We start from the raw sequence: 55,049 nt of genomic DNA, 5'->3' as shown, positions 1-55,049 counted from the left end.
GCTTCCCTGACCGTGTTCGAGCGACTCACGCCTCAGCATTTCGACGAGCACCGGGTTCTCAAGTTCGACGACTGCGCCGCCCGCCCTGACGTCGTCCTCGTCGACTCGAGCTTCATCCGGAGCGCGCTGCGCCGGACCGGGCGTCACAGGGTGGAGGCGGTCGCGTTCCTCGACCACCTCGACCTCGCGGGCACGGAGATGATGTACAGCGCCTTCACGGAGTTCGAAGTCCTGCGAGCTGCTCACGGCATGGCCACGGAAGCCGCTCGTCGCCATGTCACCGCGTGGCGGGAGTTGTTGCGGTCGACGCAACTGCACTGGGTCGGGGTCGATGCCGTCAGCGATGAGGTCCCAGACCTCATGGAAGAGTTCGGCCTGACCGTCTCGGGTGCATTGCACGTCGCAACAGCTCGGCATTGGGAAGTCGACGGCTTCGTGACGGTCGATCCTGCGTTCGGGGTCGTCGACAAGGAGCGCCTCCCGCTGATCATCGACGCCGAGGGCGCTCAGCTGGCGCGTCGCCTGCGTGCCGGTTCCCGGCCCTGATCCGCGACGACGGTAGACCACGACCGATGACGGCATGACCGACGGAACGGTTCGCTCGCACGCGCAGGGGATGGCGGCGAATCGTTTCGTCGCGGCTGGTGCATCGAGCATCGAGCATCGAGCATCGAGCACGCCGCGAGCGCGTCGTGGTGAGCGCCAGTCGGCCTCTGACGCCGCGAACGGGGGTGCGCGCGCAGGACCCGCGGACCCCTACGATCGGCGGGTGCCTCGCAACACCTTCTCCCGGTGGCTGGCGATCGTCGCCGTGCTCGGCGGGTTCGTCATCGAGTTCTTCGCCGTGCCAGCAGTCGTGCGCGACCTGCAGAACGACGCGGCATGGGCGGGAGTGCTGCTCGGGGTCGCGCTGCCCGTGTTCGGGGTCACGGTCTCAGCCTTCCGAGACGATCCGGAAGACGTCGATGACGACGACTTCCGACAGCCGGAGCGCCTCGACCGACGTGGTCGAGTAGCCGAGGGAGCACTGGCCGTGACCGCGTTCACCGCGTCCTGGGCGGCGACACGCTTGCACCACAAGCCCCTCGACTCGGCGTTGTACAGCGCCGTGGTCGCCTCGGCGCTGCCACTGGCGAGCCGTGCGCTCGGCCGGCTCGCGCGCCGCCGCGGTGAGCAGACCGACGGCGCTGACGACTGATGCGCCCCTCGCGCCGTGCAGGGGGCGCGTCGCCGTGTGTCAGTGCTCGCGGGACGCCATCATCTCGAGGATCTGCTGGTGGTTGCCGTTGCGTTCGGCGAAGCGCAGCGGGTGCACGTTCTGCACCAGGATCTCCGGGGCAGCGCCGGACTCGACGAGGGCGATGACCTCGTCGGCGAAGGCGTCGAGCGGCATCCCGCCGAAGTCGGCACCACCCATCAGGTCGGTCATCACGGCCGGCGGGGCGAGCTCGAGGACCTCGAGCGACGAACCGACGAGCTGCTGACGGAGGGCCTGCGTGTAGGCGTGCACGGCGGCCTTCGTCGCGCTGTACGTCGGCGAGGCGGTGAGCGGGACGAACGCGAGCCCGGACGTGACGGTCATCAGGGCGGCCGAGGGCTGGGCGAGCAGGTGCGGCAGGAATGCGTCGATGAGCCGGATCGTGCCGACCAGGTTCGTCTGGACGAGTTCCAGGGCGTCGTGGATGTGCTCGGGATCGCGGAGGTCCTCGTCGCGCATGATCCCGGACATGGTGATGAGAGCGTTCAGCGACGGGTACGCCTCGAGCACCGAGGCGGCAGCAGTCTCGATCGAGGTGGCGTCGGCGACGTCGATCTGCACGGTGCCGAAGCCGTGCTCCGCGGCGAGCGAGTCGAGCAGCGCCTGCCGACGCCCGCCGATGACGACGGTGCTGCCGGCGGCCTGCAGCCGCTGGGCCAGGGCGAGGCCGATACCGGAGGTCGCGCCGGGGATGAAGACGGTGGAGTTCGTGATGTCCATGTGCACCACCATGCGCCGCAGCCGGTGTGTCATCCAGACCTCGCTCATCGGGGGATCCGCGATCCCTGGCACGGCGGCGGGAACCGGACGACAATCGGGACCATGGACCGTGCCGCACTCGCCGACTTCCTCCGTCGTCGCCGCGAGCTGCTGCGCCCCGAGGACGTCGGTCTCGGCCAGGGACCACGGCGCCGTACTCCCGGCCTCCGGCGCGAAGAGGTGGCCGCACTCGCGGGGATGTCGGTCGACTACTACACGCGTCTCGAACAGCAGCGTGGACCGCAGCCGTCCGAGCAGATGCTCGCCGCGATCGCCCGGGCGCTCCGCTGCAGCCTCGACGAGCGGGATCACCTGTTCCACCTGGCCGGGCAGAACGCACCGACCCGGTTGCACCGAGCCGACCACGTCGACCCGGCGATCCTCCGCGTGCTCGACCGGCTCGAGGACACCCCCGCGATCGTGGTCAGCCACCTGGGCGAGACGCTGGTCGAGAACCGGCTCGCGGCGGCGCTGCTCGGATCGTCCGTCGGCCTGCCCGGCAACGAGCGGTACCAGGCGTGGCGGTGGTTCGTCACCGGGGACGAGCTCGCGAAGTACGCGCCGGAACAGCACGAGCGACTGGCCCGGGTCGTGGTGGCGTCGCTGCGGGCGGCGGTGGGGCTGGCCGGACCGGGGGACCGACGCGCGACCGAGCTCATCGCCGAGCTCGAGGAACGGAGTCCTGAGTTCCGCGGCCTCTGGGCGAAGCACGAGGTGGCCACCCGCTGGTCGGACAACAAGACGATCGTGCAGCCCCAGCTCGGCCGGATCACCGTCGACTGTCAGGTCCTGCACACCGACGACCAGGCCCAGGCGCTGCTGTTGTTCACCGCACCCCCAGGATCCGAGGACGCGCAGAAGCTCGAGCTCCTCGGCGTCGTCGGCCAGCAGTCGTTCGCGGGCTGACGCGGCGCACGGTGCAGGTCCGCACGACCCGTGCGACCCTCCTCCGCCCCGCCTGACCGCCCGAACACCCACACGAAGCAACCGCGCGTCACACACTTGGTCACGTGCGGTATACCGTGCCTAGGGTGGGCGTGTGAGCACTCCCCGCGTGTACGTCATCCACGAGAACCCCGAGTGGTTCCCGCCGCTCGCCGCCGCGTTCGAGGCCGAGGGTGTCCCGGTGCAGGAGATCCTGCTGACCGAGGGGCAGATCGACCTCGGTGCCGAGCCGGAGCCCGGTGTGTACTGGTCGCGCATGTCGGCGTCGAGCCACACCCGCGGGCACGAGCACAGCAAGGAGTACACCCGGGCGATCCTCGGCTGGCTCGAGCGTGCCGGCCGCCAGGTCGTCGGCGGTAGCCACGTCCTCGAGCTCGAGGTCTCGAAGGTCGCCCAGCACGGTCTCCTGCAGCAGGCCGGCTTCGACGTGCCCCGGACCACCGCGGTGTTCGGCACGACGACGCTCAAGCAGGCGGCAAAGGACTTCACGAACGGCCGTGACATCCCGTTCATCACGAAGCACAACCAGGGCGGCAAGGGCCTGGGCGTCCGCCGGTTCGACTCGCTCGCCGAGTTCGACGCCTACGTCGACTCGCCAGAGTTCGAGGCGCCGGTCGACGGCATCACGCTGCTGCAGGAGTACCTGACGGCCCGCGAGCCCTTCATCACCCGTGTCGAGTTCGTCGGCGGCGAGTTCGTCTACGCCGTCCGCGTCGACACGAGCGCCGGCAGCTTCGAGCTGTGCCCCGCCGACGCGTGCGAGGTCCCGCAGGTCATCGCTGGGGCAGTCTGCGACGTCCCCGGCACCGAGACCGCCGGAGCACCCGCGGCGTTCAGCGTCCGGACCGAGATCACCGCCGAGCACCCGCTCGTCCAGCAGCTCCGCACCTTCCTGGCCGACCAGCGCATCACCATCGCGGGCGTCGAGTTCATGGAGACGACGGACGGCCGCACCGTCGTCTACGACATCAACACGAACACGAACTACAACCCCGCGGTCGAGGAATCGGCGCCGGCCTCCGGCCCGCGCTCCATCGCGAAGTACCTCGGTGGCCTGCTGGAGACGCAGTACGCAGCGCAACTGACGGCCTGAGAACGCAAGACCCACCGGACTGGAGGCCCGTGGCGGGCCCGCCACGAGCCTCCAGTCCGCTCCGACGCCCCATCAGGGCGAACCCCACCTCCCCAAGGAACTCACCCCGTGCGATTCGGATACTGGACCCCGCTCTTCGGCGGCTGGCTGCGCAACGTCGACAACGAGAACATGCCGGTCACCTTCGACTACGTGAAGCGGCTGGCGCAGCGCGCCGAGCGGATCGGCTTCGACCTGACGCTCGTGCCGGAGCTCAACCTCAACGACATCAAGGGCACGGCGGCGCCGTCGCTCGAGGCCTGGTCCCTCGCCGCGGCCATCGCGGCGACGACCGAACGGCTCGAGATCATGGCGGCCATGCGCCCCGGGTACCACCTGCCCGCGGTGACGGCGAAGCAGGCGGCGACGATCGACGACATCTCGTGCGGCCGGTTCACGTTCAACGTGGTGAGCGCGTGGTGGGCCGAAGAGGCGAAGCAGTACGGCGGGATCTTCTCGGAGCACGACGACCGGTACAAGCGGACCGCCGAGTTCGTCGAGGTCATGAAGGGGATGTGGCGGGAGACCCCGTTCTCGTTCTCGGGCGAGTACTACGACATCCAGAACGCCCACCTCGAGCCGAAGCCCCGCGTGACCCCGCGCATCTACGCCGGCGGCGAGAGCGAGGCCGGCAAGGCCGCGATCACGGGGTACGCCGACGCCTACGTCACCCACGGCGGCACGGTCGAGGAACTCCGGACGAAGATCGCCGAGATGAAGCAGCGTCGGGTCGATGCCGGGCTGCCGCCCTTCGAGGCGTTCGGCATGGCCGCCTACGTCATCGTCCGCGAGACCGAGGAAGCGGCGCAGGCCGAGCTCGCGCGGATCACCGACGTGCAGCACGGCAACGCGTACGAGTCCTACCAGGACTTCATCTCGAAGTCGCAGCTCGAGCACGTCCCCTCGCTCGAGGACTACTCGGTGTCGAACCGTGGCCTGCGCCCCGGGTTCGTCGGGACGCCTGCGCAGGTGGCTGCCCGCATCAAGGAGTTCGAGGACGCCGGGGTGGACACGCTGCTGCTGCAGTTCTCGCCGCAGCTCGAGGAGATGGACCGCTTCGGCGAGCAGGTCATCCCGCTCGTCCGCCCGACCGTCGGCGCGCAGTCCTGATGGGTGCCGCGGAGACCAGCGCCGAGGACGGCTGGGCGTTCGAGACCCGGCAGATCCGTGCCGGCTTCAAGGCCGACCCGGGGTTCGGCGGCAACGTCCCGCCGATCGCGCAGACCGCGGCGTTCGTGTACCCGTCGGGTGAGGACGCGGCCGACCGGTTCATGCTCAACGCGCCGGGGCACACGTACTCGCGGGTGAACAACCCGTCGGCGGCCGCGCTCGAGCGTCGCATCGCGGACCTCGAGGGCGGGGTCGCCGGCCTCGCGTTGGCGTCCGGTCAGGCGGCCACGTCGCTGGCCGTGCTCGGTGTCGCCCGCGCCGGTGACCACGTCGTGTCGAGTGCGTCGCTGTACGGCGCCACGTACACGCTGTTCGCGTCGACGCTGCGCGACCTCGGCATCGCGTTCACCTTCGTGCAGGACCCCACGGACCTGGACGAGTGGGCCGCGGCGGTCCGTCCGGAGACGAAGGCGTTCTTCGGGGAGTCGATCCCGAACCCGCGCGGCGACGTCCTGGACTTCGCCGGGGCGGCCGGGGTCGCGCACGACGCCGGCGTCCCGCTCATCGTCGACAACACCATCGCGACGCCGTACCTGGTCCGGCCGATCGAGCACGGCGCCGACATCGTCGTGCACTCCGCGACCAAGTACCTGGCCGGGCACGGCAGCGCCATCGCCGGACTCATCGTCGACAGCGGCAACTTCGACTGGGCGGCGCACGCCGACCGGTTCCCGCAGCTCGCGACCACCGAGCAGTCGGGCTTCGCGAACACGAACTTCGCCGAGAAGTTCGGCCGGCGCGCGTTCATCCAACGCACCCGATCGAAGCTCTCCGCCGACCTCGGGCCCGCGATCGCACCCTTCAACGCCTTCCTGGTGCTGCAGGGCATCCAGACCCTGTCCCTCCGGATGGACCGCCACGTGTCGAACGCTGCGGCCGTCGCGACGTGGCTCGACGCGCACGACCAGGTGCTCGGCGTGCACTACGCCGGGCTGCCGTCGTCGCCGTGGCACCACCTGCAGCAGCGCTACGTGCCGAAGGGTCCGTCGGCGGTCCTCGCGTTCGACCTGGACGGCGGGGTCGACGCCGGGCGCCGGTTCGTGGCGGCCCTCGAACTGTTCGACCACGTGTCGAACATCGGCGACGTCCGGTCGCTCGTCGTGCACCCCGCGTCGACGACCCACGTGCAGATGACCTCGTCGGAGCGCGCCGCCGCCGGAGTCGGGGACGGGCTCATCCGGCTGTCGATCGGTCTCGAGCACATCGACGACGTGCTCGCCGACCTGGCGCGGGGCTTCACGGCAGCCGCAGCGGGATAGGTTGGGGGCATGACCACGTTGGCCGCCCCGACCCGCGTGCGGACGCGCGCCCCCGGCAAGATCAACGTGTTCCTGTCCGTCGGGGCGCTGCAGGACGACGGCTACCACGACGTGGCGACCGCGTACCAGGCGGTGTCCCTGTACGAGGACGTCACCGCCGAGCACGCCGATGACTTCTCGGTGACGTTCACCGGTCCGATCGACACGTCGGACGTTCCGGTCGACGAATCGAACCTGGCGATCCGCGCAGCGCGGCTCGTGGCCGACACCGCGGGGCACCGTGGCGGTGTGCGGCTGACGATCGACAAACAGGTGCCCGTCGCCGGTGGGATGGGCGGAGGGTCGGCGGACGCCGCGGCCACGCTGCTCGCCGTCGACACGCTCTGGGGCACCGCACTCGGTCGCGAAGAACTGCTCCGCCTGGCCGCGCAGCTCGGTGCGGACGTGCCCTTCGCGTTCTCGGGGGGCACGGCGCTGGGCACCGGCCGTGGCGACGAACTCAGCCCGGCGCTGGCGAAGGGCGAGTTCCACTGGGTGCTCGCACTGAGCGACGACGGCCTGTCGACCCCCGCCGTCTACCGTGCGCTCGACGAACACCGGGAGCGGTACCGCGCCGACATCGCGCCGGCGCCGTCGCACCCCGTGGTGGAGACGAACGTGCTGCAGGCGCTCCGCGCCGGCGACCCGGACCTGCTCGCCGACTGCGTCCACAACGACCTGCAGGCTCCGGCGATGCGGTTGCAGCCCGGCCTCGCGTCGACCCTGGAGCTCGGCGAGAAGGCCGGGGCCCTCGCGGGCCTGGTGTCCGGCAGCGGTCCGACGGTGGCGTTCCTGGTCGGTGACCGTGACGCCGCGCTCGAGCTGCAGGTCGAACTCAGTGCCGCCGGGCTGGTCGCGCTCCGTGCCACCGGCCCGGTGCACGGCGCCCGGGTGGTGCACTGACACCCCACACCGACACCGACACCGACACCGACACCGTCACCGTCGTCGCGCGGTGCGCCGGCCGGAGGGTCAGCGGCTGTACTTCCAGAGGATGACCGTGTCCTCGTGCCACCAGCGCACGACGTGGAACCCCTGGTCCTTCAGCGTCTCGGACACCGCCGGGCGGATGTTCCGCGACGTCGCACCGACGAACCACACGGTGTCGATGTCGTCCAGTCGTGCCGGCACCGTCGTGGCGATGTCGCCGTTCGTGTTCCAGAGCTCGCCGCGTTCGGCGCCCGTGCTCGTGACGGCGAGGTCCCGCATGCCGGCGAAGGCCTCGGGGTAGGCGTCGGCGATGACCTGCGCGGTCGCGGTCGGGTGTCCGTAGACGCTGCCGAAGACGACGCCCTCGTCGGCGTCGGTGGCCACGTTCCGCTCGCGCTCGATGAGGGCCGCGGCGTTCGCCCAGTGCGACTGCTGCTTGGCGTGCGGCAACCGCACGATCGTCGAGGTCGGCACGGACACCAGGACCATGGCCAGCACGGCCACCGCGATCCAGCGCCGTGGGCGGATGGCGGTGATCGCCAGGCCGATCAGGAGCGCGACGAACGGCAGGCTCATGCTCGCGTACTTCGGCGAGTACAGGTGTTCACCGGCGGCCGTCGCGGCGATCAGCAGCGCGGTGGGCAGGATCGTCAACGGCACTGCCACCCGGACGGCCTGCATCCGCAGCAGGTCACGCGCTCCGGGCGTCGGGCGTCGGACTGCGCGCACCGCCAGCACGACGGCGACGACCATCAGCACCCAGCCGAGGGTCGCGTACGGGTAGACGACGCCGAACCAGGCGGTCGCGAAGACCTGTCGCAGGGTGGCCCACTCGATACCGGTGATCCAGCCGACCTGCTTGGCCTGCCCGGCGGCGAGTCCGATGAACGGGAGCACCACCACGGCCGCGGCGGCGGCCGCGACGCTCCAGCGCACGACGACGCCGCGGCCGACCAACGCCGCCGGCACGGAGCCGGTGCGTTCGGTCACCGCGGCCTGGCGACGGGCGGCACGGTCAGCGGCCCCGGTCCACGCGAGCACGACGCCGTGCGCCACGACGGCCAGCGACAGGTAGACGTTGAAGAGCACGGCGACGGCAGCCAGCACGCCGTAGACCACCCACCACCGGGTCACGTGGTGCCCGGTCCGGGTGCGTCGGACCGCGGTCAGCCCGACCAGGGTGAGCAGCACCGCGAACGTGGTGACGGTCGCGTAGGGGCGTCCCTCGGTGCCGGCCCAGGCGACACGGGGCAGCAGCAGGAACACCACGCCGGAGACGACCCCGAGCCGGACCCCGCCGAGCCGACGACCGAGCGCCACCAGCAGCCCGGCGGCGACACCGATCGCCAGGGCGCTGGGGAACCGGAGCGTGAACGGGGTGTACCCGACGAGCGCGAGCCAGACGTGCATGAGCGCGTAGTACAGGCCGTGCACGGCGTCGACGTTCTGCAGTTCCGCCCACAGTGCTGGCCAGCTGCGCTGCGCGCTGGTGAGGGTGGCGGCCTCGTCGTACCAGACCGACGGCACCCACGTGAACGCCGCGGCGACGACGACGCCGAGCGCGCCGATCGTGATCTCGGGCGTCCGGGCGAGGGCACGGACGGCCGTCAGCGCCAGCGCTCGCAACCGTGCGCGCAACGACGTGTCCGACGTGGGGCGTCGAACGGTCACGGTGCCGGTGCGGGGGGAACTCACGCCCGCGACCGTACCCAGCGGCTCTGAGCATCCGCCGCGTCCATCCGCTGAGCATTCACATGCAGGGATTCGGCGCGACCGGACAGAATGACGGGATGGACCCCCTCGTCGCCCCCGTCGACACGCTCTCCCCGTGGCGGACACGGCTCGGTGCTCGCACGGCGGCGCTGGCCGACGTCGGCGCCGTCGGGCTCCGTCGCCTGGCCGCTTCGCGCATCCTGGTCGTCGGAGCGGGCGGCCTCGGTGCCCCGGTCGTCGCGTACCTCGCGGGCGTCGGACGCCTCACGGTCGTCGACCCGGACGCGGTCGACGCCTCGAACCTCGCGCGCCAGACGCTCTTCACCGCCGCCGACGTCGGATCGCCGAAGGCCGCGGTCGCCGTGGCCCGCGCCCTGGCGGTCGACCCGGAACTCGACGCCGTCGCCGTGGTCGGGTCCTTCACCCCGGAGCTCGTCGCCGGCCACGACGTCGTCGTCGACGCGGCGGACTCGGTCCTGGTCACCCGCGCCGTCTCGGACGCCTGCGCCGACGCCGGCGTGCCGTTCGTGTGGGGTACCGTCCTCGGCCACGACGGTCAGGTCAGCGTCTTCCGCGACGCCGGACCGGACGGCGTCGACTTCCACGACCTGCACCCCGAGGCCCTGCCCGACGAGGGCTCCTGCGCCCTCGACGGGGTCGTGCCGGCACTGTGCGGGGCCGTCGGAGCGGTGATGGCCGCGCAGGTCCTCGCCCTGGTCACCGGCACGGGCGACCCGCTGCTCGGACGCGTCCTGACCGTCGACGCGCGCCGCTGGCGGTGGACCGAGAGTCCGGTCCGACGCGGTCCGGCATCGCACCGCCCGCGCGCGGTCGTGCTCACCCGGACCGACCGGATCGCCCCGGCGGCGCTCGCCGCACGCCTGGCCGACCCAGCCGATCCGGTCGTCGTGGTCGACGTGCGCACCGACGCCGAACGCGCGGACGGGGTGGTCGCCGGCGCCGTCACCGACGACGTGGCCATCGCCGACGCGGCGGACGTGGTCGTGTACTGCGCCCGTGGTCCGCGTGCGGATGCATGGGCTGCCGGACAACCGGCCGGGAGGCACGTGGCCGTCCTCGACGGCGGGTTCGAGGCTTGGCGCCGCGAAGGGTTGCCCGTGGCGATCGGGCGCATGTCCTGATCCGACGCTGGCGGGCACAAAGCCGCTTCCGCGGCTAGGATCGTTGCATCATGACGCAACTGCGGATTCGCGAAGCTGCTGCCTTCCTCGGGGTGAGCGACGACACGGTGCGCCGACTCGTCGACGGGGGCACCTTCACCCGGGCCACCGACGCGGCCGGACGCGCCGTCGTCGACGGTCGACAGGTCGCCGAGTACGCCCGGGCACGGAGCACCGAGCTGACCGCCCCGGACACCGGCGTGAAGAGCTCGGCGCGGAACCGCTTCGTCGGCATCGTCACCGACCTGGTCGTCGACACGGTGATGGCCCAGGTCGAACTGCAGTGCGGCCCGCACCGGGTCGTCTCGCTCATGAGCGCCGAGGCGGTGCGCGACCTCGGGCTCGAGGTCGGGTCCGTCGCCGTGGCGTCCGTCAAGGCCACGATGGTCACCGTCGAGGCGCCCACCCACCAGGAGGACCCCCGATGATCCGTCGCCGTTCCCGCTCAATGCTCGTGTCCCTCGCCGTCGTCGCAGCGCTCGGCCTGGCGGCGTGCTCCACCACCGACGCTCCGGCGGGGTCGTCGTCGCCGTCCTCGTCGTCGAGCGCGGATGCCGACGTGTCGGGCTCGATCACGGTGTTCGCCGCCGCGTCGCTCCAGAAGACCTTCACCACGCTCGGCAAGGACTTCGAGCTCGCGCACCCCGGCGCCTCGATCGAGTTCTCGTTCGCGGGCTCGAGCGACCTGGTCACGCAGATCCAGAACGGTGCTCCCGCCGACGTGTTCGCCTCCGCCGACGAAGCGAACATGGCCAAGCTGTCCTCGACCGACCTGGCGAGCGGCTCGCCGCAGGACTTCGCCACGAACGTCCTCGAGATCGCCGTCGCCCCGGGCAACCCGAAGGGCATCACCGGCCTCGATGACCTGACCGGTTCGGGCGTGCAGCTCGTCACGTGCGCCGCCCCGGTGCCGTGCGGCGCCGCGACGGCGAAGGTCGAGTCCGCCTCGGGCGTCGACCTGCGGCCCGTCAGCGAGGAGCAGTCCGTCACCGACGTGCTCGGCAAGGTCGAGTCCGGACAGGCCGACGCCGGGCTGGTCTACGTGACCGACGTGCAGGGTGCCGACGGCAAGGTCGACGGTGTGCCGTTCGACGAGTCGAGCAAGGCCGTCAACACGTACCCGATCGGCGTGCTCAAGGAATCCGGAGACCCCGAGCTCGCGCAGGCGTTCTCGGACTACGTCCGGTCCGCCACCGGCCAGAAGGTGCTCACCGCCGCCGGCTTCGGGAAGCCGTGACCCGTGTCCTCGCGGGCTGACGGACGGCCGCCGGTCGCCTGGTGGCTCCCGCTGCCGGCGGTGCTCGGCGGCCTGTTCGTCGTCGTGCCCGTGCTCGCGATGCTCGGTCGCGTCGACTGGTCGTCGTTCGTCGCCCTCGTCACCTCGACGGCGTCGCTGACCGCCCTCGGCCTGAGCCTCGGGACGGCCCTGACCGCCACGGCCGTCGCGTTCGTCCTCGGGTACCCGCTCGCCGTGCTGTTCGCCCGGTCCCGCTCACGATGGGTGGGGATCGCCCGCGCCGTCGTGCTCCTGCCACTCGTGCTGCCGCCGGTGGTCGGCGGGCTCGCGCTGCTCGCGGCGTTCGGCCGGATCGGTGTGGTCGGGGCGTTCCTCGACGACCACGGGCTGCACATCGCGTTCACCACCACGGCGGTCGTCATCGCGCAGACGTTCGTCGCGATGCCGTTCCTGGTGTCGTCGATCGAGGGGGCGCTCCGCGTCGAGGGGGACCGATTCGAGCGGGTGGCCGCCACGCTCGGCGCCGGCCCGACCCGTACGTTCCTGACCGTCACGACCCCCCGGGTCCTGCCCGGCATCGTCTCCGGGCTGGTGCTCTGCTTCGCCCGGGCACTCGGCGAGTTCGGCGCCACGCTGACCTTCGCGGGCAGCCTGCAGGGCGTGACCCGGACCCTGCCGCTTGAGATCTACCTGCAGCGCGAGGTCGACCCGGACACGGCCGTGGCCCTGGCGGTCGTCCTCGTCGTCGTCGCCGTCGTGGTCATCGGCGCCTCGTCGCTCCGGACCCGCGGGGTGACCGCGTGACCGGGGTCTCCGCGCGGATCGTCGTCGAACAGCGCGGGGTCGACGTCGCCCTCGAGGTCGCGGCGGGGGAGTGCGTCGCCGTGGTCGGTCCGAACGGCGCCGGCAAGTCCACCGTCGTCGAGGTGCTCGCCGGCCTGCTGCCGATCGACGCCGGTCAGGTGGTGCTCGGCGGCACCGTCGTGTCGGACGCGCGTCGCACCGTCCCCGCTCACCGTCGGCGCATCGGACTCGTCGCCCAGCGCCCCGACCTGTTCCCGTTCCTCGACGTCGTCGGCAACGTCGCCTTCGGTCCCCGAGCTGCCGGGGCCGGACGCGCCGCTGCACGCGATCGTGCGCTCCGTGCCCTGGCCGCGGTCGGTGTCGGCGACCTGGCGGACCGGGCTCCCGGCACGTTGTCCGGCGGCCAGGCCCAACGCGTCGCGATCGCCCGCGCACTGGCCACCGACCCGGCGGTCCTGCTGCTCGACGAACCGACCTCGGCGCTCGACGTCGCCGCGCGCGACGAGGTCCGTGCCGCACTCCGCACCGCGATCGCCGGACGACCGAGCGTCCTGGTCACGCACGACCCGGTCGAGGTCGTCGCCCTGGCCGACCGGGTCGTCGTCGTCGAGCGCGGCCGGATCGTCGAGGACGGTACCCCCGCCGCGGTGCTCGGCCGCCCGACGAGTGCGTTCGCGGCGGCGTTCTCCGGACTCGCGCTCGTACGCGGGACCGCCACCGGGGGTGGGATCGCGATGGACGGCGGCGGCGAGCTGGCGTCGGGGACGCACACCGTGCCTCCCGGTCGGCCCGCCCTGGCCGCCTTCCACCCGACGGCCGCGCGGCTGACGCTGGACGGCGCCGGACCGGAGCGCACGGTGACCTCGCTGGAACCACGGGACGGTCTGGTGCGGGTCCGTACCGGCGACCTGGTGGCGGACCTGACGCTCGCGCGGGTCACGGCGCTCGGGATCGCACCCGGCGACACGGTCCGGATCGACGTGCCCGCGACCGAACTGGCGGTGTACGCGCCCCGCGGTTGAGACAATGGGCGGATGACCTCCTGGTTCCCCAAGGCGTGGCCCGTGGCCATCCCGATCCTGGCGGCCGTCGTGCTCGCGTTCTCGTACGGCCGGTACGGACTCGGCACCGCGGTCGTGGTGATCGTCGCGGTGGTGCTCGCCGCCACCGTCCTCGCCGCGGTGCACCACGCCGAGGTCGTCGCGCACCGGGTCGGGGAGCCGTTCGGCTCCCTCGTGCTCGCCGTCGCGGTCACGATCATCGAGGTCGCGCTGATCATCTCGCTGTCGAGCTCCGGCGGCGCCCAGGCCGAGACCCTGGCGCGCGACACGGTGTTCTCGGCCGTGATGATCACCATGAACGGGCTGGTCGGCCTCGCGATCCTGATCGGCACCCTGCGGCACAACACCGTCCGGTTCAACCAAGAGGGCGCGAGCGCCGCGACGATGACGGTGGCCGCGCTCGCCGTGCTGACCCTGGTGCTGCCGACGTTCACCACCGGAACCGACGACGCGTCCTTCACCGGCACCCAGCTGGTCTTCGTGGCGGTGGCGTCGCTCGTGCTCTACGGGTTGTTCGTCGTCACGCAGACCGTGGCCCACCGCGACTTCTTCCTGCCGGTCAACCGGTCCGGCGGGGTGCTCGTCGAGTCCGAGGACGCCCACGCCGCACGCCCGTCCGGTCGCACCACCCTGGTGTCGCTCGCGCTGCTCGTCGTCGCCCTGGTCGCGGTGGTCGGGCTCGCCAAGGTCGAGTCGCCCGCGATCGAGGCCGGTGTCGCCGCGGTCGGGTTCCCGCCCTCGTTCGTCGGCGTCGTGATCGCGCTGCTCATCCTGCTGCCCGAGGGGATCGCGGCGTCGAAGGCCGCTGCCCGCAACCGGATCCAGACGAGCCTGAACCTGGCGATGGGGTCGGCGATGGCGTCGATCGGTCTGACGATCCCGTCGATCGCGGTGGCGTCGCTGTTCATGCCCGGCACGCTGCTGCTCGGCCTCGGGTCGTCGCAGATCGTGCTGCTCGCCCTGACGATCGTCGCCGCGGTGCTCACGGTGCTGCCGGGGCGTGCGACGCGACTGCAGGGCGGGGTGCACCTGGTGATCTTCGCCGCGTTCATCGTGCTGTCCGTCTCGCCGTAGCGGAGGCGCGGCGCGGCGCTGCAGCGGCAGCGGCAGCGCGGCGGCGTACATGGTCGGATCGGGCGTACCTGGTCGGAAGTTTCGACCAGGTACGCCCGGAAACACCAGGCATCGCATGCGTTCTGGGAAAGAACGGGCGCGGGTCAGCCCCCGGCGAAGGGGGGCATGACGTCGACGACCGCGACGCCGGACAGCGCGGTGGCTCGGTCGCGGGTGGTCACACCGTCGACGAGGTACGAGCACCGCTCCTGCAACGCACGCCAGCGCGACGGATCGGCGGCGGCGACCTCGCGCAGTGCTCCGTCGATCGTCGCTGCCGTCGTCGACAGCTCGTCGATGCCGACCGCGGCCCGGGCAGCGGCGAAGAACCGCATCGTGGTCACCGCTCAGCCACCGATCGCACTCATGCCGCGCGTCGGGTGCACGAGCTCGTCGCTGTCGTCGCCGTGGTCGCGCGGCTTCGCCCACATCGCGCGGCGCCACAGCTCGGCCACGTCGTCGTCGGAGTTCCCGGAGCGCATCGGGCCGAGCACGTCGGTCTCGTCGTCGGAGAACAGGCAGCTCCGGACGTGGCCGTCGGCGGTCAGGCGGGTGCGGGTGCAGTCGGCGCAGAACGACTCGGTGATGCTCGCGATGATCCCCACGGTGCCGAGCCGCTCGCCGACGCCCGACGGCGCGGCGGTGTCGCGGGCGTGCACCCGGTACCGCTCGGCCGGGGCGCCGTCGCGCGGGGCGTCGTCCGGCGTCAGCACGAACGACGTCGCCAGCAGCGCACGGGTCTCGGCGGCGGTCACCATCTCGGTGCGGTCCCAGGCGTGGTCGGGGTCGAGCGGCATCTGCTCGATGAACCGCAGCTCGTACCCGCGCTCGAGGCACCAGCGGAGCAGCTCCGGAGCGGCCTCGTCGTTGACGCCACGGAGCAGCACCGCGTTGACCTTGATGTCGAGCCCCGCGTCGTGCGCGGCGGACAGCCCGGCGATCACCTTGTCCAGGAACGGGCGGCGGGTCACGGTGGTGAAGACGTCGGGGTCGACGGTGTCGAGCGACACGTTCACACGCCGCAGCCCGGCGTCGTACAGGGCCTGGGCACGGTGGGCCAGGCCGATTGCGTTCGTGGTGAGCGACAGCTCCGGGGCGTCGGGCAGTGCGGCGCAGCGGGCGATGACGTCGACCAGGTCGTGCCGGAGCATCGGCTCGCCACCGGTGAAGCGCACCTTGCGGACGCCGAACCGCGCGGAGCCGATGCGGACGAGCCGCTCGATCTCGGCAGCGGTCATCAGGGCGTCGTCGGGGGCGAACGGCAGCCCCGCGGCGGGCATGCAGTAGGTGCAGCGCAGGTTGCACCGCTCGGTCAGCGACACCCGCAGGTCGATCGCACGGCGACCGAAGCGGTCCACGAGCCCGGCGGACGCCGGGTCGGCGAGACCACCGTTCGTGCCGAGCAGGGTCGCGGGTGCCATGCGGGTCAGCGTACGTGCTCGACCCGACGGAACGTCAACCGCTCCCACCACCGCTGCCAGTCGGACCGGCTGGTGCGGACGAGGGTGACGACCAGCACGATCGCCACGGCGGCGAGCAGCCACCACCGGTACGCGTCGGTGGAAGGCCACACCCCGCGCAGGGCGATCGCGAGCCCGATCGACAACCACTCCCACCGGCCGGACAGCACCACGAACGGGATGAGCAGCAGCGCGTACCAGGGGTACCGCGGGGTCACGGCCAGGAACGTCACGCCGATCATCAGGACCTCGCCGGACCACGGCCGCGACGGGTCGGACAGCCGCCACGCCACGAACGCGGCGAGCAGCACGGCGAGCCCGACCACCACGGTCGCGGCGTCGCCCCGGAAGACCATCGACACCAGGGCGAACCGGGAGCCGTCCTCGTAGCCCTCCTCGCTCAGGTAGCCGGGCAGGTACCCGAGCACGTCGAGCCCGGTCGTCAGCACGTAGGGCACGTAGAGCAGCCCGAACACGGCGATGCCGACCGGGATCGCCCACCACGCTCGCCACCGGCCGAGCAACGGCGGGTACACGATCGCCGGGATGAGCTTCGTCGCCGTCGCGGCACCGAGCGCGATCCCGCCCCAGATCGGCCGGCCGAACGCGACGAGCACCGCACCCGCGGTCGCGAGCGCCGCGCCCAGGGCGTCGACGTGCGAGTTCGTCACGGCCTCGGACGCGACGAGCGGCGACCAGGCCCAGAGCGCGGCCCACCAGGTCGGACGCCCGGTCTTCCGGAGCACCACGATCAGGGCGATGGTCACGAGGAGCGACAGCAGCAGCCCGGCGACCTGGAACGGCATGTACTGCGCGGTGGCCGGTACGAAGGCCCGGACCCCGGCGAACCAGAGCTGCGCCATCGGCGGGTAGATCGTGACCACGTCGGGGCGGTTGATCGGGGTGCAGTGGCCGTCCGCGCCGTCACCGAGACCGCGGAACCGCGGCTTGAGGTCGTCGCAGGTGCCGTTCACCTTGTCCGGGAACAGCCACTCGGGTCGCAACGCGGACAGTGCCGTGGACTGGGGGGTGTGCGCGTACGGTGAGACTCCGGCATGCTGGACGATGCCGTCCCACGCGTACCGTGCCGAGTCGGTGCTCGTGCTCGGGGGGCCGGCCAACGCCGCGAGACCGACCACCACCGCTCCGACCATGACCACGGCGGTCATCCACCGGGCGGGCACGAAGCGCAGCGCGAGCACGGCGATCACGAACACCGTCCAAGCGATCAGCGTCCACGCAACGAATGAACCACGAGTGTCGGATCGGAGGAAGCCCAGATGCGTGACGCCGAACAGGATGACGCCCGCCAGGGCGAGTACCCCGACGACCGCCAGCACGACGGCGAGCAGGGGAGTCCGGCCGACGGCGAGGGACGGTCGGACGGCACGCAGTCGGTCGCTCATGGTCCGTCGAGGCTAGCGGGCGTGCGGCACCTGCTGTTCGAGGCACGGGCCGCGCTGGCCTCGCCGAACCGGAACGCGCGCTCCGCGGTCGTGCTCGGGCGGCTGCTCGGCATCGCCTTCGTGGTCTGCTTCGGTACCGGCATCTACAGTCACCTGTTGCAGGAGCCCCTCGGCTGGATGCGGTTCCCGACCCGGCCGACGCAGCTCTACCAGTTCACGCAGGGCCTGCACATCACCACCGGCATCGCGATCATCCCGCTGCTGCTGGCGAAGCTCAACACCGTCATGCCGGCGCTGGTGCAGACCCCGCCGATCCGCGGCGTGCTGCACCTGCTCGAGCGGCTGTCGATCGCCGTGCTCGTGTCGGCCTCGATCATCCAGGTCACGACCGGCCTGCTCAACACGTACCAGTGGTACCCGTGGCCGTTCCCGTTCCGCCAGGTGCACAACGCAATGGCGTACGTGATCATCGGGTCGCTCATCATCCACGTCGCGTCGAAGCTGCCGGTCATCGCCCGCTACTGGCGGAAGCGCGATTCCTACGACGAGCAGGGGCGGTTCATCGCGGACCCCGCGTCCGGCAGCGAGCTGCTTCCCCCGGTACGGGAGGCCCGCCCCGCGTCCGCCCCGCCGGCTGCGGGTGCCGAGACGGCCCAGTCCACGGCCCCCGGCCTGCTCGGCCGCGTGTTCCGCTGGATCGACGGCGTCGACGCGGTCGACGCAGCGCCGGACGAACCGGTGGCCGATGCGCCGGAGCCGACCCGGGCCTCCCGGTCGGTCGAGGAGCGCGCACAGGGCCGACGTGAGCGGATCGCGCGACGCGGCTTCTTCGGCGGCGTGACGGCCGCGGTCGTCGGCGTCGTCGCCCTGACGGCGGGGCAGTCCTCGAAGCTCGCCGAACCGTTCAACGTGTTCGGAGCGCGCCAGCGCGGGATCGGGCCGAACGACCTGCCCGTCAACCGCACCGCACGCGCCGCGGGGGTGCTCGCGAGCGCGACCGCCGCCGACTGGACCCTGACCGTCGTCGGACACGACGTGACCCGCACCTTCGTGCGCGCCGAACTCGTCGCGCTCGGCACCACCGAGGTCGACCTGCCGATCTCGTGCGTCGAGGGATGGAGCCAGATGGGCAGCTGGAAGGGCGTGCGGATGCGCGACCTGCTCGGCGCCGTGCAGGCCGAACCCGGATCGCACGTGCGGGTCACGAGCCTGGAACGGCACGGTGGCTACCGGATCATGGACATGGGACCGGAGTACGCCGAGGACCCGACCACCCTGGTCGCCCTCGAACTCAACGGCGCGACGCTCGACCTGGACCACGGGTTCCCGGCGCGGATCATCGCTCCCGGACGGCCCGGCGTGCTGCAGACCAAGTGGATCGAGAAGATCGAGGTGCTGCGGTGAAGGCCGCGCGGATCCTGCTCGTCGTCCTCGGCGTGCTGGTGATCGCGTTCGGGGCGTACGTCCTGGTGACGTCGGTGTCCCCGAAGCGCATCGGCGGGCTGGCGACCTGGCTGCTCGGTGCGGTGATCCTGCACGACGCGATCCTGTCGCCGTTCGTCGTCGGGGCCGGGCTGCTCCTGCGCCGGGCGGGGCGGACGCTCCGGGCCTGGGTGCTCGTGGTGGTGCAGACGGCGATCGTGCTGGCGAGCGTGCTCGCGCTCGTGGTGCTGCCGGAGATCGCGGCGAAGCGGCACGGGCAGAAGAACCCCACGATCCTGCCGTTCGACTACGGCACGCGGCTGCTCGTCGTCGAGGGCGTGCTGCTGCTCGTGGTGGTGACGGTGCTCGTCGTCGGGGTGGTTCGGGCGCGGCGGACGGCACTGGTTAAACCGACAACCATTCGGTAGGATGCGTCCATGACCGACGAGACCCCGTGGCTCACCCGCGAGCAGCTGCGCGCGTGGATGAAGCTCGTGGCCGTCATGGAACTCCTGCCGGCAGCGCTCGACCAGCAGCTCCAGCGCGACGCCGACCTGACGCACTTCGACTACATGGTCATAGCGATGCTCTCCGAGACCGACACCCGCACGCTGCGGATGTCGGCGCTCGCCTCGGCCACGAACGCCTCGCTGCCCCGGCTGTCGCACGTGGTGTCCCGGCTCGAGAAGCGCGGGCTCGTGACGCGCTGCCCGTCCACCTCGGACCGCCGGGCCACCGACGTCCGGCTCACCGACGCCGGGTACGCCACGATCGTCGAGGCCGCACCCGACCACGTCCGCACCGCGCGCCACGTGGTGATCGACGCCCTGAGCGACGAACAGGTCGTGCAGCTCGACGGCATCGCTGCGGCGCTCCTCACGCGACTCGATCCCGAGGGGCGGTTCGCGGCCCTGACGTACCCGCGTGACGGCGACGACACGGCGATCTGCGAGGCGCGGCTGACTGGCGCCAGCGCCGACTGAGCGGCGCTGTCCGTCCGGGCCTGTAGGCGCGGCCGTTGCAATAGGCTCGGCCCATGACCGACCCTGCCGCGCCGTCCGACACGTACTCCTACCTCGGACCCGCCGGCACCTTCACCGAGGCGGCCCTCAAGCTCGTCGAGGCCGCGGCCGGCAAGCCCTGGCGGAGCGTCAACAACGTCGGTGAAGCCCTCGACGACGTGATGTCCGGCCGGTCCGTCGGCGCGGTCATCGCGATCGAGAACAGCGTCGACGGTGGCGTCAGCGCCACGCAGGACGCCCTGGCCCGGATCCCCGGCGTGCGGATCGTGGGGGAGTACCTGGTCCCCGTCGACTTCGTGCTCGTCGCCCGCCCCGGCACCGTGCTCGCCGACGTCCGCACCGTGAACGCCCACCCGGTGGCGTACGCGCAGACCCACAACTGGCTCGAGGCGAACCTGCCCGGCCACGGCCACATCCCGGCGTCGTCGAACGTCGCCGCCGCCCTGGCCCTGCTCGACGAGCACCCCACCGCCGACGCCGCCGTCGCCCCGCCCGGCATCACCGACCACCACGACGTCGTCGTGCTCGCGTCGTCGATCGGCGACAACGCCTCGGCCGTCACCCGCTTCGTGCTCGTGTCCAAGACGCTGGCGCTGCCCGAGCCGACGGGCGCCGACAAGACGAGCGTCATCGTCGAGCTGCCCGCCGACCACCCCGGCGCCCTGGTCGACATGCTCGAGCAGTTCGCCACTCGGGGCATCAACATGGGGCTGCTGTCGTCGCGGCCGATCGGCGACGAGCTCGGTCGCTACCGGTTCGTCATCGACCTGGACGGGCACGTGCAGGACGAGCGCGTGGCCGACGCCCTGCTCGGTCTGCGACGGTTCAGCCCTCGTGTGACGTTCCTCGGGTCGTACCCGCGGGCCGACGGCGCGCAGCCCGAGGTGCCGACGCGCTACTCGGACGCCGCGTTCGTCGAGGCGCGGGACTGGCTGCGCGCGATCGTGTCCGGCGAGCCCGACGCGGGCTGACGCGGGCTGGCGCGGGGCGCGGGCTGCTCCGCCGCACGGTGCCGCTTCTGTCGTCCGGTGCGAGGTTGCCCGCTCCGTGCGCCGTTACAACCTCGCACCGAGCGTGCAACCGCGCACTGGCCGAACGACCCCGCACGGTGCAGCGCGGCCAGCTCCCGGCTCAGCGCTTGCGGCCGCGGACCCAGCTCGGTCGTGGCTCCACCGTCGGCACCTTGACCGTCAGTGAACCGGGATCGATCCGCGCACGGAACGCCGTGATCTCGCCCACCGGGTCCCCGTCGATCTCGAACTCGTCGGGCTTGTCGAGCCGCAGGGTGAACTCCTCGCCGCGCATGTAGCGCAACGGTCGTTCTTGCTTCGCGGCCGTGGTGATGCGGCGGCCGATCAGGGTCTCGGACAAGGCAGAGCGACGGAACCAGCGCAGGATCCCGTTCTCCCAGAACACGCGGGCGCCGATCCGCACCCAGCCGAAGAACCCGCGCGGGCGCATCACGACGATGTCGAACACCCCGTCGTCGATCTCGGCGTCGGGCAGGAGCATCGCGTTGGCCTGCAGCATGCCGCAGTTGCCGACGATGACCGAGTGTGCGCGCACCGAACCGTTGCGGGCGGACTCGTCCAGGCGGTACTTGAACTCGAAGCCGTCCGCGTCGCGCACGGAGCGCAGCAGCGAGTCGAGGTAGGCGAGCCAGCCGACGCGCTTCTTGAGCTCGGGGCGGGTGTTCGCGATCATGCGGGCGTCGAGTCCGAGGCCGGCCATCACGACGAAGCCGAACTGCTCGCGTGCGCCGTCCGGACGCTCGACGCCGATCAACCCGAAGTCGATCGTGCGGTCGTGGCCCGAGAAGATCGTGTGCGCACTGCTCGCCAGGTCGTCGAGGGGCAGCTTCATGTTGCGGGCGAGCAGATTGCCGGTGCCGCTCGGCAGCAGCGCGAGCGCGGCACCGGACCCGTGCACGACCTCGGCGACCGCGCGCACGGTGCCGTCGCCACCCGCAGCCGCGACGACGTCGGCCCCGGCGTCGAGGGCCGCGCGGGCCATCCCGCCGCCCGGGTCTTCCTCGGTGGTCTCGAACCACAGCGTCTCGGCCCAGCCGGCTTCTTGCTGGTGCTTCTCGATGGTGGCCTTGAGGGTCGGCAGGTGGACCTTGACCGGGTTGTAGACCACGGCAGCCGTCCGTTGCTCGGTGGGGAGGGCGTCCTGGTCCGCGGGCGCGGTCTCCGAAGGGGTCGACATGCCGTCAACGGTACCGATCGGACGCTGCGAGCGTCGGGTCCCTCCCCATGTCCTCGCCTCTAGGATGGAGCGGTGATCGATCCCCAGCTGCTTCGTGACAACCCGGACGTCATCAAGGCCTCGCAGGAGGCCCGCCGCGCGTCCGTCGCCGTCGTCGACGAGGCGGTCGCCGCCGATGCCGCCCGTCGTGCCGCGATCACCGCGTTCGAGTCGCTCCGTGCCGAGCAGAACGCCTTCGGCAAGACCGTCGCCAAGGCCCCGAAGGACGAGAAAGCCGCGCTCGTGCAGCAGGCCCAGGCGCTCTCGGCGCAGGTGAAGGAGGCCCAGGCCGCCGTCACCGCGGCCGAGGACACCTTCAACTCCGTCGTCCGCGCCATCCCGAACGTCGTCCTTCCCGGTGTCCCTGCCGGTGGCGAAGAGGACTTCGTCACCCTGCGCACCGTCGGTACCAAGCCCGAGTTCGACTTCGAGCCGAAGGACCACGCCGACCTCGGCGAGCACCTCGGCATCATCGACATCCCGCGTGGCGTGAAGGTCTCCGGCTCGCGCTTCTACTTCCTGCGGGGCCTCGGCGCCCGGCTCGAGATCGCGCTGATGTCGCTCGGGCTCGACCGTGCCATCGCCGCCGGTTTCGAGCCGCTCATCACCCCGACGCTCGTGCGCCCCGAGACCATGGCGGGCACCGGGTTCCTCGGCGAGCACGCGGCCGAGGTCTACCGGCTCGAGGCCGACGACCTGTACCTGACCGGCACGAGCGAGGTCGCCCTCGCCGGCTTCCACGCCGACGAGATCCTCGACATCGAGAAGACCGCGCACCGCTACGCCGGTTGGTCGACCTGCTACCGGCGCGAGGCCGGCTCGGCGGGCAAGGACAACCGCGGCATCCTGCGCGTGCACCAGTTCAACAAGCTCGAGATGTTCACGTACGTCCACCCCGACCAGGCCGAGGCGGAGCACGAGAAGCTGGTGTCGTACCAGGAGCAGATGCTGCAGGACCTCGGGCTGCACTACCGCGTGATCGACGTCGCCGCGGGTGACCTCGGCACGAGCGCGGCGAAGAAGTACGACATCGAGGCCTGGGTCCCGACGCAGGGCACCTTCCGTGAGCTCACCTCGACCTCGAACTGCACGACGTTCCAGGCCCGTCGCCTCGACATCCGGTACCGCACCGAGAGCGGCAAGACTGCTCCGGTCGCCACCCTGAACGGCACGCTCGCCACCACCCGCTGGATCGTGGCGATCCTCGAGACGCACCAGCAGGCCGACGGTTCCGTCGTCGTGCCGGAGGTGCTGCGCCCCTACCTCGGTGGCGTCGAGGTGATCGAGCCCCGATGAGCTCCCAGGGGCGGTTCGTGGACGGTGCAGCGCAGGCCGCGGGCGCCGGTGCTCCCGCCCGCACCAAGCGGTGGCTGGTGGCCCTCGACATCGACGGCACCACCATGCGCGAGGACGGCGTCGTCACCGAGGCAGTGATCGCCGCCGTGCGCGATGCCGAGGCAGCAGGGCACGAGGTCATGCTGTCGACCGGCCGGAGCGAGGGCATGACGGTTCCGCTGCTCGACACTCTCGGCATCGAGCCGAAGTACCTCGTCTGCGCCAACGGTGCGCTGACGCTCGCCCGGCGTCCGGACGGATCGTACGAGCGCATCCACGTCGAGCACTTCGACCCGAGCGAGGTCCTGCAGACCATCCGAGGCGCGCTGGAGAACGCAGCCTTCGGCGTCGAGGACGAGACCGGCCACTTCCGGCTCTCCGAGAACTTCCCCGCGGACACCATGACCAACGCCGGCGAGCTGGTCCCGTTCGACCAGCTACTCACGGTCGAGGCCACCCGCGTCGTCGTGATCTCGCCGGAGCACGGGCTCGAGGAGTTCCTGCAGATCGTCGAGGACATGGGCCTGCACAAGGTCTCGTACACGGTCGGCTGGACCGCCTGGCTCGACATCGCTCCAGAGGGCGTGACGAAGGCCACCGCCATGGAACGCGTGCGCGAGTGGCTCGACATCCCGCGCTCGCGCGTCTTCGCCGCGGGCGACGGCCGCAACGACATCGACATGCTGCGGTGGGCGTCGACCTCCGGTCGTGGCGTCGTGATGGGGCAGGCGCCCGACGACGTCGTCGACGCCGGCAACGAACTCACCGGCGGTGTGTCCGACGACGGTCTGGCAGCGGCGCTCGACTCCCTGCCGCGCTGACCCCGGCATGCGCTGACGCGCACGGCGGACGGGAGGCCCGTTAGACTTCCCGGGACGCGGTCACGTCTCGCCACGTGGTCGCGTCACTGGAGGGTTGTCCGAGCGGCCGATGGAGCCTGTCTTGAAAACAGGTGGGCAGAGATGTCTCGTGGGTTCGAATCCCACACCCTCCGCCACTACCGGGGTCCGTTGATCCGCAGCAACAAGCGGATCTAGCGGGCCTCGTCTTCGTTCCGGGCAGCCTCTGCCCACATCTTGCCCACAACCGTCTGCGCGAGGCCGTCATCGAGGCGGCCCGCAACGATGTCCAGGTCGTCTTCGAACAGGTCGGCGTACACGTCGAGTGTCATCGCTGCGGACGCGTGGCCGAGCATCCGCTGCACGGCCTTCACGTTCGCGCCGGCGCTGACCGCAAGGCTCGCGGCGGTGTGCCGGAGGCCATGCGGCGTCGTCGACGGGATGCCCGCCTTCCGCACCGCCGCCGGGAACCACCCGTGGTCGTTGTGCCATCGACGCTCGTGCGTGCCGTTCTTCGTCGCGAACACGAGCTCGTCGTTGCTCTTCCCGGCGCAGCGCTCTCGGAGCGCCGCAGTCAGCAGGGCAGGGAAGGGCACCGAGCGCCGCTTGTGCGTCTTCGGCGTCCCGACCGTGATGACGTTCGCGATCTCGATCGCGTTCACCGTCACGTTGAGCCGCCGGCGCGCGAAGTCGACGTCCTTCACCCGGAGCGCGACTGCCTCTCCCCAGCGCAGGCCGGTGTACGCCAGCACCAGGACGAGCGTCGCCCGGTCACCTGCAGCGAGCGCGAGGTCAGACACCTGCTCGTGCGTCAGGTAGACGTGCTCCTTGCGCTTCTTCCTCGGCAGGTTCACGTCGCGCGCAGGGTTGCTCAGGATCCGCCGATCCTTCACCGCGGTGTCCAGGATGCTCGCGAGCACCCCGTAGTTGCGGATCACCGTCGTCGCGCTCGCCGAGTTCATCGACGTCACCCACGTCTGCACCGCGCTGTGCTTCACCTCGGACACCTTCTTCGCGCCCCACACCGGCTCGACGTGGAGTCGCCAGGCGATCTCGAGGGGACGGAACGACGACGGCTTGAGGTGTGTCTGGTTCGCCAGCCAGACCGGGCCGAGCGCGCCGATCGTCTCCCGGGCATCCTCCGGGCGGACGAACTCGCCCCGAGCCTTCGACACCTCAACCGAAGCGAGGAACAGCTCGGCGTCGCGCTTCGTCGTGAACCCGCGCTTGTCAGTCTGCGTGCGGTCGGGCGTGCGGTAGCGGACCCGGTACCGCCGACCGGCCTTCGTCGTGTACGGCTCAACGGACCCCATTAGCTCAGCAGCCCCTCCTCGCGCGCCCGAGCAGCCAGACGAGTCGCGGTGCTCTGAGAGACACCAAGCGTCTCTGCGACGGCCTTCAAGGGGCGCTCGCCGAAAGCGCGAGCTAGGGCATAGACCTCTGCTGCGATACGGAGCCGTTCTGCCTCGCTCTTTTGCCTTCGCTTCGCCGGGTCCGACGGCAGGATCCGCACTGGGACAGGAGAGCCATCCGAGTAGCGGACGTCGCGCATGACGACCGCTTGGAATACCTCCTGCAGGCGAACGCGCCGAAGTCCGAGCGCGGTGATCGGCTCGTTCGAGTAGTTGCGCCGTACCTCGAGCTTGTCGATCTCGTACGCCAATCGTTCCTCGCTCCAGGTCGCAGTGACGGCGATGCCGTAGGGCGACGGCTCGGTGCCCGAGAGGCCGGCTCGCGCGATGTCGACGACCTCCACCCCTTCGCTGAACCCCGAGATGGTCCGGGGGAAGAGCAGTCCTGGCTTGACTGCGACAAAGTCTTCGTGAGCGGGTGTTGACATGACTGCATCATAGTCATACCTTGTTGCTAAGCCAGTGGCGTCACCACTGGCTCACAACATCGAACAAGGAGGCCTCATGGACGTACTACTCACTCCCAAGGCGGTCAGTGAGATCACGGGCGTCAGCGTGCCGGCGCTGGCTCAGATGCGATACCGCGGTACCGGCCCCGTCTACCGAGCCCTAAGCGCTCGGACGATCCGGTACCGCGAGGCCGACGTGCAGGCATGGATCGACGCGTCAGCACGGACGCAGACAGGTGAACTGCAGGAGGCCGTGTAGATGACCGCCGACACGAAGAAGGCCCCGGTGGTGCGGGAACACCGATGCGGGGCCGAATCCAAATCCCAGCACTGCTACCAGAACGGACAGGACCAGTGAACACCACAACGAAGATCGCCCGCAAGACCGAAGCGCAGGACCGTCGAATCATCTGTCGCAACTTCCGAGACGCCGCGCATCGGAGCGGCGTCCGGCCAATCGCCCTGATGAAGGCTGCCAGAGTGAAGCCCCTCCGCATGCTCCGCGCATGGACTGGGCAGCAGATATTCGTTCCCGACATGTTCCGCCTCGCAAGCGTGCTCGGCATGAGCGTCGACGACATGTTCGCCGGCACGCGTGCGAAGGAGACCCGCTGATGTTGGGCATCACACCGATCCGTCCGGAACCGGTCGCAGCGACTCTCGAGAACGCGTCCGCGGTCGAGGTGACGAACGGGTGGTCGCAGGGCGAGGGCAAGCCCCGGACCCGTCACCTCGACGTCGTGCTCCTCACTCTCAACGAGGACGGCACGCACGAGCTCGCCCGGCACATGACCCCGACCGAGGCCGAACGTCTCGCGGCTGAGCTCAACGCGATGGCGAACCGCGTCCGGCGCGTCAGCTGACCGGGCACACCACACAACTGAAGACGAAGGAGGTGACCAGGTGACCGACGCGAGATTCCCGGAACGCTACCTCAGCGACCGCAAAGTGCTGCGTCTCTCGGCGGACGAGTTCCGCGGGTGGGCGTTCGCGACCATCTGGTCCGTGTCCAACCGGACGGACGGGGTGATTCTCAGCGACGAGCTGCTGCTGGTCCCGTTCATGAAGGTCGAGACAGCGCAGAAGCTCGAAGCGTGTGGCCTGTGGATCGCCCACGGGGACGGGTGGTCGATCGCGGACTTCCCGGACACGCAGACCAGCCGGCACGACCTCGAGGTACTCGACAACATGCGCCGAGCGCAGCGAGAGAAGAAGCAGCGTCAGCGGGCCGCGAAGGCTGGCGGATCAACCGACTCACCTTCCTTCTCGGATGTACCCGGGGACAGTACCGGGGGACCTTACCCGGGGACGTCCCGGGGACGTGTCCCCGAGGACAGGACAGGACAGGAAAGGACAGGCAGGGATCAAGAGAAGTGGTTCGTGAACGACGAAACCGGCGAGATCACTGACCCTGCACCTTCCGTCTCTGCGTCCTCGGTGACCACCTGGGATGTGTCACCGATCGGTCGGAGCTGCGCCGTCTGCGGAACCTCGATGGCCGACTACCCGGACTCGATGAAGGTGTGCGCTGCCCAGGACGACGAACACACGAAGTACCGGACACAGAACGGATGGGCCGCATGACCTCCCGGGACAACCACGACCTCGACGTCACTCCCTACGACGTGCGCCTGCAGCGCTACCGCCGGCACGCACGTCGGTGGGAGCAGCGAGCCAAGGCGAAGGAACGCAAGCTCGCCGACGCCCGCCGCACCATCAGCTCGCTCGTCGACCAGCTCGACGCGATCGCTGACCAGCTCGACAACCTCACCACCCGCCTCAACCGACAGGAACCGTGATGCCCCAGCCCCCCAGCGACGACCAGATCCAGCATTGGCTCGACACCGCCGACGACAACCCCGACGAGTACACCCCCGAGCAGATCGCGAACCTCGCCCGAGGCCGCGACAAGAACGCGAAGTAAGGACACCCCGCATGGACACCAGCACCCGCGCACGCGAAGAAGAGAAGAGCATCGTCCTCGGCGACTGGATCGAGGCGCTCGACGAGCTCGGCATCGACACGACCAAGGCGCTCAAGGAGGAACACGGCCTGCTCGACCAGCAGAGGACCCTGCACCAGCACTACCTCCGCTTCCGTGACGACCAGAGCAAGGGCCTCACCGCCGCAGCGACGAACGTCATGAAGACCGCCGGCGACTACGACAGCTTCGCCAGCACCCTCGCAACAGCCGCGATCGCCACCGACACCTCCATCATCGACCGCGCACAACAGATCGCAGCGCTCGCCAGGGAGTCCGCAGCGCAGAGCGCGTTCAACCACTTCCGACGCCGAGGGGAGGGGACCTACGACATCATCCGGGGGGTGTTCGAAGAGACCCGGGACGCCATCATCCGGGATGGGGGCAACGTCCCGGACGGGGTCGTCGACCTCGACAGCGCCGCCCGCGCCGGAGTCGAGTCGGAGTGGCTGCGCCTCGAGGCCCTCGTCGAGCGGTGGGACAGCATCCTGCAGCTCATCGAGTCCTGGTACCTCAACGGTGTGTTCGCTACCGATGGCCGCAACCTCGAGAACTACAACGCGTGGATGTTCGTCTTCGCCGACTACCAGCAGGCCATCGACACGTACGGCGTCGGCATCCTCGCCACCGTCCGCCAGGTCATCAACTGCGAAACGCGACTGCTCACCATCACCGAAGTCGACGAGCTCGAGTCGACCAAGGCGAAGAAGGCAACGCCTGACGAGCAGCGCGCAGCGCACTGGCGACAGCGGCAGGCCGACGACGAGGCCGCCGCGATCCTCCGCGCTGAGTGGGAAGCGCAGGGCATCAGCCCGCGGCTCGCAGCGGCATCAGCCAAGCGCGCCCGCTGACCCACCCGATGCCCTCTCTCGGCTCAGCGGAACCCGGGTACCCGTCCGGCCTGCTGAGCCGGGAGGGATGCCGGAGACCCGGGGTGCCAGCCCGGGCACCGGGCACCCCCAACGCCCGCCCACGCTGCAGCACCTGGGCAGGTGCCAGCCCCACCACCGCACCAGCCCAGCGCCACACGGCCAGCACACCAGCCCAGCACCACAACCAGGGCAGGCAGTCAGCCAGGGCGCACACCAGCAGCGTGTAGGCAGCCCACCCACGCAGCCTCAGCACGCGAGGCCGACAACTCCAACCACGACAACCGTCGCCGACCTCGGGTACAGCCCACCACATCAGGCAGACCCCACCCCGGGGGGGGGGGGAGGGGAGGGCGAGGGGTCCAGCCCACGCAATGAACGAAGAACAAGAAGAACACGAACACCTCGAGGTCATGGCCACCAACGCATCACCTCGTGTCGGCACCAACGCGAAGCAGCAGCACAGCCAGCCGCACGACGGGCTGACAGGACCACAAACGGTCCCCGCGAGCGTCACCCCGAACCACGGCCGAACGACCCGCCCACGGCCCGCTCAACGCCAGTCAGCCGACCCGGGGCCACCACCCCCTCCCCCCGGGTCCGTCCTGGTCGTAGAGGTGCTGTGGCTCTCCCCGTGTACGGGTCTGGGGTTTTCCCCGCATGACCTGTCTACCCCTTTCCTTCTCCCCGCCTTCGGCCTGAATTCGGGGCCTCATCTCACTCCGCTGGACCCAGGGCCGTACGCGGCCACCAGCCTCGAAAACCGTTACTTGACCAGAAAGGCCACCTCATGGGCACGAACGCCGGGACGCCGGGACGCGTTCAGCGAACCAGCTTTGCTCAGGGGGTTGCCGGCCTCAGCATGAACGATGGCAGCCACTACAACGCGGACGCCCAGCGGCGCATCGGCCGAGGGATGTTTGACGCGTTGCGTCGCATCGCCACGGGAGCGTCCGACCCTCTCCTGCCAGCAGCTCCCGGGCAGGTCGCCGGACTCGCCGCTACCCCGTCCGCTTCGTCTGCAGCGATCACCTGGACGGCGACAAACCTGGCGACTGCCTACGCGATCGAGTACCGCGTCGCAGGCTCGTCTACGTGGGTGCGCGCAGGAAGCGCCGCCGGCTCGTCATACACGCTGGCAGGACTGACCCCGAACACGGCGTACGAAGTTCGGGTGTCGGCCATGAACACGGGCGGCGTGGGCACACCGAGCGCCGTCGCATCGTTCACCTCCAGTGACGTTCCAGCGGTCACTGACTCCTTCAACCGCGCCGACAACCCGACCACCCTCGGCGCGGCAGAGACTGGCCAAGCGTGGACGCCGAACGCGACTGTCTGGGGCATCGTCAGCGGGAGCGCGTCCATGCTTTCCGGATCGAACGGTCGAGTCACGGTTGAGTCCGGACGAGCGAATGGCACGGTGCAGGCCAAGTTCGCCTCTCTCAGCACTGGCTCGAACCACGGACGCTTGCTGTTCCGAGGTGACTCGAGCGTCAACTACTGGATGGTGCAGCTCCGTGTCACCGGCGGGGTTCCCGGGAAGTACCAGCTCTACAAGAGCGTGAACGGGACGCTGACGCAGGTCGGATCGGATTCGGCCGCCGCTGGCGTCGCTGGCGACGTCGTCAAGGTGGTCATGGCCAGCGACAGCGTCACCGTGGCGGTCAACGGTGCAACCGTCATCACCGCGACGGACTCGTTCAACAGCACCGCGACCCAGCACGGGCTCGCTGCGGTGGGCAACGGACCGACGTTCAAGAACTTCTCGGTCACCGCGTAACGACAAGGCCCCCTCGGTTTCCTTCGGGAGCTCGAGGGGGCGTTCCTTACGAAATCCGAAGCCTGCGTTCCTTGACGAAGCGCTGAAACTCCTGCGCCTGAGCACCAAACTCGTCGTTCTTGATGAACCACTTCTTCGCGTCTCGGCTCACGGCGTCGATCACGTCGCTGATCACCCGTCGCTTCGCTGCCACGTCGAGGTGGTAGATCGGTTCGTGGTGAGCAACTCGGTTGCGGAAGTCGTAGGTGATGCCGAGCCACTGCGCCAACGTGTCGGTGGTCGTTCGATCCTGCCGGCCGGGGAACGCATGGGTGAGTGCCTCATCCCAGATCCGCTGCTTGGCCATGTGGGGTTTTCGGCCAGGTGGCAAGTACCGCCAAGCGCCGAAGCTCATCTGCGCGAGCACGTCGTCGTGGCCAACAGTGCGGCCGGACTTTCGGAGAGCCTTCGACGCCTTGCTAGCGGCGTCGGTCAGGTCCCTGCCATCGTCGTAGAAGCAGGCTTTCAGCATTGGTGCTGGATGGAGCGTCCAGTCCTCCGTGCCGACAGCCGTCTGGTTCCACGCGCGGAGCTGCTGATCCATCGCGTTGCGCACGATCACCTCGCACATCTGGATCGCTTTGAACGCTCCACCAGCGAGTCTCAGGTTGAACTCGTAGAGATCTGCGGCAAGCTCCGCATCGTTCCGACTGTGCTTGAGGTACTTGCCGAAGCGTGGCTCGCTGACGAGCGTGGCAAGTTTGGCGTTCACAGGTGCAGCGTAGTAGCGTCCCTTCCGAAGACGCGAGTTCATCCGACGCGTTTACGCTCGAAGTTGCCCGTCAGCCATGTTGCTGGCGGGTGCTTTGCGTTTGCGGGACGTTTCTCCGTCTCACTACGTCCCGCCACACCCACACCCACGCGCACTCGGCCGCCTGCGAGAAAACCCCCACTCGACGAGGACCGCTCGCTCCGTATACGCGATGAGGCTCCTCGCCTGGGTGACCTTCCCCGAGCGCTCTCTCGAGGTCGAGGCGCCCTCTGGCACCGAACCTCGCAGGCGTGCCCCGCTTGGGGGCGTCGAACTGCGGCTGTTCAGCCTGTACGTTCCCCGAGGTGGGGATCACTCACCAGTGACCCGATCAGGAGACCCGACATGACTGACACCACCCCCGCGACCCAGCAGGCCTACTCGAACGCCCGTCCGCAGAAGCACATCGGTACTGCGTACAAGTGGATCTTCTTCTTCGGCATCGTCGGTGCTCACCGGTACTACATGGGCAAGGTCGGTACCGGCATCCTCTACACGTTCACCGCCGGCCTCTTTGGCATCGGCGTCCTCGTTGACGTCTTCACCCTCGACGGCCAGGTCATTGATGTGAACGAGAAGAACTCCGTCACGCCGACTCTGCGCTAGCGCGAGCAGCGCACCGAGCACTCTGAGCGCCGGCCCGAGCGCCCACCTGTTACGACGTCGCCTGGCATCCCGCGACGGTAACGGGGCACCTCTGACACGGCCGCGGCGTTCGATGGGCCGCATGAGACAACCCCGAGGCGAAGGGTCGATCTGTCGCGTACCGGCCGACCCCAACAAGCCGCTCGTGTACTGGCAGGTCGCACTCGACTTCCCTCGTGTCGAGGGTCGGCGGAAGCGCGTCATGCTCCGATCGCGCGACTACGACACGGCTCTCCGCAAGCTGGCGATCTTGAAGCTGCGTCGCGCCGAGCTCACGCCGCGACCGCCCACTCCCGCTGAGCTTCCACCGCCGCCATCCCTCATCCCGAGCAGCTCACTGACTGCCTGGCTCCGGTACTGGCTGGCCGAGATCGTCGACCATGAAGTGCGCCCGCGGACGGCCGAGACCTACCGATCCCTCGCGCGCCTGTACATCGAGCCATCGATCGGCGCACGCGACCTCGTGGACCTCACCGCCGCGGACGTCCGCGAGCTCCACAGACACATGCGGGATGCTGGCCTCGCTGCGTCCACCGTGCTGCAAGGCCACCGAATCCTCGCCATCGCACTCAAGCAGGCCCACCGCGAGGGGTACACCCACCGAGACGTCGCCGCCCTTGTTCGGCCGCCGAGACCTTCACGCCCGAAGCTCGACGTTCTCCGCCGGTCTGACGCTGCCTTGATCCTCGACGCTGCTCGGGGCACTCGGCTCGAGTCGCGATGGGTCGCGGCACTCCTCACCGGTGGCCGGCAGGGCGAACTACTCGGCCTCGAGCTCGACCGCGTCACGGACCACCTTGATCTGTCGTGGCAGCTGCAACGCTTGACCTGGCAGCACGGATGTAGATGGCTGTGTGGTCAGGCCCGCGGCTCCGAATGCCCGGAACGGCGAGTCACAGCGCCCTCAGACCACGAGATGCGTCACGTCGTGGGCGGGCTCTGGATGACCCGCCCGAAGTCTGCCGCCGGCGACCGAAGGGTGCCCCTCGTGGAGCCGCTTCGTTCCCTGGTTCGCAACCGCATGGAGGCAGCCCAAGCGGAGCCGAATCCGTACGGCCTTCTGTGGACGTCGGGAACGGAACGCTCCCTCGGCATGCCGATCGACGCGTCCGTCGACAACAAGGCGTGGCACGTGCTGCTCGAGCGGGCCAGCGTCCCGCAGGTCCGGTTGCACGACGCCCGCCACTTCGCCGTCGACCTCCTCTACGCTGCCGGTGTGCCGGAAGTCGTCGCCATGGAGCTCATCGGCCACTCGTCCGTCGTGATGACGCGGCGCTACCGCTCCGGTTCGAGCTCGGAGACTCTGGCAGCAGCCATGGAACGCAGTAGTCAGGCGTTGCGCGAGACTCGCCCGCCACACTGAGCGACGACCGAACGCTCTGTGCCCACAATTTGCCCACACCACCACGTGATTCACGCACATCGTTGTGATCGAGGAGTGTCCTACGTTGCCGTTTTTCCAGCGATCTGAGGCGTCTGCCGCGCAACCACGGGACGGTGGGGCGGGTTCGAATCCCACACCCTCCGCCATGGACACCCGGTTGCGCCTGCTCCGCGTCGACGACGCGGCGACGCTCGCCGCCGTCATCACCGCGAGCGCCGAGCACCTGCGTCCGTGGGAGCCGACCCGGGCTCCCGCGTACTTCACCGAGCAGGGCCAGCATGATGTCATCGTGCAGTCGCTCGCTGCGGAGCGCGCCGGCACCGCGGTCCCGTTCGTGATCGAGTCGGCCGACGGTGAACTGCTCGGGCGCATCACGCTGAGCGGCATCACGCGCGGCGCTCTGCAGTCCTGCGCGATGGGGTACTGGATCCGCGCCGACCGAACCCGACAGGGCCACGCCTCCCGCGCCGTCGCCGCTGCTGCCGCCCACGCGTTCGACGTCCTCCGACTCCATCGGGTGCAGGCCGAGACCCTGCCGGAGAACGTCGGGTCGCAGCGCGCGCTCGAGTCCGCGGGGTTCACCCGCTACGGCTTCGCGCCGGAGTACATCAAGATCGACGGCGCCTGGCGCGACCACGTCATGTTCCAGCTCCTCGCACCACCGCCTGCCACGCGGCGGACACTGTGATCGAGGTCGTCGAGTACCAGCCGTCGTGGCCCGAGCGGTTCGCGGTGCTGCGGGACGCGTACGCCGCAGCGCTCGACGCCGCCGGCGCTCGGTATCGGAGCATCGAACACGTCGGCAGCACCTCGGTGCCGGGTCTCGCAGCGAAGCCCGTCATCGACGTCGACATCGTGGTCGACGCCGGCGACGTCACGGCTGCGGTCGCAGCGCTGACCGCGATCGGCTTCGAACCTCGGGGAGACCTCGGTGTCCCAGACCGGCAGGCCTTCCGGACACCGGAGCGCTTCGCCCCGAGCAACACCTACGTCGCCACCGCCGGGTCGCTCTCGCTCCGCAACCACCTCGCGGTCCGAGACGTGCTGCGCGCCGACCCGGTGCTGCGCGATGAGTACGCCGCCGTGAAGCGCCGCGCGGCCGCCGAGGCGCAGGACATCGACGAGTACATCGAGCGCAAGAGCGACGTGCTCAGCCGTGTCCTGGCCGCCGCAGGCATCTCCGTCGAGGAGCGCGCCGCGATCACCGAAGTGAACCGCGACATCACCGGCAGAGGCGCCCGCGGTTGAGTTCGCTCACTCCGCCGCGTGTGTTCGTCGTCTCCACGTGTCTGCCCGACGGAGCGCCTCCTCGGCGATCAGCTGGACCTCTGCTGGGTCGTCCGGAAGCGTCATGCTGTGGTCGCCGTACGCTTCTCGCGCGATCGCCACGAGTTCTTCGGCGGTCCTCACGTCGAGGTCGACGATCAGACGGTTGAGGTCTGTCCGGTCCTTCGGGCGGGACGCCGCGAGCTTCATCGCCAAGAGCCGTCGTTTCGAGGCCACGACGACCGGGCGACCGTTGATGGTGGTGTGCAGCGCTTCGGTGTCGTCACTCGGCGAGAACTCCATGAACGAGAACGCGCGGGAGTTGATCCACTCGGGGTCGAGTCGGTGTTCGGCCGCCATGGCTCGCGCTTCGACGAGCACCTCGTCCATCGGTTGGAACAGTCCGTCGATGTCGGGGGTCACTTCGTCGCGGCCGAGGTGCACGGCGACAGCGGCTCCTCCGACGATGTAGGTCTCGACCTCGACGCCGCGGCCAGCCAGTCGCTCCAACAGCTCACCGAGGAGGTCGACGACCTCAGCGCCGCTGAGGAGACGGTAGTCCTCGGTCATGCGGCCTCGAGGTCGCCTTCGCGAAGCAAGATGTTCTTCCGGAGGAAGAGATCGGGCGTCCGTTGCTTGATGAACGACCGCCATTCGAGTGAAGCCTCGGCGTCGCCATCCCAGAGCCATTCGCGATCGAGCGGACGGAGCTCGAGCATCCACGTCGGCGGCTGGGTCCCGTGCCGGAGGAGCGCGTACGCGTACGCCGTGGTCAGGAGCGCGTCGTAGTGCTCATCGCCGACGGTCGGAGCCCGCTCCGTCACACCTGGATCAACTGGTGTGCCGGGAGCGGCGTGCAGGATGCGACTGACCGCATCGGTCAGAGCCCGATCGGCCGCGGCGACGTGGCCGATCCGGAGCGCGTCACGGATGAGCTCCGCTGCCCTCGACAGTGGGATCAACAGTGCGTTCCCGGCCATGGTCGAATTCTATGTGTCCGTCCGGTCTCGCCGGCACTCGATCACGCGGACGGTTCCGGTTCGTGGAACCGCGGAGGGGCTGAACCGGAACCGCCGGATGGATCAGGCGGTCGCGAGCATCGGGTACAGCGCCGTCAGCGAAGCGCTGAGCCCGGCACGCACGTCACGGCTGACCTGGTCCGCCAGGACCTCGTGCTCACCGGCCTCGACGGCGTCCCAGATGAGCCGGACGATGTCGGCCGGGTCGGACTTCTCGACGTCGAGCCCCGCGGTCATGCCGGTGTCGGTGTAGCCGAGGTGTGCGCCGACGACCTGCGTTCCCTGCGGTGCGAGCTCGAGGCGCAGGGAGTTCGTGATCGACCAGAACGCGGCCTTCGACGCCGAGTACGCGCCGGCGAGGGCGACCCAGCTCAGTGCCGAGTGCACGTCGATCAGCGCACCGCCGCCGATCGAGGGGGCGAAGGCCTTGGCGACCCGGAGTGCACCGAAGACGTTCGTCGCGAAGATGCGCTCGACCTCCTCGACCGAGGTCTCGACGAGCGGGTCGGCCCCGGCGATCCCGGCGTTGTTCACCACGACGGTCACGTCGGCGGCGGCACGAGCGGCGGCGTCGACACTCTGCTGGCTGGTGACGTCGAGGGCGAGCGGCACGATGCGCTCGTCGTCCCAGGTGCGCGGGGTGCGGGCGGTCGCGTAGACCTTGGCGGCACCGCGGTCCAGGGCCTGCTGGACGAACTCGGCGCCGAGGCCGCCGTTCGCTCCGGTGACGAGGACGACGGCATTGGTGAGGTCGGTCATGAGGGGCTCCAAACGAAGAAGTTGAGTGCGGAAATCGAACCTAGCACGTTGTGTCCGGAAATCGAACCCAGCTAGGATGAACGCATGCTCGGCATCCTCGGTGGCGACGAGCGCTGCCCCATCGCACGGTCCCTCGACGTCCTCGGCGAGAAGTGGACGCTCATGATCGTGCGCGACGCCCTCGCCGGCTCGACGCGCTTCAGCCAGTTCCAGCAGAGCCTCGGCGTCCCGCGCGAAGTGCTCACGGCACGGCTGGCGTCACTCGTCGACGGGGGAGTGCTCGAGCGCACGACCTACAAGCCAGAGGGCGCGCGAGCGCGCGAGGAGTACGTCCTCACCGACGCCGGCCGCGACCTCTCGCTGGTGCTCCTGGCGCTCGGCGGCTGGGCGGACCGGTACCGGCCCACGGAGCTGACCTCGGACCTGCGCTTCGTCGACACCGAGAGCGGCGAGGCGGTCGAGGCCGCCGCCGTGACGCGCGACGCGCGGCTGCCCGTCCCGACCGCGCGCCTCAGCGCCGTCATGGAGCACGCGTCCTGAACGCGACCAGCTGACGGCCTGGAGGCTCTTGGTCGCGCCGCCCCGCGCCTCCCGTCCGCTGGTGGGTACGTCAGCGACGCACGTCGCACCCGCAACTCGCGCCCAGGACTAACTCGGCGGGCACCAGGTCACGGTGCCACTGGTTGTCCGCGTCGAGTCCGAGCACGCGGTCGACGGCGGCGGTCGCCATCGTCTCGATGGGCTGCCGCACCGTCGTGAGCTGCGGGTTCGTGTAGTCCGCTTCGGCACCGCCATCGAACGACACGATCGCGACGTCCTCTGGTGCGCGCAGGCCGAGTTCCCAGAGCGCCCGCAGGACGCCGACGGCCTGCATGTCCGAGCTGACGAAGACTGCGCGGGGTCCGGTCCCGTCCGCGAACATCCGGAGGCCGGCCTCGTAGCCGCCCCGTCGGGTGAAGTCGCACCGCACGATCGGGCCGTCGGGCAGGCCGGCGTCGCGCAGTGCCCGCATCCAGCCCTGCTCGCGGAGTTCCATCGAGCCGGCGTGCCCCATGACGAGGCCGATCGACCCGTAGCCGTGCTCGACCAGGTGCCTGGTGCCGTCGTACGCGCCACGCAGGGCGTCGACGCCGATGCTCGCGTAGTCGGGGACCTCGAAGAAGGTGTTGAGCAGGACCATCGGGATGCCCGGGTCCGTCACGGTGGACAGGTCCGGATGGGTCATGATGCTCGTGACGATGATGCCGTCGACCTGGCGGGCGGACAGGCTGCGGAGCCGTTCGCGCTCCTGGGTGGCGTCGCCGTCGCTGTTGGCGAGCAGGACGTCGTAGCCGCGGGCTGCGGCGGCGTGGGTGACCTCGACGGCGAGCTCGGACCAGAAGGGGTTGTCGAGCTCGGGGACGATGAGGCCGAGCATCTTCGACGACCCGGTGCGCAGGGCCTGGGCGCTGGCGTTCGGGCGGTACCCGAGGACCCGGATGGCGTCGCGGACCCGGGCGGCGGTGGCGGCCGCGACGGGGCGGGGGCCGTCGTGCACGACGTAGCTGACGACGGAGGTGCTCACGCCGGCGTACCGGGCGACGTCGGCTCGGGTGACCGCCCTCGGGTTCGTCGGGACGGTCACGGGTGCCACCTTCGTCGTGTCGGAAGCCGCGTTCGGGTGCCGGCCCGTGCGGACCGACACCCGAACACCACTTGCTATTCGCTGGCGATACTAGACGAGGGTGCCGCCGAGGCCGTCTCCGGGGCGTCGCCGAAGTCGGGCACCTCGAGGCGTTCGCCGCCCTGCAGTGCCGACTGGTGGGCGATGATGCCGGGCAGTGTGAAGCGTGCGGCGGTCCAGGCGTTCACCGGCGGCAGGGTCCGGTCGACGACGGCGCGGACGAAGTCGTCGGCCAGGAACTGGTGCGAGCCCTCGTGTCCGGTCGGCACGCCGGCGTACTCGGCGGGCAGGCGGTCGGTGTCGTGCACCTCGGCGTACCCGGACACGAACGCGTCGCGCAACGAGGGGTCGACCCCGGCGAGTCGCGGGTCGTCGAGGTCCATCGTCGCCTGCGTGTTGATCTTGTCGCTGATGTCGTGCGAGTCCTCCTTGTCCTGCCAGACGCTGGTCTTGGCGAGCTGCTCGAAGCTGGCCTCGGTGCCGAAGTAGCGGAAGCGGGACTCGCGGATGTGCGACGGGTAGCCGACGCGGCGCATCTCGTTGATGCGCATGACGCCGCCGTTGTCGAGCTCGAACAGGGCCGTGGCGTTCGAGAAGTCGTTGTCGAACTGGCTGACGTCCTTGTCGAAGACCCCGTCGCCCCGGTCGTCCTTGACGCCGATGCAGCTGACGCTGACCGCGTGTCCGGGGATGGCGCCGAGGACGCCGCCGACCGAGTGGGTCGGGTAGAGCATGGGCGGGTAGCTGGCGGTGCGCTTCCAGTCGTCGCCGCCGCTGAACTGGTACGCGGCGTAGAACCCGAGGTCCATGTCGTGCACGTAGTCGCCCTCGGAGTAGAAGACCCGGCCGAAGGCGCCGTCGGCGACCTGCTTGCGGGCGAACACCGTCGCGGGGTTGTAGTAGCTCGTCTCGCCCATCATGTAGGTGAGCCCGGTCTCGCGGACGGCCTCGATGATGTCGCGGATCTCGTCGACCGAGATCGCCATCGGCACCGCCGAGTAGACGTGCTTGCCGGCCCGGAGCGCCTTGACGACGAGGGGGCCGTGCGTCCAACGCTGCGTGAAGATCGCGACGGCGTCGACGTCCGAGGCGAGCACGGCGTCGAAGTCCGCGAAGGTGCCGTCGAGGTGCTGTGACTCGACGAGCTCCGACGCACGGTCGTCGACGAGGTCGGTCACGAAGACGCGGTCGACGTCCGGGTGGAGCTTGAACAGCTTCGCGAACTGGGGGGCGAACTGGCCCGCTCCGACCATTCCGACAGAGATCATCAGTGACCTTTCCAAGGTGGGGGATGCGTCGCCGGGCAGGTCGCGCCGATGCGATCGAACGTCATCCTGACACAATTGTCTACACGTGACAACCCCGGATGCAAACGGGAAAATAGCCTCTTGCCACCCGGTGTCCCCACGTGTAGATTCCCGGCTCACGGACTGCTGCACGTCAGTCCACCGCAGACGAAGGAGTCGCGATGGCCACCGAGAGCCCAGTGTCGTCACCCTTGACGACCGCCAGCACGAGACGGAGGAGTCGGCCAGCCGACCTCCCGCTCGCCAGCACCACCGCCCCACACCGTCGCCGTCCCAGGAACGACCTGTGGCTCGCGCTCGTCTTCATCGCCCCGGCCGCGATCGGCTTCGTGGTCTTCCTCGCCTGGCCGACCGTGCGGGGCATCTACCTGAGCTTCACGTCCTACAACCTGCTCACCGAGCCGGAGTTCACCGGGCTGCAGAACTACGCCCGGCTCGTGCAGGACTCGATCTTCTGGCGCTCGATGGTCGTCACGATCGAGTACGTGCTCATCAACATCGTCATCCAGACGGTCGTCGCACTGTTCATCGCGGTGATGATGCACCGCCTGACGAAGTCGACCTTCGTGCGCGGCATCGTCCTGGCGCCGTACCTGGTGTCGAACGTCGTCGCGGCGCTGGTCTGGCTGTGGATCCTCGACACCCAGCTCGGCATCGGCAACGAGATGCTCGCGGCCCTCGGCCTCGACCGCATCCCGTTCCTGCAGAGCGACGTCTGGGGCATCCCGTCGATCGCGCTCATCAACGTGTGGCGGCACGTCGGCTACACAGCGCTGCTGATCTTCGCCGGCCTGCAGTCGCTGCCCGAGACCGTCTACGAGGCCGGCCGCATCGACGGAGCCAGCGAGTGGAAGATGTTCTGGCGCATCACGGTGCCGCTGCTCCGCCCGATCCTGTCCCTGGTGCTCATCATCACCGTGATCGGGTCGTTCCAGGTGTTCGACACCGTCGCGGTCACCACGCAGGGCGGCCCCGCGAACGCCACGAACGTCGTGCAGAACTACATCTACAACCTGGCGTTCGGCCGGTTCCAGTTCGGCTACGCGTCCGCGGTCTCGGTCGCGCTCCTCATCGTCCTCAGCATCATCACGATCATCCAGTACCGCCTCACCCGCTCGGGTGAGTCGGACCTGGACTGAACGGAGCGCCGCACCATGACCACGACCCTCACCCGTTCCGTCACCACGAAGCGTCCGCCCCGTCCGGGAGCCGGCCACCGTCGCCGTCCGTCGGTCGGCCGCGTCCTCGCCTGGGTCGCGATGACCATCGTCATCGTCGTCACCCTGTTCCCGTTCTACTGGATCCTGCGCACCGCCCTGTCGTCGAACGGTGCGATCAACTCCGACCCCACGTCACTGCTGCCCGTCGGGTTCAGCCTGGGTGGGTTCGAGCGCGTCCTCGGCCTGCAGTCCACCGAAGAGGCCCTGGCGCAGGGTGGCTCCGGCGCCGCCCTGAACTTCTGGCGGTACCTGCTCAACTCCGTGATCGTGTCGACGCTCGTCACGGTCGGCCAGGTGTTCTTCTCCGCCGCTGCCGCGTACGCCTTCGCCCGGCTGCGCTGGCCCGGACGCGACAAGGTCTTCGGGGTGTTCCTCGCCGGCCTGATGGTGCCCGCGATCTTCACGCTGCTGCCGAACTTCACGCTCATCAAGCAGCTCGGGCTCGTCGACAACCTGCTCGGCATCGCGTTGCCGACGATGTTCATGACGCCGTTCGCGGTGTTCTTCCTGCGGCAGTTCTTCCTCGGCATCTCCAAGGAGGTCGAAGAAGCGGCGCTCATCGACGGCGCCGGCAAGGTCCGGGTGTTCTTCCGGCTCGTCATCCCGATGGCCGCCGCACCGATCGCGACGCTCGCCGTGCTGACGTACATCACGAGCTGGAACGACTACTTCTGGCCGCTGATGGTGTCGTACACCGACAGCTCGCGGGTGCTCACCGTCGCGCTCGGCGTCTTCAAGTCGCAGTCCCCGCAGTCCGGCACCGACTGGGCCGGCCTGATGTCCGCGACCCTCGTGGCGGCGCTCCCGATGATCGTGCTGTTCGGCGTCTTCGCCAAGCGGATCGTCAACTCCATCGGCTTCTCCGGGATCAAGTAGGAATCCATGACGCACTCCATCTCCCGCCGCGCACTCTTCGCCGGCGGCGCCTCCGCCCTCGCCCTCGGCGCCCTCGCCGCGTGCTCGTCGCCGAGCCGGGGCACCGCCTCGACGAGCGGTGCCCGCACCGTGAGCTACTGGCTCTGGGACTCCAACCAGCTGCCCGCCTACCAGCAGGTCGCGAAGGCGTTCCACCGCGAGAACCCCGACATCACGGTGCAGATCACCCAGCTCGGGTGGGCCGACTACTGGACCAAGCTGACGGCCGGGTTCATCGCCGGCACCGCCCCGGACGTCTTCACCGACCACCTGACGAAGTTCCCGCAGTTCTCCGACCTCGACGTGCTGTACAAGCTCGACGAGCTCGACGCGACGAAGTCCATCCGCGACGACGACTACCAGTCCGGCCTCGCCGAGCTGTGGAAGGGCCAGGACGGCCACCGCTACGGCTCGCCGAAGGACTGGGACACCATCGGGATGTTCTACGACCGCGGGGCGATGCAGAAGGCCGGGGTCTCCGACGACGAGCTCGCCACGCTCGAGTGGAACCCGGACGACGGCGGCTCGTTCGAACGGATGCTCGCGCACCTGACGATCGACTCCAAGGGCCGTCGGGGTGACGAGCCCGGGTTCGACAAGGAGAACGTCGAGGTCTACGGCATCTCGTCGAACGGATCCGGCGGCGACGGGTTCGGCCAGACGCAGTGGTCGCCGTTCACCGGGTCGACCGACTGGTTCTACACGAACGAGAACCCGTGGGGCGACGAGTTCCGCTACGACGAGCAGACCGTGCAGGACACCCTCGCCTGGTACTACCGCCTGGCCGACAAGGGCTACATGGCGAAGTACGGCGTCTTCTCGACGACGACCGGTCCGGACGTGCAGCTCGGCGCGGGCAAGTGCGCGCTGTCGTTCAACGGCTCGTGGATGATCGGCACGTACCTGAACATGAAGGACCTCGACATCGCCGTCGCCCCGACGCCGATCGGGCCGACGGGCAAGCGGGCGTCGATGTTCAACGGGCTGGGCGACTCGATCACGAAGCAGGCGAAGGACCCGGAGGCCGCGGCGAAGTGGGTCGCGTTCCTCGGCACCGACACCGCCCAGGAGATCGTCGGTCGTGCGGGTGTGGTGTTCCCGGCCCGACCAGCCGGCACCGAGGCGGCAGTGGCGTCGTTCCGGAAGCGCGGGCTGGACGTGTCGGCCTTCACCCGGCAGGTCGAGGAGCAGACGACGTTCCTGTTCCCCGTCACCCGCAACCCGGCGGACGTGCAGGCACTGCTGCAGCCCGCCTTCGACAACGTCTACGCGAACGGCAAGCCGATCTCGACGTTGACCGGCGTCAACGAGCAGGTCAACAACCTGCTGGCGCTCACCTGAGCGCGCAGGTCACCTGACGCGGTCTGCCGCGACCACAGGCGGACGGGAGGCGCGGTGTCGGCTGGCACCGCGCCTCCCGTCCGTCACCGGTCACGTCGGACGACCGTCACAGGTCGTGCAGTTCCCGGTCGCGGAACCACTTGAGCAGCCATGCGGCGCTCGTCCGGTCGAACGACCGCGGGAAGTCGGTCCCGCCGGACAGGAACGGGCTGAAACCCGGCTCCGTGTGGACGTCCGCGTCGTCGAGCGAGCGGTACGCCATCGACCAGCCGTCGAACCGTCGACGCTCGATGTCCTCGCGGATGAGCGACTTCACCTCGCCGTGCCGCGGATCACGGCTGATGGCGGCGAACCGGTCGTCGACGCTCCACGCCGGACCCTCGAGCAACTGCATGAACCGCCCGCCCTTCACGACGAGCAGTCCGGAGACGCCGAGGGCCTCGTTGCGGAGCCGTGAGTCGTCCAGCAGCGTCGCCAGGGCACCGTCGTCGAAGGGGACGACGGCACGACTCATGTAGACGATGGAGACGAGCACGGGTCCATCTTCGTGGGACGGGCCTGATTGCGCGAAACGGATGTCCGCAGAACGCCCCCGGGGATCAGTCGGCCGGCAGTTCGTGGGCCGTGACGTCCTCGTTGCGCTTCTTGCGCCACGGACGTGCGGGGGTGTCCGGACCGTCCCAGACCAGGATCGCGCCCCACGCCGCGGCGAGCAGCGGGACCGAGATGATGGCGCCGGTGATGCCGGCCAGCACGGTGCCCGCGGTCAGGCCGATCAGGATGACCAGGCCGTGCAGCTTCAGCGTGCGACCCATCAGGACCGGCTGCAGGAAGTTCCCCTCGAGCTGGTTCACCAGGATCACGATGCCGACCACGATGAGCGCCTGGACCGGGCCGAGCGCGACCAGGGCGACGAGCGCGGCGAGGATGCCGGCGGCGGTCGCACCGACGATCGGGATGAAGGCCGTGATGAAGACGACGACGGCCAGCGGCAGCGCGAGCGGGACGCCGACGATCGCGATGCCGACACCGATGCCGATGGCGTCGACGGCGGCGACCGAGGCCGTGCCGCGGACGTACCCGCCGAGGGTCGAGACCACGCGGTCACCGACCCGGCGTGCCCGTGCGTAGCGCTCACCGGTGAACGGGCGGAGCAGGAACGCCCAGATGCTGGGGCCGTCCTTGAGGAAGAAGAACAGCACCACGATCATCAGTACGAGGCCGGTCAGGAAGTTCGCGGTGGCCGAGGCGCCGGCCAGCGCACCGGAGCCGAACTGCGCACTCGTGACGAAGTCGGTGACCGTCGCGACGGCGTCGTCGACCTGCTTGTCCGAGATCGAGAACGGCAGGTTCTTCGCGAAGTCCTGCAACTGCTGGAACCCGTCGACCGCCGACTTCTGCAGCTGGGACCACTGGTTCTCGACCGCGACGACGATCAGCCAGGCCAGCAGACCCAGCACGACGAGCACGCCGAGCAGCACCGCCAGGGTCGCGAGCACGGACGGCACTTTGTGCTTGCGCAGCCAGGACACGACCGGGTGCATGGCCGAGGCGATGATGAGCGCCAGGAGCACCGGGATCGTGACGACGCTGAGGACGCTGCCGGCGTAGACCACGCCGGCGATGACCACGACGACGATGATCACCTGCAGGCACCGGGTCGCGAGTCGGCCGGTCGAGTCGGACCACGCCGCCTGGATCTTCGAGGGGGTGGTCGGCTGGGGGCTGTCGCGGAAGAACGGCATGGGAACGACCGTACCGATCAGTGGGGCGGCGCGCCCGGACCCGCGCTCCGTGCCGCGGATCAGGCGGAGACGGTCCGCCGGACGTCGGCGTCGCGGGCGGCGGGGGCGACGACGAAGGCCGCGACGAGCAGGACGAGGGGCACGACCATCGCCGCCTGCAGGCCGAGGTGCTCGCCGACGAAGCCGAGCAGTGGCGGCCCCACCAGGAACGCGATGTACCCGGCGGTGGCGACGACCGACACGCGGCGGTCCCCGTCGGTCGGGTGGTCACCAGCGGCGGAGATCGCGAGCGGGAACCCGAGGGCGATGCCGAGCCCCCACACGGCCGCGGCGATCGCGGTGACGACCGGGCTGGGGGACACGACCACGAGCAGGACACCGACGGCACCGACCGCGGCGCAGAGCCGGACGACCCGCCCCCGCCCGAGCCGCGTGACGAGCGGGGTGCCGGCCGACCGGCCGATGAGCATGGCGAGGGCGAAGCCGGTGAACACGAGCGAACCGACGGCTTCGGGAGCGTCGTGATCGGTGGTCATCAGGAGCGGCAGCCAGTCGCTGGCTGCACCCTCGGCGAAGGCCATGGCGAGTGTGATCACCGCGATGAGGGCGAGCTGCACGGTGAGGACGGAGCGGCGGGTGGTCGTGCTGACGCGGGAAGCCGCGGTGGCGGTGTCGTCGGGGTTCTGCGTCGCCGTCGCACGCGGCAGCGGCTGCAGGTTCAGGGCCGCGAAGGCGGCGAGTGCCGCCATCACCGCAGCCCCCACGAGCAGGTGCACGACCACCGGTGTCCGGGCGGCCGTCATCGCGATGCCGACGACCCCGCCGACGACGGTGCCCAGGCTGAAACAGGCGTGCAGCACCGGCACCACCGGACGTCCGAGGTGCCGTTCGACCGCGGCCGCCTCGACGTTCAGCCCGATCTCGGCGACCCCGGACCCGAACCCGATCAGGAACAGCCCCGCCCACACCCCTGCCGGCACCTGCGCCGGGGCCAGCAGGGCGACGAGGACCATCCCGACGACGGGCAGCGCGCCGCCGAGCAGGATCAGTGGTCGCGTGCCGAGCCTTCGGACGAGCGCACCGGCACCGAGGATCCCGATCATCGACCCGATCGACAGCCCGAGCAGCACCAGGCCCATCGCCTCGATCGACGCCCCGAGCTCGTCGCGGATGGCGGGCGTCCTGGTCACCCACGTGGCGATGCCGAAGCCGGTCATCGTCGACGTGGCGAACAGGGCCCCTCGAGGGTGCCGGGTCATGGGTCCATCTGATCGGTCCACCGACCGCCCGTCAAGGGCAGCCGCGCTCGCCGACGGGCGTCGTGCCCGGTGCCGCCTAGGATCGGGCACATGGCGACCGTCCTCCTCGTCCGACACGGACGCACCACCGCGAACGCCACGGGCGTGCTCGCCGGACGCACCGCCGGCGTGCGACTCGACGCAGTCGGCCGGGGGCAGGCCGAACGGACCGCCGTGCGCATCGCCGCCGTGCCGGTCGTGGCCGTGGTGTCGAGCCCCCTCGAGCGGTGCCGGCAGACCGCCCGCGCGATCCTGGACCGGCAGCCCCACGCACCGGTGTCGACGATCGAACGGGCGATCACCGAGGCTGACTACGGCGACTGGCAGGGGCGGAAGCTCGCCGACCTGGCGAAGGAGCCGCTGTGGCGGACGGTGCAGGCGAACCCGAGCGCCGTGGTGTTCCCCGGCGGCGAGTCGATGCAGACCATGCAGTCCCGCGCGGTCGCAGCCGTCCGACGCATCGACGCCGAGGTCGAGGCGGAGCACGGGCCCGGTGCGGTCTGGGTCGCGGTGAGCCACGGCGACATCATCAAGTCCGTCCTCGCCGATGCGTTCGGCATGCACCTCGACCTGTTCCAGCGCATCGGGGTGGGGCCGGCCTCGGTGTCCGTCGTGCGCTACGGCGAGCACCGTCCAGAGGTGGTCGCGACGAACACCGAGTCCGGCGACCTCTCGTGGCTCGCCAGCGCTGCGGCACCGAGCGGGGACGCCGCCGTCGGGGGTGGGGCCGGTCATCCGGAGGCTCCGTCCGGGACGGGTCCTGCCAGACCCTGAACGGGCGCAGGCCGGCCCTCCTACAATGCGGGTATGCCCTCCATCGTCCACGGCTTCGACTGGCCGGACCGCCTCGTCGTCGGCACCATCGGCCGTCCGGGCGAACGCACCTTCTACCTGCAGGCCCGCTCGGGCAAGCGGGTCACCAGCGTCACCCTCGAGAAGGAGCAGACCGCCGTGCTCGCCGAGAAGATCGACGAGCTGCTCGACGAGGTCGCCACGGTCGAGGCGAACCGGTTCAGCGTGCCCGACACCGCGCCCGTCGAGCTCCGCGACCCGGAGCCGCTGGACCAGCCGGTCGAACCCGAGTTCCGCGCCGGCGCCCTGAGCCTGGGCTTCGACCCGTCGACCGCGCAGGTCGTCATCGAGGCGTACCCGATCGACGACGACGACGTCGAGATCGTGTCCGAGGAGAGCGAGGACGGCATCGAGATCGAGGCCGTCGTCGAGATCCCCGAGCCCGACGAGCTCTTCCAGGTCAAGATCCCCGTCGGCACCGCACGGGCGTTCGTCGAACGCACCCGTGAGATCGTCGCCGCTGGTCGTCCGCCCGGCGACGCATGAGCGACGGCTCGCTGAGCATCACGGCGCGGATCCGCGAGGCGTCGAACGCCACGTTCCTGGCCGACCTCGACGGTGACGCCGTCGTCTACAAGCCCATCGAGGGCGAGCGTCAGCTCTGGGACTTCCCCGACGGCACCCTGGCCGGCCGCGAGGTCGCGGCGCACCTGGTGTCCGAGGCGTTCGGGTGGGGGATCGTGCCACCGACCTGGCTCGGGGACGGCCCGTTCGGCCCCGGCATGGTGCAGCGCTGGCAGACGGTCGACCCCGACCAGGACGCCGTCGACCTGGTCGCGCCCGAGGATGCCGAGGCGGACGGGTCGCAGTGGCTCCCCGTCCTCGAAGCGATCGACGAACACGACCAGCCGGTGACGCTCGTGCACGAGGACTCCGAGGCACTGCGCCGGATGGCCGTGTTCGACGTCGTCGTCAACAACGCCGACCGCAAGGGCGGGCACGTGCTGGCGATGTCCGACGGGCACCGGTACGGCGTCGACCACGGGTTGGCCTTCCACGTCGAGCACAAGCTCCGCACGGTGCTGTGGGGCTGGATCGGGGAACCGCTCGGGCCGGACGAACTCGAGGGACTCGACCGGGTCTCGGAGGCGCTCCGTGGCGACCTGGGGGACGCGCTCGCCGAGCACCTGACCCCGGCCGAGGTCGACACGCTCCGTGCGCGCTGCGCGGCGCTCCGCGCGGTCGGCATCTTCCCGCCGCCGCCGGGCCACGGTCCCGCGGTGCCGTGGCCGCTGTTCTGAACGAGGGTGATGGGGTCGGCGGGTCCCGTCGGGTCCGGAACCCACCGACCTGCCCGCGTCCTTGATCCGCGGACGCGGGCACCCAGGGGGTCCGCGGAGCGCGCCGTTGTGCTCCGGGACCCCGTGGGGCTCGACCGGTCGAGCACGGATCAGGTGCACTCGGCCAGCCGCTTCCGGCACACCGACGACGTCGGTGCGGGAAGATCGGTCACGGCGGCCGGGGTCTGGGGCAACTGTGGTGGCGCTCAGCATACGACTGCGGGGGCGCGCGCAACAGCCCTCAGCGCGATCGTTTCACCGCAGCTCGTCGCCGAACAACGCTCCGCCACGCCGCGACCCCAGGTACGACCCCACGACGGCGACGCCGAGGTCGTCGTTCTCCGGGGCGACGACCGATCCGTCCACCCGCTTGGCCATGGCGTCGATGAACCGTGCCAGCCCCGGGTCGTCGCCGAGCCGGAAGAACGTGGTCTGGGCGCCGAGGCGTCCGGCGTTCTCGAGTTCCCGCACGGTGAGCGCGATGGTCACCGGGTCCGGCGGGTAGTCGAACCACACCTGCCCGTTCGGCTCGAGGTGCGACGTCGGTTCACCGTCCGTCACGATGAGCAGCACGGGTTGGGCGGTGGGGTGCTTCCGGAAGTGCCGGTTCGCGAGCAGGAGCGCGTGGTGCAGGTTCGTGCCCTTGTCCCACATCGCGTCGAGCCCGACGAGCTGTTCGATGTCGACCACCTCGGCTTCGCGACCGAACGCGATGAGCTGTAGGTCGTCGCCGCGGAACCGGGTCGACACCAGGGTGTGCAGGGCCAGGGCCGTGCGCTTCATCGGGACCCAGCGGTCCTCCATCGCCATCGAGAACGACGTGTCGACGAGCAGGGCGACGCACGCCTGGGTGCGGGCCTCGGTCTCCTGTACCTCGACGTCGTCGATGGTCAGACGGACGCCGGGGCCCTCCCGACCAGAGGCGGCGGTCCGGGTCAGCGCGTTCGTGATCGACCGGGTGACGTCCCACGGCTCGGTGTCGCCGAACGCCCACTGCCTGGTGGCGCCGGACGGTTCGCCGGACGCGCCGGACTGCCGGAGGTCCCGCGCGCCCTGCCGACCCGACATCCGTTCAGCGACGTCACGGAGCAGGCTCTTGCCGAGCTGCCGCATGGCCTTCGGGGTGAGCCGGAGCTGTCCGTCCGCTCCGCGGCGCATCGCCCCGGAGTTCCGCAGGGCCTTCTCGAGCTGCTGCAGGGTCTTGGCGTCGACCGCGGCCTCGGCGCCGAGCTGCCGGCTCAGGGCGTCGAGGTCCAGGTCGTCGAGTTCTGATCCCGGGCCAGACTGTGCGAGTTGGTCGGCCAGGGCATCGAGGTCGGCGATGTCCTGGAACACCCCGGTACCGTCGCCGAGTCCGAGTCCCTGCTCGCCGTTTATGCGCTCCGAGCCACCCCAGTCCTCACCGGGGCGGAGCGACCGCAGGTTCCCGTCGAGCTGGGACAGCTGCCCCATCAGGTCGGGTGAGCCGAAGGCCTGCTGGGCGAGGGCGTCGAGTTCGTCGCGCTGCTCCTGCGTCATCGAGTTCCGCATCCGCTGGGCTGCGGCGGCCCGGGCGGCGAGGTCGTCGAGGAGTTCGTCGACGGTCGCGGGGTTCGACGGGAAGGACGCTCCGTGCTCGCGCATGAAGTCGTCGAACTGCTGCTGGGTGTCCTCGCCGCGGGCGTGCGCCTCGAGCAGGGCGTTGAGGTCCTGCATCATCGCGCTGACCGCTGCGCGGTCCTCGGTCCGTGGCGCCCTCGAGGGCCTGCTTCATGCCCGCGAAGCGCTGGTCGAGCACTTCTCGGCCGAGCAGGTCCTTGATCTCGTCGAACTTCTGCCGGGCCTCGCGGCTCGTCCAGTCGTAGTCGCCGAGTTCCTGCACGGCAGCGGCCGGTGACGGGGACAGGCTGTCGAGCTGCATCTCGGCCAGGGCACGGTCGCCGTCGTCGAGGTCGACGTTGCGGGCGAGTTCGCCGCGCTCGGCACGCAGGGCCTGGTCGAGCAGATCGCGCACCTGCTGCAGGGTGCCGTCGAGGTTGTTCTTCGCGGTGAGCTCCCGGCGTCGTTCGGCGACCTTGCGGGCGAGGTCGTCGAGGCCGCGCTGCGTCCGGCCGCCGCGGCGCAGGAACTCCCGCATCGCGCGCTCGGGCGAGGTGCCGGCCATCACGTCCTGCCCGATGGCGTCGAGCGCCTCGGCGAGGTCGGCCGGAGGGGCCAGCGGATCGGGACCGTCGTGGTACTTCCCGTACAGCGCTGCGGCGCCGTAGCGGGTGTCCCGCGTCAGCCGACGGTTCCGCCTAGCCATAGACGGCTTCGCCCCCGCCGGACTCCTTGCTGATGCGGCGTGCGAGGAAGAGCCCCTCGAGTGCGAGTTCGATCGCACCCGCACGCTCGCCGTCGTTCGTGGCCCCGAGCCGCTCGCACACCTGGTCGTACAGGTCGGACTCGCCGATCGACGGCAGCCCCTCGAGGAACGCCCGCGCACCGACCTGCTCGCCCGTGGTCACCATCGTGCCGCCGTCGAGCGCCTCGACGAGCACACCGAAGTCCAGGCCGCGGAACCGGGCCCGCACCGTCTCGGCCGTGGCGGTGCGCAGCAGGTGCGCGAGGACCTCGTCCGCCCGGTCCTCTTCGCCGTTCTCGAACTCGATCTTGCCGCCGAGCACGTCGACCGCCGTCTCCAGGTCGATCGGCCGCGCGACCGCGTCCGGCTCGCCCTGGCGCGCAGCACGGTGCACGGCCGCCGCGGCGACCGTCTCGGCCCCGGCGATCGCGAACCGTGCGCTGACACCACTGCGCTGGTCGACCGCGCTCGACCCACGGAGCGCGCGGGTGAACCGGGCGAGGATCTCGATGATCGCGTCCGGCACCTCGGCGGTCAGCTGCGCTTCCTGCCGGATGACGGCGACCTCGTCGTCGAGCTCGATCGGGTAGTGCGTCCGGATCTCGGCGCCGAAGCGGTCCTTCAGTGGCGTGATGATCCGTCCGCGGTTCGTGTAGTCCTCCGGGTTCGCGCTCGCGACGACGAGCACGTCGAGCGGGAGCCGGAGCACGTAGCCGCGGATCTGGACGTCGCGTTCCTCCATCACGTTGAGCATCGCGACCTGGATGCGTTCGGCCAGGTCGGGCAGCTCGTTGATCGCGACGATGCCGCGGTGGCCGCGGGGGATCAGCCCGAAGTGGATCGTCTCGGGGTCGCCCAGACTGCGTCCCTCCGCCACCTTCATCGGGTCGACGTCGCCGATCAGGTCGGCCACGCTCGTGTCCGGGGTCGCGAGCTTCTCGACGTAGCGGTCGTCACGGTGCCGCCACGAGATCGGCAGTGCGTCGCCGAGCTCTTCGGCACGGCGGGCGCTCGCGGTGGTGATCGGTTCGTACGGGTGCTCGCCGAGCTCGGAGCCGGTGATCACCGGGGTCCACTCGTCGAACAGCCCCTGCAGGGTGCGGAGCAGACGGGTCTTGCCCTGACCGCGCTCGCCGAGCAGGACGACGTCGTGGCCGGCGATGAGGGCGCGTTCGAGCTGCGGGATCACGGTGGTCTCGAAGCCGTGCAGCCCGGGCCACGGATCGGTGCCGTCTCGGAGTGCGGTGAGCAGGTTGTCGCGGATCTCGGCGCGGACCGTCTTCTGGACGTGTCCAGAAGCGCGGAGCTCGCCGACCGTGTGGATGTCGGGTCGGGTCACGTTCTGGACGTTACGCCGTTGCGGACGGGAGGCGCGGTGCCAGCTGGCAGCGCGCCTCCCGTCCGCTTGTGGGTTTCCATAGCAAGCGCAATGATTGAGACTCCGGCATCGGAGCCGGATTCGATAGGGGGATCCGGCTCCGAGCCGTCTCCCTCGTACCGAATGTGAACCACCTCGCCGATCTCGGCGTAGGTTCCCCTCTCGTGAGCAGCACGAACGGGGCGATCAAGAGCCTGGTCCCCGCCAGGATGGACAGACTGCCGTGGACCCGGTTCCACTGGAGTGTCGTCGTCGGACTCGGGGTCTCCTGGATCCTGGACGGTCTGGAGATCCAGATCGTCTCCAACGCGGGATTCCAAGCCGACCTGGACCTGTCGACGCAGCAGGTGACGTCCCTCGGGACGATCTACCTGGTCGGGCAGGTCGTCGGAGCGCTGGTCTTCGGGCGGATGTCCGACCGGCTCGGGCGGCGGAAGCTCTTCATCCTGACGCTCGCGATCTACCTGATCGGCTCCGGTGTCGCAGGGCTCGCGCAGGACTTCTGGTTCCTGGCCGCTTTCCGGTTCGTCGCCGGCCTCGGCATCGGCGGCGAGTACGCCGCGATCAACTCGGCGATCGACGAACTGATCCCGGCGAAGTACCGCGGCCACGTGGACATCGCGATCAACGGCACGTACTGGGGCGGCGCCGCACTCGGTGCCTTCGCGAACATCTACCTGCTCGACACCGCGAACTTCTCCGAGAGCATCGGCTGGCGCATCGGGTTCTTCCTCGGCCCGGTGCTCGGCATCGCGATCATCTTCCTGCGGCGGCACATCCCCGAGAGTCCGCGGTGGTTGATGACCCATGGCCGCCAGGAAGAGGCCGAGGCGACCGTCACCCAGATCGAGGAGTCGGTCGAGAAGTCGACGGGCAAGCGGCTGCCGGACGTCGACGAGTCGAAGGCGATGACGGTGACGCCCACGGACCGCGTCGGCTTCCTGACGATCGCGCGTGTGCTGCTCAAGCAGTACCCGACACGCACGTTGGTCGGGGCGTCGATGATGATCACGCAGGCGTTCCTGTACAACGCGATCTTCTTCACCTACGCGCTCGTACTGACGAACTTCTTCGGCCTGAAGACCGCACAGACGTCGATCTACTTCTTCCCGTTCGCGATCGGGAACCTGCTCGGGCCGATCATCCTCGGTCGGTTCTTCGACACGTGGGGCCGTCGGCAGATGATCTTCCTGACGTACCTGGTGTCCGGGCTGGTGCTCGCCACCTCGGCGTTCCTGTTCCGGGCCGACGCGATCTCGGCGACGGTGCAGGTGGCGTTCTGGTGCGTGTCGTTCTTCTTCGCATCGGCCGGGGCGTCCAGTGCGTACCTGACGGTGAGCGAGATCTTCCCGCTCGAGCTGCGGTCGCAGGCCATCTCGTACTTCTTCGCACTGGCGCAGGTCTTCGGCGCGGTCGCGCCGCTCATCTACGGTGCGTTCATCGGGGACGGGTCGTCGCGTGAACCGCTCTTCTGGGGCTACTTGCTCGGGTCCGCGGTGATGATCGGCGGCGGGGTGATAGCCCTGATCTTCGGCGTCGATGCCGCTCGGAAGGGGTTGGAGGACGTCACGCAGCCCCTCTCCGTGCTGACGGGAGACGCCGCGAAGGACCGTCGCTAGTCCGACACCCGGCCATGCAACATTCTGTATTCAGAGTGTTTAGCGCCGCCGTCGACAGCCTGCAAATGTGCCCGCATGGCACTCCTCCACAGCGCGACACCGACGACGACGATCCACGATGGCGGCAGCGCCCCCGCCCGGGGCGTCCGCCGTGCGTGACGCTGGCCTCATGGACAAGTCACCGTCGCGCGCCGGGCTGGGCGACCTCGATCCGCGTGGGCTGCGGCGCAGTCTGCTGCGCGACGCGGTGTTCCTCCGTCTGCTCGACAACGTCCTGCGCGGCGAGTACCGACGTGGGCAGCGGCTCCGGCTCGACACCATCGCCGAGGACATGCAGGTCTCCCGCACGCCGGTGCGCGAAGCCCTCGTCACCCTCGAGTCGCACCAGCTCGTCTCGGTACAGCGCTACGTCGGCGTGGTGATCACGCACTGGTCGGTCGACCAGATGACCGAGCGACTGCGCATCGCGCGCGCGATGGTCGTCGAGCCCCCGGCGAGCGGTGCGGGGATCGACGTCCGGTTCGAGCCGGTGTGGCTGCGCGACTGCTGGACCGAGGCAGGGGCGTTCGTCGAGCTCGCCGGCTGGTTCCTCCGACGGAGCGGGGCTTCGGTGAGTGCCGACTGGCTGCTGTCGCAGCGGACCGTGCTCGACATGTTCTTCACGGACGACGTCGCCCTGGCCAACGGGATCGACGCGGTGGTCGACCGGTCGCGCCGCCTCGACCTGGTCGACCGCGCGGCGCGCGCTGCCGAGCGTGACGCGCTCGACGAGTGTGCGGCGAACCTGCTCGAGCTCGCCGCGGCGCTGATCGCCCTGCCGGACCGGTTCCGGGTGGCCGTGGCATCCTGAGTCGTCGCGCCTGCGGATCCACACAGGTCCGCATCGCGCGGCACGGATCCGGGGCCGACCGCGGTCCTCACCACCGACTCCTTCGTCGTTCGCACTGAATCGCCAGGCATCTCCGTGCAGCCTTGACCGGTTGCCGTCCCCGGCGTGTCCACCGACGACAGGAGAGCCCGTGAACGACGTCCGCGACCGATCCCACCGACTGAACCGAGCCGCCGGGATCGCACGACACGGACGTCTCCGTCGCTCCGCACCCCTCCGGACCGTCGCCGCGGTGGTTTCCGGTGTCGCCGCGGTGGCGCTCGTCAGCACCGCCTCGGTCGCCGCGATCGCCGCCAAGCAGGTGACCGACGACCTCGGCGACGGCGTGCAGATCGAGGGACAGCCCGCGCCACGGTCGAACGGCACCAAGGCCCCGTCGCTCAGCGCGTACAAGGGTGGCTTCAACATGCTCGTCGTCGGGACGGACAACGACCCGGAGCAGTCCGCGGAGTTCGGGGAACGTGACGCCACCCTCAACGACGTCAACATCCTGCTGCACGTCTCCGCCGACCACACCAACGCCACCGCCGTCA

General features: G+C 70.0%; 60 protein-coding genes, 1 tRNA gene and 1 pseudogene (2 of these 62 running past the window's edge). 43 read left to right on the top strand and 19 right to left on the bottom strand.

All coding sequences use genetic code 11. From position 1 onward, the window contains the following. From ITJ59_RS08490 to ITJ59_RS08480, 3 genes are all read left to right on the top strand, one after another. Positions 1-10 carry the final stretch of a hypothetical protein gene (locus ITJ59_RS08490; RefSeq protein WP_194650667.1) on the top strand. The gene continues 266 nt to the left of window position 1, outside the view, so only the last 10 of its 276 coding nucleotides appear in the window; its start codon lies beyond the left edge, outside the window; the stop codon is at positions 8-10. 2 nt (positions 11-12) lie between these two features. Continuing rightward, the gene (locus ITJ59_RS08485; RefSeq protein ID WP_194650666.1) at positions 13-546 is read left to right on the top strand and encodes a type II toxin-antitoxin system VapC family toxin; all 534 of its coding nucleotides are present in this window, start codon (positions 13-15) and stop codon (positions 544-546) included. Between the two features lie 223 nt (positions 547-769). Next, positions 770-1,198 (top strand): hypothetical protein, encoded by a 429-nt coding sequence (locus ITJ59_RS08480; RefSeq protein WP_194650665.1) that lies wholly within the window; start codon positions 770-772, stop codon positions 1,196-1,198. A gap of 39 nt (positions 1,199-1,237) precedes the next feature. On the opposite strand, the gene ITJ59_RS08475 is transcribed toward ITJ59_RS08480, so the two are convergent. After that, positions 1,238-1,978, bottom strand: a complete 741-nt coding sequence (locus tag ITJ59_RS08475; protein ID WP_194650875.1) for an SDR family oxidoreductase — start codon at positions 1,976-1,978, stop codon at positions 1,238-1,240. 102 nt (positions 1,979-2,080) lie between these two features. On the opposite strand from ITJ59_RS08475, the gene ITJ59_RS08470 reads away from it, so the two are divergent. The 5 genes from ITJ59_RS08470 to ITJ59_RS08450 all read left to right on the top strand — a co-directional run bounded on the left by ITJ59_RS08470 (position 2,081) and on the right by ITJ59_RS08450 (position 7,465). Further along, a complete protein-coding gene (locus ITJ59_RS08470) occupies positions 2,081-2,923 on the top strand; it encodes a helix-turn-helix transcriptional regulator (protein WP_194650664.1) in 843 nt (280 codons plus the stop codon). A gap of 133 nt (positions 2,924-3,056) precedes the next feature. After that, positions 3,057-4,055, top strand: a complete 999-nt coding sequence (locus ITJ59_RS08465) for an ATP-grasp domain-containing protein (protein WP_194650663.1) — start codon at positions 3,057-3,059, stop codon at positions 4,053-4,055. Between the two features lie 108 nt (positions 4,056-4,163). Continuing rightward, positions 4,164-5,204, top strand: a complete 1,041-nt coding sequence (locus ITJ59_RS08460) for an LLM class flavin-dependent oxidoreductase (protein WP_194650662.1) — start codon at positions 4,164-4,166, stop codon at positions 5,202-5,204. Further along, positions 5,204-6,523, top strand: a complete 1,320-nt coding sequence (locus tag ITJ59_RS08455; protein ID WP_194650661.1) for an O-acetylhomoserine aminocarboxypropyltransferase/cysteine synthase family protein — start codon at positions 5,204-5,206, stop codon at positions 6,521-6,523. Before ITJ59_RS08460 ends, ITJ59_RS08455 begins: the two co-directional genes overlap by 1 nt. A 9-nt stretch (positions 6,524-6,532) precedes the next feature. Continuing rightward, positions 6,533-7,465 carry a 4-(cytidine 5'-diphospho)-2-C-methyl-D-erythritol kinase gene (locus ITJ59_RS08450; RefSeq protein ID WP_194650660.1) on the top strand — a complete coding sequence of 311 codons (933 nt, stop codon included), beginning with the start codon at positions 6,533-6,535 and terminating at the stop codon, positions 7,463-7,465. Between the two features lie 69 nt (positions 7,466-7,534). On the opposite strand, the gene ITJ59_RS08445 is transcribed toward ITJ59_RS08450, so the two are convergent. Beyond that, positions 7,535-9,187 (bottom strand): glycosyltransferase family 39 protein, encoded by a 1,653-nt coding sequence (locus ITJ59_RS08445; protein ID WP_194650659.1) that lies wholly within the window; start codon positions 9,185-9,187, stop codon positions 7,535-7,537. 95 nt (positions 9,188-9,282) lie between these two features. Between ITJ59_RS08445 and ITJ59_RS08440 the strand changes: the two genes are divergently transcribed. From ITJ59_RS08440 to ITJ59_RS08415, 6 genes are read left to right on the top strand one after another with little or no spacing between them, the layout of a single operon-like run. Beyond that, positions 9,283-10,347: a ThiF family adenylyltransferase gene (locus ITJ59_RS08440; protein WP_194650658.1), complete on the top strand. Its 1,065-nt coding sequence runs from the start codon at positions 9,283-9,285 to the stop codon at positions 10,345-10,347. Between the two features lie 50 nt (positions 10,348-10,397). Then, entirely contained in the window at positions 10,398-10,814 is a 417-nt protein-coding gene (locus ITJ59_RS08435; protein ID WP_194650657.1) for a TOBE domain-containing protein, read from the top strand. Continuing rightward, positions 10,811-11,623, top strand: a complete 813-nt coding sequence (gene modA, locus ITJ59_RS08430) for a molybdate ABC transporter substrate-binding protein (RefSeq protein WP_194650656.1) — start codon at positions 10,811-10,813, stop codon at positions 11,621-11,623. Before ITJ59_RS08435 ends, modA begins: the two co-directional genes overlap by 4 nt. A 3-nt stretch (positions 11,624-11,626) precedes the next feature. Further along, positions 11,627-12,427 (top strand): ABC transporter permease, encoded by an 801-nt coding sequence (locus ITJ59_RS08425; protein ID WP_194650655.1) that lies wholly within the window; start codon positions 11,627-11,629, stop codon positions 12,425-12,427. Next, positions 12,424-13,449, top strand: coding sequence for a sulfate/molybdate ABC transporter ATP-binding protein (locus ITJ59_RS08420; protein ID WP_194650654.1), 1,026 nt, complete (start codon positions 12,424-12,426; stop codon positions 13,447-13,449). The genes ITJ59_RS08425 and ITJ59_RS08420 overlap by 4 nt, the downstream gene beginning before the upstream one ends. A 12-nt stretch (positions 13,450-13,461) precedes the next feature. After that, positions 13,462-14,562 carry a calcium:proton antiporter gene (locus ITJ59_RS08415; protein ID WP_194650653.1) on the top strand — a complete coding sequence of 367 codons (1,101 nt, stop codon included), beginning with the start codon at positions 13,462-13,464 and terminating at the stop codon, positions 14,560-14,562. Between the two features lie 143 nt (positions 14,563-14,705). Here the strand turns inward: ITJ59_RS08415 and ITJ59_RS08410 are convergent, their stop codons facing one another. The 3 genes from ITJ59_RS08410 to ITJ59_RS08400 are packed head-to-tail and all read right to left on the bottom strand — an operon-like array spanning position 14,706 to position 17,467. Next, on the bottom strand, positions 14,706-14,936 hold the full coding sequence (locus ITJ59_RS08410; protein WP_194650874.1) for a MoaD/ThiS family protein: 231 nt from the start codon (positions 14,934-14,936) through the stop codon (positions 14,706-14,708). Between the two features lie 12 nt (positions 14,937-14,948). Then, entirely contained in the window at positions 14,949-16,022 is a 1,074-nt protein-coding gene (gene moaA / locus ITJ59_RS08405) for a GTP 3',8-cyclase MoaA (protein ID WP_194650652.1), read from the bottom strand. 5 nt (positions 16,023-16,027) lie between these two features. After that, positions 16,028-17,467, bottom strand: a complete 1,440-nt coding sequence (locus ITJ59_RS08400) for a glycosyltransferase 87 family protein (protein ID WP_194650651.1) — start codon at positions 17,465-17,467, stop codon at positions 16,028-16,030. A 21-nt stretch (positions 17,468-17,488) separates the two neighbouring features. On the opposite strand from ITJ59_RS08400, the gene ITJ59_RS08395 reads away from it, so the two are divergent. From ITJ59_RS08395 to pheA, 4 genes are read left to right on the top strand one after another with little or no spacing between them, the layout of a single operon-like run. Next, entirely contained in the window at positions 17,489-18,871 is a 1,383-nt protein-coding gene (locus ITJ59_RS08395) for a molybdopterin-dependent oxidoreductase (RefSeq protein ID WP_194650650.1), read from the top strand. Further along, positions 18,868-19,317 (top strand): hypothetical protein, encoded by a 450-nt coding sequence (locus ITJ59_RS08390; protein WP_194650649.1) that lies wholly within the window; start codon positions 18,868-18,870, stop codon positions 19,315-19,317. Before ITJ59_RS08395 ends, ITJ59_RS08390 begins: the two co-directional genes overlap by 4 nt. Positions 19,318-19,326: 9 nt before the next feature. After that, complete coding sequence (locus ITJ59_RS08385; protein ID WP_194650648.1) at positions 19,327-19,872, top strand: MarR family winged helix-turn-helix transcriptional regulator; 546 nt, start codon at positions 19,327-19,329, stop codon at positions 19,870-19,872. Positions 19,873-19,925: 53 nt separating this feature from the next. Then, the gene (gene pheA / locus ITJ59_RS08380; RefSeq protein ID WP_194650647.1) at positions 19,926-20,882 is read left to right on the top strand and encodes a prephenate dehydratase; all 957 of its coding nucleotides are present in this window, start codon (positions 19,926-19,928) and stop codon (positions 20,880-20,882) included. A gap of 160 nt (positions 20,883-21,042) precedes the next feature. On the opposite strand, the gene ITJ59_RS08375 is transcribed toward pheA, so the two are convergent. Further along, positions 21,043-22,119 carry a diacylglycerol/lipid kinase family protein gene (locus ITJ59_RS08375; RefSeq protein ID WP_194650646.1) on the bottom strand — a complete coding sequence of 359 codons (1,077 nt, stop codon included), beginning with the start codon at positions 22,117-22,119 and terminating at the stop codon, positions 21,043-21,045. Between the two features lie 72 nt (positions 22,120-22,191). Here ITJ59_RS08375 and serS point away from each other — a divergent pair, with 72 nt between their 5' ends. From serS to ITJ59_RS08360, 3 genes are all read left to right on the top strand, one after another. Then, positions 22,192-23,454 carry a serine--tRNA ligase gene (gene serS / locus ITJ59_RS08370; RefSeq protein WP_194650645.1) on the top strand — a complete coding sequence of 421 codons (1,263 nt, stop codon included), beginning with the start codon at positions 22,192-22,194 and terminating at the stop codon, positions 23,452-23,454. Further along, positions 23,451-24,314 carry an HAD-IIB family hydrolase gene (locus ITJ59_RS08365; protein ID WP_194650644.1) on the top strand — a complete coding sequence of 288 codons (864 nt, stop codon included), beginning with the start codon at positions 23,451-23,453 and terminating at the stop codon, positions 24,312-24,314. The genes serS and ITJ59_RS08365 overlap by 4 nt, the downstream gene beginning before the upstream one ends. 88 nt (positions 24,315-24,402) lie before the next feature. Next, a tRNA-Ser gene (locus ITJ59_RS08360) sits at positions 24,403-24,490 on the top strand. Between the two features lie 36 nt (positions 24,491-24,526). On the opposite strand, the gene ITJ59_RS08355 is transcribed toward ITJ59_RS08360, so the two are convergent. Next, positions 24,527-25,645: a tyrosine-type recombinase/integrase gene (locus ITJ59_RS08355; protein ID WP_194650643.1), complete on the bottom strand. Its 1,119-nt coding sequence runs from the start codon at positions 25,643-25,645 to the stop codon at positions 24,527-24,529. After that, a complete protein-coding gene (locus ITJ59_RS08350; protein WP_194650642.1) occupies positions 25,645-26,172 on the bottom strand; it encodes a hypothetical protein in 528 nt (175 codons plus the stop codon). Before ITJ59_RS08350 ends, ITJ59_RS08355 begins: the two co-directional genes overlap by 1 nt. A gap of 76 nt (positions 26,173-26,248) precedes the next feature. Here ITJ59_RS08350 and ITJ59_RS08345 point away from each other — a divergent pair, with 76 nt between their 5' ends. From ITJ59_RS08345 to ITJ59_RS08315, 8 genes are all read left to right on the top strand, one after another. After that, positions 26,249-26,452, top strand: coding sequence for a helix-turn-helix transcriptional regulator (locus ITJ59_RS08345; protein WP_194650641.1), 204 nt, complete (start codon positions 26,249-26,251; stop codon positions 26,450-26,452). Positions 26,453-26,547: 95 nt separating this feature from the next. Continuing rightward, the gene (locus ITJ59_RS08340) at positions 26,548-26,808 is read left to right on the top strand and encodes a hypothetical protein (protein WP_194650640.1); all 261 of its coding nucleotides are present in this window, start codon (positions 26,548-26,550) and stop codon (positions 26,806-26,808) included. After that, entirely contained in the window at positions 26,808-27,056 is a 249-nt protein-coding gene (locus tag ITJ59_RS08335) for a hypothetical protein (RefSeq protein ID WP_194650639.1), read from the top strand. Before ITJ59_RS08340 ends, ITJ59_RS08335 begins: the two co-directional genes overlap by 1 nt. Before the next feature lie 40 nt (positions 27,057-27,096). Beyond that, positions 27,097-27,777 (top strand): hypothetical protein, encoded by a 681-nt coding sequence (locus ITJ59_RS08330; protein ID WP_194650638.1) that lies wholly within the window; start codon positions 27,097-27,099, stop codon positions 27,775-27,777. Beyond that, positions 27,774-27,992 carry a hypothetical protein gene (locus ITJ59_RS08325; RefSeq protein ID WP_194650637.1) on the top strand — a complete coding sequence of 73 codons (219 nt, stop codon included), beginning with the start codon at positions 27,774-27,776 and terminating at the stop codon, positions 27,990-27,992. The genes ITJ59_RS08330 and ITJ59_RS08325 overlap by 4 nt, the downstream gene beginning before the upstream one ends. After that, entirely contained in the window at positions 27,992-28,117 is a 126-nt protein-coding gene (locus tag ITJ59_RS19390) for a hypothetical protein (protein ID WP_267238360.1), read from the top strand. Before ITJ59_RS08325 ends, ITJ59_RS19390 begins: the two co-directional genes overlap by 1 nt. 11 nt (positions 28,118-28,128) lie before the next feature. Next, complete coding sequence (locus ITJ59_RS08320) at positions 28,129-29,025, top strand: hypothetical protein (RefSeq protein ID WP_194650636.1); 897 nt, start codon at positions 28,129-28,131, stop codon at positions 29,023-29,025. A gap of 808 nt (positions 29,026-29,833) precedes the next feature. Continuing rightward, positions 29,834-30,823: a fibronectin type III domain-containing protein gene (locus ITJ59_RS08315; RefSeq protein ID WP_194650635.1), complete on the top strand. Its 990-nt coding sequence runs from the start codon at positions 29,834-29,836 to the stop codon at positions 30,821-30,823. 46 nt (positions 30,824-30,869) lie between these two features. Here ITJ59_RS08315 and ITJ59_RS08310 read toward each other — a convergent pair whose 3' ends face one another. Further along, the gene (locus ITJ59_RS08310) at positions 30,870-31,574 is read right to left on the bottom strand and encodes an Abi family protein (protein ID WP_194650634.1); all 705 of its coding nucleotides are present in this window, start codon (positions 31,572-31,574) and stop codon (positions 30,870-30,872) included. Positions 31,575-31,958: 384 nt separating this feature from the next. On the opposite strand from ITJ59_RS08310, the gene ITJ59_RS08305 reads away from it, so the two are divergent. From ITJ59_RS08305 to ITJ59_RS08290, 4 genes are all read left to right on the top strand, one after another. After that, complete coding sequence (locus tag ITJ59_RS08305) at positions 31,959-32,219, top strand: TM2 domain-containing protein (protein ID WP_194650633.1); 261 nt, start codon at positions 31,959-31,961, stop codon at positions 32,217-32,219. 184 nt (positions 32,220-32,403) lie between these two features. Beyond that, positions 32,404-33,621, top strand: a complete 1,218-nt coding sequence (locus ITJ59_RS08300; RefSeq protein WP_194650632.1) for a tyrosine-type recombinase/integrase — start codon at positions 32,404-32,406, stop codon at positions 33,619-33,621. Positions 33,622-33,787: 166 nt separating this feature from the next. After that, entirely contained in the window at positions 33,788-34,330 is a 543-nt protein-coding gene (locus ITJ59_RS08295; RefSeq protein WP_194650631.1) for a GNAT family N-acetyltransferase, read from the top strand. Further along, positions 34,327-34,890 (top strand): GrpB family protein, encoded by a 564-nt coding sequence (locus ITJ59_RS08290; RefSeq protein ID WP_194650630.1) that lies wholly within the window; start codon positions 34,327-34,329, stop codon positions 34,888-34,890. Before ITJ59_RS08295 ends, ITJ59_RS08290 begins: the two co-directional genes overlap by 4 nt. Positions 34,891-34,896: 6 nt before the next feature. Here ITJ59_RS08290 and ITJ59_RS08285 read toward each other — a convergent pair whose 3' ends face one another. The 3 genes from ITJ59_RS08285 to ITJ59_RS08275 form a co-directional block, all read right to left on the bottom strand. Beyond that, positions 34,897-35,478, bottom strand: a complete 582-nt coding sequence (locus ITJ59_RS08285) for a DUF6036 family nucleotidyltransferase (protein WP_194650629.1) — start codon at positions 35,476-35,478, stop codon at positions 34,897-34,899. After that, positions 35,475-35,888 (bottom strand): hypothetical protein, encoded by a 414-nt coding sequence (locus ITJ59_RS08280; protein WP_194650628.1) that lies wholly within the window; start codon positions 35,886-35,888, stop codon positions 35,475-35,477. Before ITJ59_RS08280 ends, ITJ59_RS08285 begins: the two co-directional genes overlap by 4 nt. 102 nt (positions 35,889-35,990) lie before the next feature. Then, on the bottom strand, positions 35,991-36,686 hold the full coding sequence (locus tag ITJ59_RS08275) for an SDR family oxidoreductase (RefSeq protein WP_194650627.1): 696 nt from the start codon (positions 36,684-36,686) through the stop codon (positions 35,991-35,993). 84 nt (positions 36,687-36,770) lie between these two features. Here ITJ59_RS08275 and ITJ59_RS08270 point away from each other — a divergent pair, with 84 nt between their 5' ends. Continuing rightward, positions 36,771-37,226, top strand: a complete 456-nt coding sequence (locus ITJ59_RS08270; protein ID WP_194650626.1) for a winged helix-turn-helix transcriptional regulator — start codon at positions 36,771-36,773, stop codon at positions 37,224-37,226. Positions 37,227-37,296: 70 nt separating this feature from the next. On the opposite strand, the gene ITJ59_RS08265 is transcribed toward ITJ59_RS08270, so the two are convergent. After that, positions 37,297-38,310 carry a LacI family DNA-binding transcriptional regulator gene (locus tag ITJ59_RS08265; RefSeq protein ID WP_323749452.1) on the bottom strand — a complete coding sequence of 338 codons (1,014 nt, stop codon included), beginning with the start codon at positions 38,308-38,310 and terminating at the stop codon, positions 37,297-37,299. A 74-nt stretch (positions 38,311-38,384) separates the two neighbouring features. Beyond that, positions 38,385-39,617: a Gfo/Idh/MocA family protein gene (locus ITJ59_RS08260; RefSeq protein WP_416354857.1), complete on the bottom strand. Its 1,233-nt coding sequence runs from the start codon at positions 39,615-39,617 to the stop codon at positions 38,385-38,387. Positions 39,618-39,817: 200 nt separating this feature from the next. Here ITJ59_RS08260 and ITJ59_RS08255 point away from each other — a divergent pair, with 200 nt between their 5' ends. Genes ITJ59_RS08255 through ITJ59_RS08245 form a run of 3 tightly spaced genes read left to right on the top strand, consistent with a single transcriptional unit; the run spans position 39,818 to position 43,132 of the window. Beyond that, positions 39,818-40,795, top strand: coding sequence for a carbohydrate ABC transporter permease (locus ITJ59_RS08255; protein ID WP_228511256.1), 978 nt, complete (start codon positions 39,818-39,820; stop codon positions 40,793-40,795). A 15-nt stretch (positions 40,796-40,810) separates the two neighbouring features. Continuing rightward, the gene (locus ITJ59_RS08250; RefSeq protein ID WP_194650625.1) at positions 40,811-41,752 is read left to right on the top strand and encodes a carbohydrate ABC transporter permease; all 942 of its coding nucleotides are present in this window, start codon (positions 40,811-40,813) and stop codon (positions 41,750-41,752) included. Between the two features lie 6 nt (positions 41,753-41,758). Then, the gene (locus ITJ59_RS08245) at positions 41,759-43,132 is read left to right on the top strand and encodes an ABC transporter substrate-binding protein (RefSeq protein WP_194650624.1); all 1,374 of its coding nucleotides are present in this window, start codon (positions 41,759-41,761) and stop codon (positions 43,130-43,132) included. A 106-nt stretch (positions 43,133-43,238) separates the two neighbouring features. On the opposite strand, the gene ITJ59_RS08240 is transcribed toward ITJ59_RS08245, so the two are convergent. From ITJ59_RS08240 to ITJ59_RS08230, 3 genes are all read right to left on the bottom strand, one after another. Beyond that, entirely contained in the window at positions 43,239-43,667 is a 429-nt protein-coding gene (locus tag ITJ59_RS08240) for a BLUF domain-containing protein (protein WP_194650623.1), read from the bottom strand. 64 nt (positions 43,668-43,731) lie between these two features. Beyond that, on the bottom strand, positions 43,732-44,877 hold the full coding sequence (locus ITJ59_RS08235; protein ID WP_194650622.1) for an AI-2E family transporter: 1,146 nt from the start codon (positions 44,875-44,877) through the stop codon (positions 43,732-43,734). A 59-nt stretch (positions 44,878-44,936) separates the two neighbouring features. Further along, on the bottom strand, positions 44,937-46,136 hold the full coding sequence (locus ITJ59_RS08230; protein ID WP_194650621.1) for an MFS transporter: 1,200 nt from the start codon (positions 46,134-46,136) through the stop codon (positions 44,937-44,939). Between the two features lie 90 nt (positions 46,137-46,226). On the opposite strand from ITJ59_RS08230, the gene ITJ59_RS08225 reads away from it, so the two are divergent. Genes ITJ59_RS08225 through ITJ59_RS08215 form a run of 3 tightly spaced genes read left to right on the top strand, consistent with a single transcriptional unit; the run spans position 46,227 to position 48,268 of the window. Then, positions 46,227-46,949 (top strand): MSMEG_4193 family putative phosphomutase, encoded by a 723-nt coding sequence (locus tag ITJ59_RS08225; protein WP_194650620.1) that lies wholly within the window; start codon positions 46,227-46,229, stop codon positions 46,947-46,949. A 33-nt stretch (positions 46,950-46,982) separates the two neighbouring features. Continuing rightward, the gene (locus tag ITJ59_RS08220) at positions 46,983-47,513 is read left to right on the top strand and encodes a DUF3090 domain-containing protein (protein ID WP_194650619.1); all 531 of its coding nucleotides are present in this window, start codon (positions 46,983-46,985) and stop codon (positions 47,511-47,513) included. Further along, positions 47,510-48,268: an SCO1664 family protein gene (locus ITJ59_RS08215; protein ID WP_194650618.1), complete on the top strand. Its 759-nt coding sequence runs from the start codon at positions 47,510-47,512 to the stop codon at positions 48,266-48,268. The genes ITJ59_RS08220 and ITJ59_RS08215 overlap by 4 nt, the downstream gene beginning before the upstream one ends. 294 nt (positions 48,269-48,562) lie before the next feature. Here the strand turns inward: ITJ59_RS08215 and ITJ59_RS08210 are convergent. Further along, positions 48,563-50,591: pseudogene (locus tag ITJ59_RS08210) on the bottom strand (vWA domain-containing protein). Next, a complete protein-coding gene (locus tag ITJ59_RS08205) occupies positions 50,584-51,969 on the bottom strand; it encodes an AAA family ATPase (RefSeq protein ID WP_194650617.1) in 1,386 nt (461 codons plus the stop codon). Before ITJ59_RS08205 ends, ITJ59_RS08210 begins: the two are co-directional and overlap by 8 nt. 203 nt (positions 51,970-52,172) lie before the next feature. Between ITJ59_RS08205 and ITJ59_RS08200 the strand changes: the two genes are divergently transcribed. The 3 genes from ITJ59_RS08200 to ITJ59_RS08190 all read left to right on the top strand — a co-directional run. Beyond that, on the top strand, positions 52,173-53,627 hold the full coding sequence (locus tag ITJ59_RS08200; protein WP_323749451.1) for an MFS transporter: 1,455 nt from the start codon (positions 52,173-52,175) through the stop codon (positions 53,625-53,627). Between the two features lie 169 nt (positions 53,628-53,796). Then, positions 53,797-54,477, top strand: a complete 681-nt coding sequence (locus ITJ59_RS08195; RefSeq protein WP_194650616.1) for a GntR family transcriptional regulator — start codon at positions 53,797-53,799, stop codon at positions 54,475-54,477. Between the two features lie 271 nt (positions 54,478-54,748). Then, a protein-coding gene (locus tag ITJ59_RS08190; protein ID WP_323749450.1) for an LCP family protein crosses the window boundary here: on the top strand, positions 54,749-55,049 show its beginning. 920 nt of this gene lie beyond the right edge of the window; the window shows 301 of its 1,221 coding nt (coding positions 1-301); the start codon lies at positions 54,749-54,751; the stop codon falls past the right edge of the window.

The sequence above is a fragment of the Curtobacterium sp. VKM Ac-1393 genome, assembly GCF_015350995.1.
Lineage (GTDB): Bacteria > Actinomycetota > Actinomycetes > Actinomycetales > Microbacteriaceae > Curtobacterium.
This window is presented reverse-complemented; position numbering and strand designations above follow the sequence as displayed.

Bases quoted from the DNA above. Each gene is read 5' to 3' on its own strand.
- ITJ59_RS08475 (WP_194650875.1), bottom strand. From the start codon at position 1,978: ATGGACATCACGAACTCCACCGTCTTCATCCCCGGCGCGACCTCCGGT.
- ITJ59_RS08470 (WP_194650664.1), top strand. From the start codon at position 2,081: ATGGACCGTGCCGCACTCGCCGACTTCCTCCGTCGTCGCCGCGAGCTG.
- ITJ59_RS08455 (WP_194650661.1), top strand. From the start codon at position 5,204: ATGGGTGCCGCGGAGACCAGCGCCGAGGACGGCTGGGCGTTCGAGACC.
- ITJ59_RS08450 (WP_194650660.1), top strand. From the start codon at position 6,533: ATGACCACGTTGGCCGCCCCGACCCGCGTGCGGACGCGCGCCCCCGGC.
- ITJ59_RS08440 (WP_194650658.1), top strand. From the start codon at position 9,283: ATGGACCCCCTCGTCGCCCCCGTCGACACGCTCTCCCCGTGGCGGACA.
- ITJ59_RS08435 (WP_194650657.1), top strand. From the start codon at position 10,398: ATGACGCAACTGCGGATTCGCGAAGCTGCTGCCTTCCTCGGGGTGAGC.
- modA (WP_194650656.1), top strand. From the start codon at position 10,811: ATGATCCGTCGCCGTTCCCGCTCAATGCTCGTGTCCCTCGCCGTCGTC.
- ITJ59_RS08415 (WP_194650653.1), top strand. From the start codon at position 13,462: ATGACCTCCTGGTTCCCCAAGGCGTGGCCCGTGGCCATCCCGATCCTG.
- ITJ59_RS08410 (WP_194650874.1), bottom strand. From the start codon at position 14,936: ATGCGGTTCTTCGCCGCTGCCCGGGCCGCGGTCGGCATCGACGAGCTG.
- moaA (WP_194650652.1), bottom strand. From the start codon at position 16,022: ATGGCACCCGCGACCCTGCTCGGCACGAACGGTGGTCTCGCCGACCCG.
- ITJ59_RS08400 (WP_194650651.1), bottom strand. From the start codon at position 17,467: ATGAGCGACCGACTGCGTGCCGTCCGACCGTCCCTCGCCGTCGGCCGG.
- ITJ59_RS08385 (WP_194650648.1), top strand. From the start codon at position 19,327: ATGACCGACGAGACCCCGTGGCTCACCCGCGAGCAGCTGCGCGCGTGG.
- pheA (WP_194650647.1), top strand. From the start codon at position 19,926: ATGACCGACCCTGCCGCGCCGTCCGACACGTACTCCTACCTCGGACCC.
- ITJ59_RS08375 (WP_194650646.1), bottom strand. From the start codon at position 22,119: ATGTCGACCCCTTCGGAGACCGCGCCCGCGGACCAGGACGCCCTCCCC.
- ITJ59_RS08365 (WP_194650644.1), top strand. From the start codon at position 23,451: ATGAGCTCCCAGGGGCGGTTCGTGGACGGTGCAGCGCAGGCCGCGGGC.
- ITJ59_RS08355 (WP_194650643.1), bottom strand. From the start codon at position 25,645: ATGGGGTCCGTTGAGCCGTACACGACGAAGGCCGGTCGGCGGTACCGG.
- ITJ59_RS08350 (WP_194650642.1), bottom strand. From the start codon at position 26,172: ATGTCAACACCCGCTCACGAAGACTTTGTCGCAGTCAAGCCAGGACTG.
- ITJ59_RS08345 (WP_194650641.1), top strand. From the start codon at position 26,249: ATGGACGTACTACTCACTCCCAAGGCGGTCAGTGAGATCACGGGCGTC.
- ITJ59_RS08335 (WP_194650639.1), top strand. From the start codon at position 26,808: ATGTTGGGCATCACACCGATCCGTCCGGAACCGGTCGCAGCGACTCTC.
- ITJ59_RS08325 (WP_194650637.1), top strand. From the start codon at position 27,774: ATGACCTCCCGGGACAACCACGACCTCGACGTCACTCCCTACGACGTG.
- ITJ59_RS19390 (WP_267238360.1), top strand. From the start codon at position 27,992: ATGCCCCAGCCCCCCAGCGACGACCAGATCCAGCATTGGCTCGACACC.
- ITJ59_RS08320 (WP_194650636.1), top strand. From the start codon at position 28,129: ATGGACACCAGCACCCGCGCACGCGAAGAAGAGAAGAGCATCGTCCTC.
- ITJ59_RS08315 (WP_194650635.1), top strand. From the start codon at position 29,834: ATGGGCACGAACGCCGGGACGCCGGGACGCGTTCAGCGAACCAGCTTT.
- ITJ59_RS08305 (WP_194650633.1), top strand. From the start codon at position 31,959: ATGACTGACACCACCCCCGCGACCCAGCAGGCCTACTCGAACGCCCGT.
- ITJ59_RS08295 (WP_194650631.1), top strand. From the start codon at position 33,788: ATGGACACCCGGTTGCGCCTGCTCCGCGTCGACGACGCGGCGACGCTC.
- ITJ59_RS08285 (WP_194650629.1), bottom strand. From the start codon at position 35,478: ATGACCGAGGACTACCGTCTCCTCAGCGGCGCTGAGGTCGTCGACCTC.
- ITJ59_RS08280 (WP_194650628.1), bottom strand. From the start codon at position 35,888: ATGGCCGGGAACGCACTGTTGATCCCACTGTCGAGGGCAGCGGAGCTC.
- ITJ59_RS08275 (WP_194650627.1), bottom strand. From the start codon at position 36,686: ATGACCGACCTCACCAATGCCGTCGTCCTCGTCACCGGAGCGAACGGC.
- ITJ59_RS08270 (WP_194650626.1), top strand. From the start codon at position 36,771: ATGCTCGGCATCCTCGGTGGCGACGAGCGCTGCCCCATCGCACGGTCC.
- ITJ59_RS08260 (WP_416354857.1), bottom strand. From the start codon at position 39,617: ATGATCTCTGTCGGAATGGTCGGAGCGGGCCAGTTCGCCCCCCAGTTC.
- ITJ59_RS08255 (WP_228511256.1), top strand. From the start codon at position 39,818: ATGGCCACCGAGAGCCCAGTGTCGTCACCCTTGACGACCGCCAGCACG.
- ITJ59_RS08250 (WP_194650625.1), top strand. From the start codon at position 40,811: ATGACCACGACCCTCACCCGTTCCGTCACCACGAAGCGTCCGCCCCGT.
- ITJ59_RS08245 (WP_194650624.1), top strand. From the start codon at position 41,759: ATGACGCACTCCATCTCCCGCCGCGCACTCTTCGCCGGCGGCGCCTCC.
- ITJ59_RS08235 (WP_194650622.1), bottom strand. From the start codon at position 44,877: ATGCCGTTCTTCCGCGACAGCCCCCAGCCGACCACCCCCTCGAAGATC.
- ITJ59_RS08230 (WP_194650621.1), bottom strand. From the start codon at position 46,136: ATGACCCGGCACCCTCGAGGGGCCCTGTTCGCCACGTCGACGATGACC.
- ITJ59_RS08225 (WP_194650620.1), top strand. From the start codon at position 46,227: ATGGCGACCGTCCTCCTCGTCCGACACGGACGCACCACCGCGAACGCC.
- ITJ59_RS08220 (WP_194650619.1), top strand. From the start codon at position 46,983: ATGCCCTCCATCGTCCACGGCTTCGACTGGCCGGACCGCCTCGTCGTC.
- ITJ59_RS08215 (WP_194650618.1), top strand. From the start codon at position 47,510: ATGAGCGACGGCTCGCTGAGCATCACGGCGCGGATCCGCGAGGCGTCG.
- ITJ59_RS08195 (WP_194650616.1), top strand. From the start codon at position 53,797: ATGGACAAGTCACCGTCGCGCGCCGGGCTGGGCGACCTCGATCCGCGT.